The following is a 55930-nucleotide window of genomic DNA, read 5'->3' on the forward strand; positions in this document are numbered from 1 at the left end:
AGCAAGCAGCAGCTCGTTCTTCTCGGCCTCGGTCAGAACATGAAGCGGCGGTGGCGGCATCCGTAGGGTGAATCAGCCAATCGACCTCCGCGCAACACTTTTCTGCCAACCCCGTGAGCAATTACCCAGCAGCAACCGCGTGTCATAACGCCGCCGGGTGCCGACCAGCTCGCCGCGAAACCACACCGCCTCCTCGACCCCGTCGAGCGCCCGCGTCGCCAGCACCTCCTCGACATGCGCCCGCGCCAGCACGAGCGCCGCCCGCCACCCTTGCGCAAACACCGCATCGCGCCGCCGCAGCACATAAGCCGAAGTCCGGCTCATCCCCACCCGCGCACAAGCCGAACGCACATCGCCCTTGCGAGAAAGATGGTCGAGAAACCGAACCTTGCGCGAGGCATCCCAGGCGTGGAGCGGGGCCGTGACGGGCTCGTCATCATCGGAAGAGTCGGAAGAGTCGGAAGAGGAAGAGAAGATGCGAGGGCCATCGCCCTCGCGCTCCCGGAACCTTTCCGTCGCGCCCGGTTCCGCCGGAGCGCCCGCCTGCTCGCCCGGAATGCCGATGTCGCGCGAGGCAGGAACCCACCCCCGCCCAAACCGAGCCGCCCGTTCCTCCCCCTGCGGGGGAGGGGGAGTCTGGCAAGACGGATGTGCAGGCACATCCTTGGCCGAAGGATGGTGGAGGGGCACAGGCCGATCCCCTGCCCCACCGTCGATACCGAAGTCGCTGGAAAAGTCCGTCATCGTCCACCTCGCGCAAGAGAAAAGCCACGAATGGCCACGACGCAGCGGGAGCGCGCGTCGTGGGGGACGGATTAGTTATCGTAGGTTGGGGGCTGTAGGAAAGTCCCCCGAATTAAGAAAACTGGAAGGCACCATCAGAGACGGGAAATTTCACTTCATTATTTCTGACTGCACCTATAATAATTACCAGCTTTTATACATGAAAAGTTAGCCGAATCCAATGAAGATCGGCAAGTCAAATAAACACCTGTGCTAACACAGCTTGCCGTCACGCTGCTTTGCCCATAAGTGCTAACCGCGGGCACAGTCGATGACGAAAGGCTTTGAAGAGTTTGTTGAGTATGCTGCTGTAATTGCGCATTACTTTGCGCTAACTGTTGATTAAGCTCCCGAGATTGTTGAGCCCGATATGCTTGAGCACCGAGCCACATCTGCACCTCAGATGGGGACATCGCCCACCTAAGCCCGCTTGGTTTTCCATTTTTATCGAAACATTTGACGCTTTTCGAATTGAGCGGTGCATAACGCGGACAGGATTTGTCACCGACCATATAATACTGGCCACCGACAGCCACCGGGGCAGGTTGCGTCGCACATCCGCCTAGCGACCCAATGATTGCCAGCGAAATCCATTTTTTATCCATGATGCCCCCACCATTTGCACGATAACGCATTACGTATCACTACGTTAGGCGAGAAGGCGTACCTTTCAAAGTAATTCGTGGGCTCACGCTTGAGCGCCAACAATAAGAATTCGGGAGCGCGAGGGCGATGGCCCTCGCACTTCTACTTTCTCCTTTCTCCTTTCCCCTTCGCCTGAACCGCCTGTGCCCCTCCACCACCCTTCGGATGGTCCCCCTCCCCGGAACGGCGAGAAATGGGCTACCATTTCGCGCCGAGTTTTGCGATTTCGTCCAGCAGGGCCTGCTTGGAGGGGGTGCGGTCCATCCCGGCATTGCGCGGGAGGTGGGGGATGTTCGCAGCCTTGCGACGCGCGGCGAGGCGCTGGCCGAGTTCGGCCATGTCGATGACGGTTTCGGGGATCGTCCCTTCGCCTTCAGCCGGTGATGTCTTCGACGCCATAATCGCCCATGCTTTCCTCGCGGGTGCGGCGTTCAAGATAGTCCATGTCCGCGTCGGGGTGAAGGGATAGCAGCATGCGGGCCTGATCGATGCGATCGGGGGCGCTGCGCGAGGCGTACTGGCCCATGCGGTCGGCGATGAGGTCTTCGACGCAGATCACGCGAAACAGCGCGGTTTCGCCGACGGGGCGGATCAGGCGCAGGCGGGCGGGTTCGACGTTGCCGTCCATCGGCACTTCGGCGACAACCTCGAAGCCGAGCCGCAGGTCCGGGTGGACCCAGCCTTTCAGCATGGCGCCCGCGCCGCTCGGACGGACGAAGCCGGACCGCAGCATTTCCTCTTCCAGTTCGGGCTGGCGGGTGGTGCAGATGTCGAAGTCGCCAGTGGTGACGGCGCTGTGCGACCAGAACTCCGCCGCCGCGCCGCCGACAAGGATGGGCCTTTGCAGGCCGCGCGCGTGCATGGCTTCGCTGACGCACGCGAAAAGCTGGAGGGCGGCGACGAACTCGGGCCGGTAGCCGGAGTTGCCGTCGCCCTCCCCGCTCACTTCGCCCAGCTTCCCAGCAGGGGCTTGAGGTAGCTTCCGGTGAAGCTGCCTTTCACCTTCACCACCTCTTCGGGCGTGCCTTCGGCGACGATCTGGCCGCCGCGGACGCCGCCTTCGGGGCCCATGTCGATGATCCAGTCGGCGGTCTTGATGACCTCGAGGTTGTGTTCGATCACGACCACCGAGTTGCCCTGGTCGACCAGTCGGTGCAGCACTTCGAGGAGTTTGCGCACGTCTTCGAAGTGGAGGCCGGTGGTGGGTTCGTCGAGGATATACAGCGTCTGGCCGGTGGAGCGGCGGGCGAGTTCCTTGGCCAGTTTCACGCGCTGCGCCTCGCCGCCGGACAGGGTCGTCGCCTGCTGGCCGACCTTGACGTAGCCGAGGCCCACTTCGTTCAGCATGTGCATCTTGTCGCGGATGGGGGGGACGGCCTTGAAGAATTCTTCGGCGTCCTCGATCGTCATGTCGAGCACGTCGGCGATGGACATGCCCTTGAACTTCACTTCCAGCGTTTCGCGGTTGTAGCGTTTGCCGTGGCATTCCTCGCACGTCACGTAGACGTCGGGCAGGAAGTGCATCTCGATCTTGATGAGGCCGTCGCCCTGGCAGGCTTCGCAGCGCCCGCCCTTGACGTTGAAGCTGAAGCGGCCGGGCTTGTAGCCGCGCGCTTCGGATTCGGGGAGGCCGGCGAACCAGTCGCGGATCTGGGTGAAGGCGCCGGTGTAGGTCGCGGGGTTGGAGCGCGGGGTGCGGCCGATCGGGGACTGGTCGATCTCGATCACCTTGTCGCACTTTTCGAGGCCGGTGATCCTGTCGTGCGCGCCCGCGATGACGCGCGCGCCGTTCAATTGACGGGAGGCCCCGGCCTGCAGCGTGTCGATGGTGAGCGAGGACTTGCCCGAGCCGGACACGCCGGTCACGCAGCAGAAGGTGCCGAGCGGGAACTTCGCGGTTACGCCGGTCAGGTTGTTGGCGCGCGCGTTCTCGACGGTGACGAAGTGGCCGTTGCCCTTGCGGCGTTCCTGCGGCACCTCGATCCGGCGGGTGCCGTTGAGGTACTGCGCGGTGAGGCTGTCCTTGCTCTTGAGCACTTGCTTGAGCGTGCCTTCGGCGACCACCTGCCCGCCGTGGACGCCCGCGCCGGGGCCGAGATCGACGAGGTAGTCGGCGGTGCGGATGGCGTCCTCGTCATGCTCCACCACGATCACGGTATTGCCGAGGTCGCGCAGGCGCTTGAGGGTTTCGAGCAGCATGTCGTTGTCGCGCTGGTGCAGGCCGATACTGGGCTCGTCGAGCACGTAGAGCACGCCCGAGAGGCCCGAGCCGATCTGGCTGGCGAGGCGGATGCGCTGGCTCTCGCCGCCCGACAGCGTACCCGAGGTGCGGTCGAGGTTCAGGTAATCCAGCCCGACGTTGTTGAGGAAGCCGAGCCGCTCGTTGATTTCCTTGAGGATGGCCTTGGCGATCTGCTGCTGCTGGTTGGTGAGCTTGCCTTCCAGCTGCCCGAACCACGCAAAGCCGTCCGCCACCGAGAGGCGCGCGGCGTCGGCGATGTCGCTGCCGGCGATCTTGACCGACAGGGCCTCGGGCTTGAGGCGCTTGCCATCGCAGGTCTCGCAGGGCTGCGCGGTCTGGTACTTGCTCAGTTCCTCGCGCATGAAGGCGCTGTCGGTCTGCAGCATGCGGCGGTTGAGGTTGCCGATGACGCCCTCGAACGCCTTGTTGACGGTGTATTCCTTGCGCCCGTCCTTGAAGGTGAGCGGCACGGCCTTGCCGCCGGTGCCGTAGAGGATCACCAGCTTGATCTCGCCGGGCAGTTCGTCCCACGGCGTCGTCAGGTTGAAGCCGAAGTGCGCGGCCAGGCTGGAGAGCACCTGCATGTAGTAGGGGCTGGGCGGGTTGGACTTGGCCCAGGGCACGATGGCGCCCTGCTTGAGCGTCAGGTGCTCGTTCGGCACGACCAGCTGCGGGTCGAACAACAGCTTCTCGCCAAGGCCGTCGCAGGCCGGGCATGCGCCTTGCGGGGCGTTGAACGAGAACAGGCGCGGCTCGATCTCCTCGATGGTGAAGCCGCTGACGGGGCAGGCGAACTTCTCGGAGAAGACGATGCGGTTGGCGGGGAGGCCGGCGTTCTTCATGCCCTTGGTAGCGGCAGCCTGGGCGGCGGGGGCTTCGACAGGCTCAGCCTGAGCGGATTTGGGAGATTTGGATTTATCTCCAACCTCCGCTCGTGCTGAGCTTGTCGAAGCACCTGCACCAAGCTCCGCCACCGTAGTATCCGCAAGGTCCACATAAGCCAGTCCCTCGGCCAGCTTGAGCGCCTGCTCGAAGCTGTCGGCTAGCCGCGTCTGGATGCCCTCCTTCACCGCGATGCGATCGACCACGACCTCGATGTCGTGCTTGTACTTCTTGTCGAGCGCGGGGGCGTCCTCGATCGCGTAGAACTCACCGTCGATGCGCACGCGGGTGTAGCCCGCCTTCTGCCACTCGGCGAGTTCCTTGCGGTATTCGCCCTTGCGGCCACGCACCACCGGGGCGAGCAGGTAGAGGCGCGTGCCTTCGGGCAGCGCCATCACCCGGTCGACCATGTTGGACACCGTCTGCGCCTCGATCGGCAGGCCGGTGGCGGGCGAATAGGGAATGCCCACGCGCGCCCACAACAGGCGCATGTAGTCCCAGATCTCGGTCACCGTCGCCACCGTGGAGCGCGGGTTGCGGCTGGTGGTCTTCTGCTCGATCGAGATGGCGGGGCTGAGGCCGTCGATATGCTCGACGTTCGGCTTCTGCATCATTTCGAGGAACTGGCGCGCATACGCCGAGAGGCTCTCGACATAGCGCCGCTGGCCCTCGGCATAGATCGTGTCGAACGCCAGGCTCGACTTGCCCGAGCCCGAGAGGCCGGTGATGACGATCAGCTTCTCGCGCGGGAGCGCGATGTCGAAGCCCTTGAGGTTGTGCTCGCGCGCGCCGCGCACGGTAATGTGGGTGAGACTCATGAAGGCACATGTTCCAGATTTGTTCGCGCGCTTCAAGGGGGCGCATCGCGGGTTTGCCCATAGATGGGGCGCCGCGCACGGCAGGCAAGTCTCCGAGGTTGCCCATCAATCTGAATGATGGGCCTCCCCCCGAAATTAGTATGACGCAACGGACCTCGTCTCCATGGACACTGGATCGATATTTTATTACGTTATCTCCACTTAGTATTACTGATGCGGGCAACCAAGTATTACGAGGGTCGGGAAGTATGGACGGAGTTCGCGTAGGAAACAGGCTGATAGGCACGCAGTCGCCGGTCACCGTGGGATGGGAGAACGTGCCGCGCGTGGAAGGAGGGCCGGTGAAGCGATTCGTCTTCACCTACTTCCAGCCCGCGGTGCTGATCGCGATCGTCGCGTTCTGGCTCTACGCGCCGGATTCGATCGCCAAGGCATCGACCGCGATCGCCATCGGCATCGGCTTCAAGGTGCTGCTCTACAGCCTGGAATGGGTGAACCCGCGCCATGCCAGCTGGCGCCTGACGTGGAAGGAACTGGTCACCGACCTGTTCTACGTCGGGATCAGCTACACCCTGGTCAAATATGCCGGCAAGCACTTCGGCGACGATGCGATCATCGCCTATGTCCATCACGCCTTCGACTGGGGGAAGCTGGCCTGGTTCAAGGACATGCCGCTGCTGGTGCAGGCGTTCCTGATCTCGTTCATCTTCGATTTCGGCCAGTACTGGATGCATCGCGGCATGCACAACTGGTACCCGCTGTGGCTGACCCATTCGGTGCATCACTACATCACCCAGCTGAACATCAACAAGGGCGCGGTCGGCAACCCGGTGGAGCTGTTCCTGATCGGGCTGGGCATCGGCGGCTTCTTCGACTTCCTGCCGCGTGCCGCGTTGCTGGCGGGCGGGCTCGGCATGGCGATCTCGACCTACCAGCACATCAACGTGCGCTTCAACACCCCGCGCTGGTGGCGCTTCCTGTTCAACACGACCGAGCATCACAGCGTCCACCACTCGCAGGATTTCGAGGCCAGCCGCAGCAACTATTCGGGCACCTATATCTTCATCGACCGCATGTTCGGCACCTGCGTCGATGGCGAGGCCGAGCTGCTGGGCATGGAAGGCGGCCGCCGCATGTCGGTACGCGAGCAGATGACTTATCCCTTCACCGAAGCGTGGAAGACGAGCAAGGCGGCGCTGCAGGCGCGCTTCCAGCCCGCGCCGACCGCCGTGCCCGCCGAATGAGCGGCCCGATGGATGCGCAGGTCGCCGCGACGCCCTTCTATTTCGCCGCGCCTGCGGAGCGCCGCCGCGTGAAGCTGCCCTTCATCGACCGGATCTGGCGCGTGCGCGGCGCGCTGCCGCTGGAGGCGCCGCTGTCCCCGGCCGAGGCGTTCGACCGGCTGGACGACCTGTTCCGCGCGGAAGGCACCACCCGCGAGATCGATGGCGACACGCTGACGTTCGCCAAGAAGGATCCGCTCGCGCAGGACCGCATGGCGATCTACGATCGCGGCACCTTGCGCGTGGCGCCTGCGGAAGGCGGGGCCGAACTGCGCTACGACATGCACAGCCCCTCGCTGCTGTTCTGCTTCGCGCTGCCGTTCCTGTTCCTGGCGATCGCGTGGCTGCTGAAGGAATCGCGCAATCCGGCGTTCGTCTTCGCCGGGATCTTCGCGACGCTTTATGTGGCCGGGCGGATACTGGAGCCCCGGCTGATCCGCGCCGCCTTTCGCAAGCGGCTGGCGGACGAGGATGCGGCGGCCGAAACCTCGGCGGGCTGAATAATCCTGTGCGGCCCGGGTGGGTGCGGGATTCCTACCGTCCGTGCGCCGCCAGCCAGTCCTTCAACGCCTCGTCGATCCGAGACTGCCAGCCTGGTCCTCCGGCGCGGAAATGCGCGATTACCTCGGGCGACAGACGGATCGTCGTGCTCACCTTGGTCGGCGCCTTCTGCGCTCCGCGCCGCCTGATGGTGTTCGCAAGGTCCGGAAAAGCCTCTGCGAACGGCACCGCCTTGGCGAAGTCTTCCTCGGTCCATTCCGGGTTGTCGCTGACGGCGTCCATGTCCGCCTGAGTGTATCGTGCAATGGTCACTGGATCATCCTCCGTTCCCGCGCGCTCGCCGGGCGGGCCGACACGATCGACACGCCTTCGGTGCCGAGCATGACGAAGATCACCACGATCACGCCGTTCATTCGCCCGATCGCCGCATAGCGGCCATCCCTAGCATCGCGGATCATCGCGGAAACGAAGAAGTCTTCGGTCACGTCGGCGAAGTCTATCCCGTGCTTGACGAGATTGGCGCGCCGCTTGGGTTCGTCCCAGACGATGATCATCGCCTTATCGTAGTTACGATTTAATCCGTAATCAAGCGACGATATCGTGTTGTCCCGCGCGAGGAGAAATCAAGCGCTCAGCCGCCGTTCTCCCTGGCTGGCGTTCCAGCCCGCGACCCAGCCGCTGACGTCCTCGTAAGGCATCGGCCGGCAGATGCCGTAGCCCTGCCCGCAAGTGCAGCCCATCTCGACCAGCATCGCCTGGGTCTCCGGGTTCTCCACCCCCTCGGCGACGAGCGGGATGCCCAGGCTCTCGCACAGCACCACCAGCGAGTTGACCAGCGACTGGTCGAACCGGCTCTCGGTGAAGCGCGAGATGTAGGAGCGGTCGATCTTGATCTCGCGCACCGCGAATTCGCGCAAGTAGCCGAACGAGGTGAAGCCCGCGCCGAAATCGTCGATCGAGAGCGAGACGCCGTGGTCGTGCAACTGCTCGATCACCCGCTTCGCCTGCGAGGGATGCGCGATCAGCGCGGTCTCGGTCAGTTCGAGCACGACATGCGCGGGGTCGACGCCGTGCTTGCGGATCGCTTCGACGACGTGACCGACGAAGCCCGGCCGCTCCAGCATCCGCGCCGAGACGTTGATGGCGATGCCCGCCCCGTCCAGCCCCGGCTCCAGCCGCGCGTACTGGCCCAGCACCGTGTCGAGCGTGAGGTAAGTGAAGTCTTCCAGGAGGTGCGACTGCTCGACCGTCTCGATCAGCGCGTCGGCGGGAACCGGCCCGGTATCGGGATGAGTCCAGCGCACCAGTGCCTCGAAGCCGAGCACCCGGCCAGAGGCCATGTTCACTTTGGGCTGCCAGTGCCAGTTGAAGGCCCGCGCGCCCATCGCGTCCTCGATGTCGTGGAGCAGCGTGCGCTCGTCGTGGCGCAGCACCCGGCGCTCCTTGCCGTGGGCGATGACCGCCTTCTCGATCCCGCGCTTGGCCGCGTACATCGCCTCGTCGGCCGCCTCCATCAGGCTGTCGGGGGAGTAGCCCAGCTGCGGGCACAGCGCGATGCCCATCGAACCGCCGACGTAGAGCAGGCGGCCGTCATGGACGATTGGCTGTTCGATCAGCTCGGTCAGCTTGGCGGCGACGGCGATCGCGGCGTCCTCGCCGTCGACGTTCTGCAGCAGCACCGCGAACTCGTCTCCGCCCAGCCGGGCGATGGTGTCCACCTCGCGCAAGTGCTCGCGCAGGCGCCGGCCGATGGTGACGAGCACCGCGTCGCCCGCCGCGTGGCCGAGGCTGTCGTTGATGTCCTTGAAGCGATCGAGGTCGATCATCACCACCCCGAACGGATCGCCGCTGCGCCGCGCCCGCGCGCAGGACTGCGAGAGGCGGTCGGCGAACAGCGTGCGGTTGGGCAGGTCGGTCAGTGGATCGTGGAGCGAACGGTGCGTCAGTTCCTCCTCGGCGCGGCGCATGTCCTGCCGGTACTTGCGCCAGGCCATGCCCTCTTCCACCGAGGCGGCGACCCGCTCGGGCGAGAGCGAGCGCTTGGACAGGAACTCGGTCATGCCCGACTTGATCGAATCCGCCGCGATCTGCTCGTCGACGTGGCCGGTCACGGCGATGATCGGCACGTCGGGATCGATCTCGGCGCGGATCTCGGGCAGCAGGTCGCGCCCGTCCCCGTCCTTGAGGCCGAAGTCGAGGAAGACGATGTCGTAATGCGCCCCGGGATCGCGGATCATGCCCAGCGCCTCGGCCTGGGAACTGGCCTGCTCCACCGTGATGTTGCGCGGCGAGCGGCGCAGCAGCCGCAGCAGCTTCTCGCGATCGACGTCGTCGTCGTCCACGATCAAGGCGTGAATGTCCTGGGTGCCGTTGTGCAGGTTGTCCATGGGAGGAGGGAGTCCTTGCGGTAGGGGAGCGCCGTCAGGGCAGCTCCTGCGTGCGGGCGTACTTGCCGATGAAATCGGCAAGGCGGGCGAACTGCGGGCCGACGGCGGACTTGACCATGTAGCCCGCGACGTGGCCGTCGTAGGCGCGGTTGCGGTCCTGGTCGCGCGCGGACGTGGAGAGCACGAAGACCACCGTGCGCCTGAGGTCCGGGTCGGCGCGCAGGGCGTCGAGGAACTGGAAGCCGTCCATCCCCGGCATGTTGAGGTCGAGCAGCACGATCACCGGCGTCTCGATGTGCTTGTCCGGGTGCCGGCCGTTGAGGATCGCCAGTGCTTCCCCGCCGTCGCCCGCGGTGACCGTGCGGCACGGAACCTCGTGCTTGCGAAAGGAGCGCAGCACCCCTTCGCGGGCGACGTCGTCGTCGTCCACCAGCAGCACGGTGACGTCGTTGAGGCTGGCACGGGGGGCATGGGCGGATCGGGGTGCGACCAGATCAATCATCATCTTCATTCTCTCGCAGCAGTATGCGGGGCCAGTGGACCTCGAACCTGGCGCCGCCGAGGGGGCCCCGGCCCTGGACGGTCACCATGCCTCCATGGGCGTTGATCATGCGGCGCGTGAAGGCGAGCCCGACCCCGTCGCCGTCGGTCCCCGGCGAGGCGCGGTGGAACAGCTTGAAGATGCGATCCTCGTTCTCGGGTGCGATGCCCTGCCCGTCGTCCTCGACCGTGAACACGGAGAAGCGCCCCTCCTCGCGCATGGCGATGCGGATGCGGCCCCGCGTGCCGCCATGGTGCTTGACCGCGTTGGACAGCAGGTTGCGCAGCGAGGTCGAGAGCGGCGCGCGCGGCGCCACGATGTCGCCGCCGCACACGTCCACCTCGACTTCGAAACTGTCCGGGATCGCGGTCAGCTCCAGCGCTTCCTCGACCATCGTGCGCGGATCGATATGCTGCATCTGCGGATCGCGCACCCCGGCGCGGGCATAGCTGAGCAGGTCGTCGATCATCTGTTCCGAGCGCTCGATGCGCTGGGCGATGCGCTCGAAGTTGTGGACCACCTCGTCGGACAGTTCGGTGCCTTCGAGATCCTCGCGGATCCAGCTCACCAGGTCGGCGATGCCGCGCAAGGGGGAGCGCAAGTCGTGGCTGGCGACGTACGTGAACTCCTCAAGCTGCGCATTGGTCTGCTGCAGCGCGCGCTCCGCCCGCTTGCGGTGCGAGATGTCGCTGACGATCCCCATGTAGAGCGGCTGCGCGCTGCTCTCGAACCGGGTCAACGCGATCTCCACCGGGAACTCGCGGCCATGGCGGTGCAGCGCGGTGACGTCGCGGTCACTGCCCATGAGCCGGGACTGGGGCGCCGCAGCATAAGCGGCGATCTGGTCGCCGTGCTTCGAGCGGTACCGTTCGGGCAGCAGCATGTCGAGCGGCTGGCCGATCATCTGCTCCACCTTCCAGCCGAACTGGACCGCCAGCATCGCATTGGCCTGCGCGATCCGCCCCTTGCCGTCGACCACCACCACGCCCAGCGGCAGGGTCTCGAACATCTGGGTGAAGCGGCGCTCGGCGGTGATCTCGCGCGTCATGTTGCGCAAGTAGACGACCGCGCGGTCGCCCTCCTCGCCGGCCACCGGGGCCAGCGTCATCGTCACCGTCGGCCGCGATCCGTCGGCGCCGTGCAGCACCATCTGGCGCGACCAGGTGCCGCGCGTCTCCATCGGCACCTTGAAGAAGATGTCGAACATCTGCCGCAGCGTCTCGGCGTCGTCCTCGCCGAACCACACGAAGAACAGGCTGTTGCGCAGCGCCTCGGCGTCGGGTTCGGCCAGCAGCGCGGCGGCGGTGGCGTTGCCGAAGGAGACGACTCCGGCGGCATCGACGATCAGGGCGGCGATCGGAGCATGGACCAGCGGCGCATGGATGTCCGCAGTCGTCATCGGCGTCGCCAGCATCGCGTGTCCCGTCCTGCAGGAAACGCGGCCCGAGGCGAAGTTGCGCTTCGTCGCGGCGGCGCGCCTCCGGGTGGAGCGCCGGAAGCCGCGTGCCGGCCTCCGTACCTAACGAGAGGTACACCGGCGCGGTTATCGACCTGCGAAGCCGGAGCTAGGGGGCTGCCCCTAGACCCGGCCCTTCGCAACGATTGCAGTGGTTAATGGAGGCTTTTTGCAAGAATGCCCGCGGGGTATTTTGGTGCGTCCCCGGCCCGCGCCGCCAAATCCGCCTAAGGCGGATTTGCAGCCACATGCTCACCGCGCGACGAACTTGCCCGCCTCGCGGTCCTTGCACACCTTCAGGGCGTCGAACACGGTGCCGCTCATGGTGATCCAGATGCCCGGCGCGGCCGACTGGCAGCAGCCGAACGCCATGCCCAGGTTGAACGCCGCATCGCTTTCGGCGAAGCGGGCGGGCTGCATGGCGCCGCACATCACCACCGTCTTGCCTGCGATCGGCGCCAGCACGGCGGCGGTGTCGGTCATCGTGTCGGTGCCGTGGGTGATGACGACGTGGCTTTCCGGAGCCCCGGCGACGGTCGCGGCGATCAGCGCGCGGTCCTCGTCGGTGAGTTCGAGGCTGTCCTTGCGCAGCAGCTCGACGACGCGGAACGGATGCGCCACGCGGGCGGTGGCCAGCAGCTTGCCGATCACGCTTTCGACGATCTGGTATTCGCTGAGCGCATCGAAGTACTGCTTGTCGATGGTGCCGCCGGTGGTGATGACGAGAATGGGTGCCTGGGTCATGAAAACGCCTTAGATCAGGATCGCACGCGAAGAAAGGCGGCTATCGGGGCGCGGGGACGATGGCGGGCATGGCAGGAGTGGGTGGATTGCGGACCTGTCCCGACAGGCTTCGTCATCCTGAACTTGTTTCAGGATCCATCGGGCAGTTAGTGCCGGTCCGTTGTGTCGTAAACTGCCATCTCGGTTTGCGGATCGGGAACCTGAGCTATCGGCTCGATGGACCCTGAAACAAGTTCAGGGTGACGGCGGATTTGGGTGGGTTGCGGTCGTTGCGCAGCGCCCACCCCGTCCGGCTAGGCAGTCCTTCGACAAGCTCAGGACTGCCAAGCCTACCGGCCCTCCCGCAAGCGGGAGGGCGAACACCGCTTTCCCCGCCCGCTTGCGGGAGGGGCAGCGAGACTTACTGAGCCGAAGGCGAAGTTAGTCGCAGCGGGGTGGGCAAAGCGCAACGCCCGCAATGGGGCGCAAACGAAATCACTGCTCTCAGGGAAATCCCCATGAAACCGCCATCGTCAGCCTGAGCCGCAATCCCTTCAGGCGTCTTCCAGGAACGCCAGCAGCCCCCGCTCGTCGCGGCTCATCCAGCGGGTCTTGCGCGGCAGGGTCTCGGGCAAGCCCACCTCGCCTCTGGCGGCCGCGATGACCGCCGGGTGGACGTAGGACTTGCGCACGATCGCCGGCGTGTTGCCAAGACAGTGCGAGACCTCGTCCAGCATCGCCTTGAGCGACAGGCCGGGCTGCGCCCGCAGCATCGCGAAAGCCATCGTGCTCGCCGTCCAGGTGCGGAAATGCTTGGCGGTGAAGCCCTCCCCCGTCGCATCGGCGCCCATCGTCTCGGCGAGGTAGGCGTTGACGTCGTGGCTGTGGACCGGCACCGCCGCGCCATCCTCGCCGACATATTGGAACAAGTGCTGGCCGGGCAGATCCTGCATCTTCCTGACGCACCGCACGAGGCCCGGATCGTCGCAGGCGATCTCCTGCAGCCTGCCCGACTTGCCCTTGAACCGCAGCCGCAGCGTGCCCCGCTCGATCCGGGCATGGCGGCCGCGCAGCGTGGTCGCGCCGAAGCTGCGGTTGGCTTTCGCATAGCACTCGTTGCCGACCCGGATCGCACCGGTATCGAGCAGCGCCACGACCGAGGCGATCGCCCGCTCGCGCGTCAACCCGCGTGAGCTGATGTCGGCGTCGACCCGCGCGCGCAGCACCGGCAGGGCCTCGCCGAAGGGGACGCAGCGGTCGAACTTCATCGCCTCGCGCGATTGCCGCCAGTCGGGGTGATAGCGATACTGCTTGCGCCCGCGCGCGTCGTAGCCGGTGGCCAGCAGGTGAACCCGGGGATCGGGCGAGAACCAGCAGTCGACATAGGCCGGCGGCATGGCGATCGCGTTCAGGCGGTCGATCTCGGCACGATCGGCGATGCGCTTGCCGGCGGGATCGAACCAGGCCCACTTGTCGCCGCGCACGCGCCTGCGGGTGATGCCCGGCACGGTATCGTCGGCGAATTTCAGGCGCGCGGGCGTCTGGCGCATCATCAGCATGAGTCGGTGCTCCTCAGGCGATTCAACGCGCCAGCCGCGATCTGGTTGTCGCGCCAGCCGCGATCCGGTTGTCGCAAACCGGCAGATGGCCGGAAACCGGAACGCGCCAGCGCCGTTGCTTCAGGAAAGAACAACCCGACACAGGAGACGACCATGGCAGACGCACGGATCTTCCGCGACCTCAAGGCCGACCACGACAAGCACCGCAAGCTCCTCGCGCAGCTGGGCGAGACCCAGGGCGCCAGCGACGAACGCAAGGAACTGTTCGAGGCGCTGCGCAAGGAACTGCAGGCCCACGCGGCGGCAGAGGAGGAATCGCTCTACGCGACGATGCTGGGCAACCCGGACTTGCGCGACGAGGCGCGCCACTCGGTTTCCGAACACAAGGAGATCGACGACTTCCTCGGCGAACTGTTCGAGATCGACATGGGCTCGTCGGCCTGGCTGGCGAAGTTCAAGGAGATGCGCCACCGCTACCTCCATCACATCGACGAGGAAGAGGAGGAGATGTTCCCCGAAGCGGCGGACAAACTCTCCGGCGCGGCCGAGAAGAAGCTTGCCGAAGTGTTCGAGCAGCGCAAGCCCGAGGAACTGGCGATCGCCGAGAAGGAATTGCCGGGCGACGCGCGCGAGTGACGGCGACCAGCCGGGCTTCCCCTGCGGCGAGCGCGGGGGAACGCTTGGCCAAGGGGGCGCGTTGCTTGACCGTACAGTCACGAAAAGGAGACGGACCGGTGGACAAGGACATCCGCGAACAGTTCTGGAAAGCGTTCCAGGCCAGCCCCTTCATCATGATGAAGCTGGAAGGCGCCGCCGGCCATGCCGAACCGATGACGGCGCAGCTCGACAAGGACGCGCATCATGCGGTGTGGTTCTTCACCAGGCGCGACAACCGCATCGGCGCGGGCGGCAGGGCAATGGGCCAGGTCATGACGCGCGGCCACGAGGTCTTCGCCTGCATCGACGGCACCCTGGTCGAGGAAACCGATACCGCCGTGCGCGACAAGCACTGGAACAACGCCGTCGAGGCGTGGTTTCCCGGCGGCAAGGCCGACCCCTCGGTGGTGATGCTGCGCTTCGACATCGCCGATGCCGAAGTCTGGACCTCGGACATGGGCCTCAAGGGCGCGTTCAAGCTGCTGACCGGCAAGCCCATCAAGGAGCACGAAGCCGGCGAACACGCGCTCGGCGCGGTCTGAAACCCTCTAGGACCGATGCCTGAGCTGCGGGGGCGCGGTGGCCACGGCTGCCGCGCCCTTCGTATTGGTGCCGCGGGGGCTTCGACAAGCTCAGCCTGAGCGGGATTGATAAGGCATTACACTACCTCCGCTCACCCTGAGCGGGATTGATAAGGCATTACGCTACCTCCGCTCACCCTGAGCTTGTCGAAGGGTCAGGCTGAGCTTGTCGAAGCCCCGGCAGCACTGCGCCGCAGCAGGTAGCGCCATACCCCCACGCAGTTGATCGCGAACAGGGCGACGTTCTGCAAACCGATGCCCTCGGCCTTGTCGTCGAGGAAACCCCAGGCGACCAGCGCGATCGAACTCGTCACGAAGACCACGAAGCCCCAGCCGGTCCACCTTCGGCCCAGGTCCAGCGATACGATAAGCGCCGCCACGGTTCCCGCAGCGGCGCCATAGTATTGCAGGCTTTGCAGGACGATTGCGTTCATCCTCTCGCCTTCTTCTCGGGCCTCGTGGTTATTATATGAGGCCCGGGCTCTTGCGGCCCCTCTCCAAGTCGTGACACGTCAGGCGCGATGCTGCAGCGGTTCCAGTTCCAACGGCCGGGCGCTGTCGGGGCAACCGGCGAGGGCATAGGAAATCGCGGCGAGGATCGCCTGGCGCGTGAAAGGCTTCTGGACGATGCCGACGGCAGTGGGCGCCGGCATGTCGATCTGTCCGGGATTGGCAGTGACGTAGATGACCCGCGCACCGTAGCGCCCGGCAAGATCGCGGGCGATGGCCGGGCCGGTCAGCCCGTCACGCAAGTTGAGATCCACCAGCGCGACATCGGGAACTTCGCCCAAGGTGCCCAGCGATGACATGTCCGGCACCGTGCCGACGACGGCGTGGCCGCCGTCGGCCAGGATATCCTCAAGCTGCAGCGCGACCAGGAACTCGTCCTCGACGATGAGGATCTTTCCCGCGCTGGAAATCGTCGCACTCAAGGCACTCTATCCCTGTTTCAGGCCGCTATGCGCCGACCGCCATCGACATTGGCGATCTTGACCAGTTCGGCGAAGAACGCGTCGATCGCCTCGCCGCCCAGCACGAAGTTGTGACGGAAGTCCGGAAGCTGGCCGGATTCGATGATCTTCGAGAGCATCGCGCGGGCGCGGCAGATGCGGCTCTTCACGGTGCCAAGCGCGATCCCGCAGATCTCGGCGATTTCCTCGTAGGAAAGGTTGCCGGCGGCGACCAGCACCAGCGCCTCGCGATAGGTCTCGGGAATGGCAGTCAGCGCGCGCAGGACGTCGGCCAGTTCGACCGCGCTTTCCTGGCTGGCTTCGGCGCGCAGGATGCGCTCGGCGGCCAGTTCGTCGTACTCGCCGTGGAAGCGGGCGCGGCGGGCTTCGGAATAGAAGTGATTGCGCAGGATCGTGAAGGTCCAGGCCTTGAAGTTGGTGCCGGCGGCATAACGCTCCCGCGCCGCCCAGGCACGCAGCATGGCTTCCTGCGCCAGATCGTCGGCGCGGTCGCGGCAGCCGCACAGGCCGCGCGCGAAAGCACGCAGGTGCGGCGCTACCTCTGCCAGCGCGCGGCGGAAATCACGGTCGCTCAGCGCAACCTTTTCTACGGGCTGGGCCCCTTCGACGCCTGCTTCGACGCTCTCTTCGATAGTCGACATTGCGTTACCCTCCTTGGAAATCCAGTCGGGTAGCTAACGGCGATGCGACGTGAATAGTTCCCGGAGACGACATTTTCCCGGGGAACCGCCCCGCGCCAGCGTCAGGACGAACCGAACTCGTGCATTTCTACCGACAAGCGGTGGAACAAGTCCGCGCGCGGCAGATTGAACCGCGCGACATTTGAAGCGCACGAAAAAAGAGGCCCCCGTCGACCTGTTGGTCGGCGGGGGCCTCCGGGATCGGATCACCACTGGTTTGCGGGGGGGTGGGGGAGCCAGCGGTGATAATGTGGGAACGTAGTGCCTTCTGGTTGGTTCCCGGAAAATCGATCCACCGTAAAAAATTTTCCGGTTGCCCTATGCGCGCCTCGGAGTCAGACAAACGACACCGGCCTTCAGGCGCATGGGGCGCCCTATGACGTGCAACAACCGGGGAAGCCGACTTCCCTTACAGGCCCGAGGAACATGAATGTCCGTCTCTGACCAGATCGCGATCCAGCTGCCCTACCTGCGCCGTTACGCGCGCGCCCTCACCGGCTCGCAGCAGTCCGGCGATGCCTACGTCCGCGCCACGCTGGAGGCGGCGCTGGCCGACCGCGCGCTGCGCGACGCGATCGCCAACAGCCGCGCCGCGCTCTACGAGGCCTTCACCCGCATCTGGTCGACCGGCCATGTCGAGGAACCGGCCGGCGACATCGGCGGCGGCACTCACGAGCAGGCCGCGCAGGAACGCCTAGCGGCGGTCGCCCCGACGCACCGCCAGGCCCTGCTGCTGACCACCGTGGAGGAATTCACGCGCGACGAAACCGCGACGATCCTCGGCCTCGACCTGCAGGAAGTCGATGTCCTCGTCGCCCAGGCGATCGCCGAGATCGAAGGCGAGAGCGCCACCAGCGTCCTCATCATCGAGGACGAGCCGCTGATCTCGATGCAGCTGGAAGGTCTCGTCACCGACCTTGGCCATACCGTCGTCGGCACCGCCGCCACGCACAAGCAGGCGCTGGAAATCTTCGAGCGCAACCCGGCCGGCCTCGTCCTCGCCGACATCCAGCTGGCCGATGGCAGCTCGGGCATCGATGCGGTGGAGGATCTGCTCAAGTTCGGCGAAGTGCCGGTGATCTTCATCACCGCCTATCCGGAACGCCTGCTGACCGGCGAACGTCCGGAACCGACCTACCTGGTCACCAAGCCGTTCCAGGAAACCACCGTACGTGCGACGATCAGCCAGGCGCTGTTCTTCAACTCGACGCGCGCGCAGGACTGACCCCCCTCCGAGGGGTGTTTCGATGCCCCGCTTCAGCGCCGCCGCTCGCCCGCGTCGAGCGGCGGCAGCACCCGGCCGAAGCGATCGCGCGGGGCCTGTTCCTCGAACGGGACCACCGGCGGCACGAAGCCCAAGTGGCGCACCACCGCGTCGTGGATCGGCGCATCGAAGCGCACCCCGACGCAGCGCCCCGCCTGCCAGACCACCTGCCCGGCGGTCGTCTCGTATTCGTAGAGTTCGACCGCCACCGCGCGGCCCTGCAGGTCACGGTCCTCGGCGATCTCGAACATGCACCCGCCCAGCGACAGGTCGTAGAGGAACACCTGCGCCCGCGCGCCGTCGACCACGCAGGCGACGTCCTTCTCGACGATATGACGGTTCCAGTTGCGCGCGTCCATCGCGGCCCCCTCCATGTTTTACATGGCAAGGGCATTACGGCGCGGCGGCTTAAACAATCGATAACAGCGCCCGTCGCCCTGCCCCGGGCTAGCGCCGCTCGTTCCTCAGCACGAACTCGCGCGAGGCGCGCACGGGAACCTTCAGGCGGCACTCGACGCCGCCGGGCTCGAAGCGCAGGTCCACTTCGGATTTCAGTTCGTGCGCGACGATCTTCTCGATGAGGTCGCGCCCGAAGCCGCGCTTGGTCGGCTCGGACACCGGCGGGCCGCCTTCCTCGCGCCAGTGGATTTCCGCCAGGTCGCCGGAAAGCAGCGACCAGGCGACGTGAATGCGCCCCTCGATCGTGCTGAGCGCGCCGTACTTGGCGGCATTGGTCGCCAGTTCGTGAATGGCCAGGCCCAGCGACATCGCGTCGTTGGGGGCCAGCTTGATCTGCGGACCGGACATCACGACGTGGCTCTCGTTGCCCTCCATGTAGGGCGCCAGTTCCGAGCGCACGATGTCGCCCAGCGCCGCGTGGCCCCAGTCGGACTGCGAGAGCAGGTCGTGCGTGGCCGAGAGGGCGCGGATGCGCGCGGTCAGGCTCTCGGTGAAATCGTCGATACCCTTCGAGCGGCGGCGGGTCAGCGCGGCGATCGACAGCACGTTGGCCAGCGTGTTCTTGACCCGGTGGTTCAGCTCGCGCGTCAGCGAATTGCGGATCGAGGCCTGGCTGGTCAGCCATTCTAGGACGATCCGGTCTTCCGCCGCGCGCTTGGTGATGAGCCGCCCGATCGCCATGACCATCAGCGAGGCCAGCGCCCCGAAGAACAGCGTCAGGCGCGAAAGCGGCGAGAGCGCATTGGCCTTGCGATCGCTGATCTGCACGATCCAGGCCTGCCCGGCGACGTCGATGCGCCGCTCGATGGTGGGGCCGGTGAGCCCTTCGGCGCCGCGCTGCTCGGCCAGCAGCGTCTCGGGCGCGACGTGGTCGTCGTAGATCGCCACGTCGATGCTGTCGTTGCGGTACAGTTCGCTGGCCGAGCCGAGGAAGGTCTGGGCGCGGAAGGGGCTGTAGACGAAACCCTTGACCCAGCGCCGCCCGCCGCGCTCCACGGTCACCGGCATGTAGATCAGGAAGGCCGCCTTGGGATCGCCGGCGCCGTCGCGGGCCGGGCCGAGGTCGGCGGTCGCCGGGCCGGGCCCGGTGCCTTCGGGACGGCCGAAATCGTCCTGGGCAAGCTGGACCACGCCCGTCGCCGCCGGGCCGCGCCGGGCGATCGCCCGCTCCATGGCGAGACGCCGCGCGGGCTCGGAATACATGTCGAAGGCCATGGCGCGCTTGTTCCCGGCCGACTGCGGCTCGAGATAGAACACCGGCACCGAATACTTCTGCCCCGGCTCCGGGCGCGGATCGACGGTGAAATCGGGCCTTCCCGCCGATTGCGTGGCGAACTCGAACGCCGAGAGCCGGTCTGCGGGAACCAGCGGCCCCCAGCCCATGCCGAGCGATCCGTAAAGCCGCCCGTCGCCCTGCAGGTCGCGCGCGAACTCGGCGAACTGCTCCGCCGAGACGGTGTCCTGCGTCGCGAACAGCGCGCTGCCGGCGCGCAGCAGCGCGATATTCTCGGTGACGCGGCGCTGCAGGGCTGAGGAAATCTCGGTCAGGTTGCGCGCCAGCTCGACCGCGCGCGTCTGCTTGTCGGCCCGCTCGATCGCCATGACCGAGACCGCCGTGGTCATGCTGGCGATGAGGAACAACAGGAAAGGCCAGCCGCGCGGATACTTGTGGAACCACGCCTGCTTCTGCACCCTGTCGAGCAGAGCCTGGTCAATCACCCAGCAACGTCCCGCACCTGAAACTCCGTCGGCTTGCGATCAGTAATGACCACAGTGCCCGCGCTATGCCAACACTTTACGGACAGGGGAACCTTGGTCGGCCACGATTGTTCCTCACTGCAAACGACGTCCGCCCGGCTTGCAGGTCGGACGAAGCCCGTCAAGCGCCATTTCCCGTCCCCCTCGCGCGATATTGTCACGCGATGGACAGGTCACCGCGCGCCGGGCTTGACCGCCCCCCGGTCTCGCCGCAAGTGTGCGTTCGGTGAAAGGGAGTTCGTGTTGAGTCAGCCCAATGGACGTGGTGAACCCGGTGCAATGCCGGGCCTGCCGCCCGAAATCCGAAAGGATGGCGAACCCGGCTGGGCCGGGGGGTTGAGGAAGCTCTACAACTCCGTGGTGGAAGAGCCGCTGCCGGACAGCTTCAAGGATCTCCTGAAGAAGCTGGACGACGACGGCGATGCCTGACCGGATATCGCCGAGCACCGCCGACGAAGGCTTCCGCAAGGAACTCCTCTCCGTCCTTCCCCACCTTCGCGCTTTCGCCCGCGGCCTGTCCGGCCGGTCCGACTTCGCCGACGATCTCGTGCAGGAAGCCGCGATCAAGGCCTGGACCGCGCGCGAACGCTACCAGGCCGGCACCAACATGCGTGCCTGGACTTTCGCCATCCTGCGCAACCACTATCTCTCCGAACTGCGCCGCTCCCGGCGTCAGACCGACCTCGACGAGGGCGTGGTGGAGAAGATGCTGGTGATGGAGGCGGACCAGGAAGGACCGCTCCACCTGGGCGACATGGAAGGCGCGCTGCAGAAACTGGCGCCCGAACGGCGCGAGGCGGTGCTGCTCGTCGGCGCCTCGGGCTTCAGCTACGAGGAAGCGGCCGAGATCGCCGGATGCCCGATCGGCACGATGAAAAGCCGCGTCGCCCGCGCCCGCGCCGATCTGGCCCGGATGCTCGACGGCGACATCGACGACGCGATCGACGTCACGACGCGCAAGGCGGGCTGACGGCGGGCGGGCTGACGGCAGGCGTCCTGAGCGGCGGCAGCAGGACAAGGCACGCCAGCGCAGCGACGTGGAACGCCAGCGCGGCAATCGTCAGCGGCAGCGTGCCCCGTTCGATCCACGGCGAGACCAGGCTGGTGCCCACCGCCGCGGCGGTCAGGATGCACAGGATCACCAGCGCGCTGGCACGGGCATCGTCGCCGTGGCTCGCCAGGATCGCGCGGAAGAAGCCCGCCGGTCCGCGCAGGCCGAGGCCCATGTTGACCGGCACGAACAGCGCGGTGATGACCAGCGCCGAGGTTCCGCCCGACAGCGCATAGGCCAGTTGCCCAGCCGCTCCCAGCGCCGACAGGCCGGTGCCGAAGGCGATCACCCGCTCGGCGCCCAGCCTGTCGCCCAGGTGCGCGGCGGTGTTGGCGGCGATGATGAAGGTGACGACACCGCATACCTGCATCGTCACGAAGTCCGCCAGCGTGCCGCCATGGACACGCACGAAGACGGTGGGCATGCCGAAGACGAAGACCAGCAAGCCTCCCAGCACGCTCGCCTGGCTGAGCGCATAGCGCAGGAACACGGGATCGCGCAGCAGCACCGCGAAGCTGCCTTGCGCACGCCGACCGACTTGCGGCAGCCCCCCGGTGAGCAGGACCAGCACCGCCGCCGCGAAAGCCCCGGCGGCCATGACCTCGAAGTTGAGCGTCCAGCCGCCGAGCGCGAGCAGGCCCGCACCGGCGAGCGGGGCGAGCGCCGGCCCCAGCGCCTCGATGCTGCCGAGCAGGCCGATCGCCTTCACCGCGCGCGTCTCGTCGAACATGGCCTTGACGATGCCCGGCGCGAACACGGCCGGGCCCGCCGCGACGATGCCCTGCACCGCCCGCAGCGCGATCAGCGCGCCGATGCCCGGCGCCATCGCGCAGGCCAGCGAGACCGCGGCGGTGGCCAGCAGCGAGCCCGCGATCAGCCGCGAGGTCGCCACCCGGTCACCCAGCGCGCCGTAGCCGATCAGGCCGATGCAGGTGCCCCCGACATAGGCCGCCAGCACCAGCTGCGCCTGCGCCGGATCGCCGCCCAGCGCCTCGGGCAGCAGCGGCACGGCGGGCAGCACGAGATCGACGCCCATCATGCCGATGATGGTGCCGCACAGGACCAGTGCCAGCGTCAGCCACGCGCGATTCATCGATAATGCCCCCTTGTTGCGGGGGTGCTTGTCGCAGGTGGGACGGGAGGTCGCAACCATGCCGCCGGCGGTTTTCGCTGCGGGGGCTTCGACAAGCTCAGCCTGACCCTTCGACAAGCTCAGGGTGAGCGGAGGTAGTGTAACAACCTTTAATTCCGCTCAGGCTGAGCGTGTCGAAGCCCCGGAACCGCGCACCGTAAAAGCAAAAACCCCGCCTTCCTTGCCGGAAGGCGGGGTTTTCCGATCCTGAAATCAGGCCGGGCTTACGCCGGGTAGGTCCAGGCGGTGCCGCGGTCGAAGTTGTCCGAGGCGAACTTCCAGTTGAGGATGTTCTCCAGGACCGCCTTCACGTAGGCCGGGCGCTTGTTCATCTGGTCGATGTAGTAGGCGTGCTCCCAGACATCGACTGTCAGCAGCGGCACGACGTCCTTGACGAGCGCGCTGTCGGCGTCGTGGGTCGAGATCACCTTGAGCTTGCCGCCCTCGACGACGAGCCAGGCCCAACCGTTCGAGAAGTGGTTCACCGCCTCGTTCGAGAGCGCCTCGAGCAGCGCATCGATCGAACCGAAGTCGTTGGTGATGGCGGCGGCCAGGCTCTCGCTCGGCGCGGTCTTCTCAGGGCTCAGCGAGTGCCAGTAGAAGCCGTGGTTCCAGGTCTGGGCCGAGTTGTTGAACAGCGGGCCCGAAGCGGACTTCGCGATCTCTTCGACCGACTTGCCTTCGTTCTCGGTGCCGGCGATCGCGGCGTTCAGCTTGTCCACGTAAGTCTTGTGGTGGGCGCCGTGGTGGATTTCGAGGGTCTTGCTCGAGATGTGCGGCTCGAGTGCGTCCTGCGCGTAGGGCAGCGGCATAAGGGCAATGGTCATGGTCATGTCCTTGGTCTGTTATTGAAGATTACGTCCGGTCGAACGCCGGTCTGGATTTCCCCGGTCTGCGCCGGGCTCGAGGAGAACTCGCGGCCTATGTCTGATGGAAGGGCGGACAATTCAAGCGTGCAATAGGCACATTTGGATTTCTCGACACGATTATCCGGCGCGCTCATGCGAAAAAGGATGGCGGGGTTGCCGCCATCCTCTCCCGTGATCGCCGTTCGCCCTGCAAGGGGTAAGCCAGGCGACGACCGACCAACTTTGCCCGGCCGTGTCGTCCGGCCGTTCAATCAATCCGTTCGAACCGGATCAGTTCTGCTTGTCGGCCGCATCCTTCAGCGCATCCGACTTCGCTTCGCCGGCCTTCTCGACTGCATCCGCCTTCTTCTCGAGGGCATCCTCGGCGGCGCCGGTGGTCGCATCGGCCTGCGCATCGAGTGCGTCGGCGCTGGCATCGGACTGGGCTTCGACTGCGTCGGCGGCCTTGTCGGTCGCTTCCTGCTGGGGGCTGTTGCAGGCTGCGAGGCCGAGCGACGCCGATGCGACGGCGACAAGAGCGATACGCGAGGTCGTGATGGCTTTCATGGCGAGAAATCCTTTCCCTGTTTATGACATGCGGGCGCGCTGGAAAATGCCGGCGGAGAGGGCGCGCCGCCTCCCCGCGCGGGGCCCGTTGCCGGGCCCTGGCCGCGCGTCGGTGCTTAGCGCACCGAACCGCGACGGAAGAGGTTGACGATAGCCAGCAGGATCACCGCGCCCAGGAACGAGGCGAACAGCGACAGGATATCGAAAGAACCGCTGGTGATCGGAGCGCCGCCGATCAGCGGAGTGATGACGAAGCCGGCGATCACCGCGCCGACGACGCCGACGACGATGTTCAGGAAGATACCTTGCTGCGCATCGGTGCGCATCAGGATCGAGGCGAGCCAGCCGATGATACCACCGACCAGGAGGATAAGCAGGAGGGTCATGGTTCGCGTCTCCGAGTTTGTGTTTGCTGACCATGATAACTTGCAGTGCGCGGCAAGGTTCCGGCACGGCATCAACGCCTCGTCGCAACATGCGGGCAATGCATGGTTGCGGCGCGCAACTTTGCGCGCGGCTTCCGGGTTGTTCCCGCAAGGAGGCACGAAGAGTGTACACGTCTGCCCGCGACCGTGTGGTTTCCGCCCTCGCCTCGCTGCTGATCGTTGCGGGCGGGCTGGCCGCGCTGGTCGCCGGGCTCGCCGCGCAGATGACCACGCGGGAACGGCGCGAGACGCTCGCCGCGATCCTGCCGCTGCCTGACGAGCCCGAGAAGGAGCGCCCCAGGGAGGTGCCCGCCAAGGCCGATTCCACCGCCGCCAGGGGTCGTCCCGCGCCTCCAAACTTGCGCAACAAGGCAACCCAGGTCGTCGCCCCGCCGCCGAAGCTGCCGCCCCTGATCGTACCTCCGCCGGTGGTCGCGGCAACGCAGGCGGGAACCGGATCGGCGGCGCAGAGCGGCGCCTCCGATCGCCTCGGCCCGGGACAGGGCGCGGGCGGCATCGGCGACGGTGATGGCGGCGGCGGCAACGGCGACGGATATGGCGAAGGCGACGACGAAGCCCTGACCCGCCCTCGCCAGGTGCGCGGGCGGCTGCATTTCTCCGATCTCCCGCCCGACTTGCGCGAAACCAAGGCGGGCGGCGAGTTGAAGCTGCGCTATCGCATCGGCATCGACGGCCGCGTGAGCGACTGCCGCATCCTGGTCTCCAGCGGCCGCCCCGGCCTCGACGCCACGACCTGCCGGCTCATCACCGAGAGGTTCCGATTCAAGCCCTCCCGGAACGCGCGCGGACAACCGGTTGCCGCGATCATGGTCGAGACGCATGGCTGGTACTTCCCGCCGGAAGAGAACCCCTGAGGGCGGACCGGCAGAAACTACCCCTGCCATTGCACGTTATCCACCATGGCGCGGCTTGACGCGGCTGTGCCAAAAGGAGCAAACGAACCCTTCGAAGTCCTTGCGAGAATTGCACAGATGCTTTCGCAGAAAACACGTTATGCGATCCGCGCCATGCAGCACCTCGCGGACAAGTACGGTCAGGGGCCGATCCCCCTGACCGACATCGCCGAGACGCAGAACATCCCGGCCAAGTTCCTCACCGTCATCCTGTCCGAACTGTCGCGTTACGGCATCGTCGCCTCGCAGCGCGGCAAGGACGGCGGCTACTGGCTGGGCGTGCCGCCGATCGACATCACGTACGGCGATCTCATCCGCGTGATGCGCGGCTCGCTGGCACTGGTCCCCTGCGCCAGCCGCTTCGCGCACGAGACCTGCAAGAACTGCGTCGAGGAAAAGGACTGCCGCACCCGCGCGCTGATGCTGCAGGTCCGCGACGCGACCGCCGGCCTGCTCGACGGCATGCGCCTGTCGGACCGGATCGACCCGGTTCCCGCCGCCGAAGGGCTGGAAGCGGTGGACGACGTCGAGGTCGGTTGAACTTGGGGGCCTGAAAGCAAAGCTTCTTCCGCGACCCCATTGTCAACTTTTACGATAGAGAATACGAGGTTCGCATCCGCCCCCCGCTGCGAGAGGAAGATGCGCATGCGAATTGCTAAGCCCGCCGACGCCGCCGCCGTCGAACATCCGCTGCTCAACGAAGGCGTGCAGCACGTCATCGAGGCGCTGCAGCGTCTGCGTTTCGGCGTGATCCAGCTGACCGTCCACGACGGCAAGCTGATGCAGGTCGACGTCACCGAGCGCCGCCGCTTCAACCACTGAGAGGCCGTTTGGGAATGCGCCTGTCGGCGCATCGCGGCACCGGCCCGGTGCCGCTCATGAAATCGCTCTTCCGCGATTTCTCAAACGGTCTCCGAGCCCGCTTCGCGAGGGACAGCCGGGAACACCGGACGACCGGAGGCTTTCCCCGATATCGGGCCCAGACGTAAGGCCTCTCGAAATTGCGCCGCGCGGTTCCCTTCCGCGTGGCGATCGCCTAGCCCATGCAACCCGGGCCATTAGGCGCGACCTGATCCAACCTGCGCCCCAGGAGGAGTACGAATGCTCGATTCGCTGCCGACACTGGCCGAAATCGCCCCCTTCATCGCTATCGGTTTCGCCGCCCAGATCGTCGACGGTGCTCTCGGCATGGCCTTCGGGGTCATCACCCAGACGCTGCTGGTCAGCGTGGTCGGCGTCCCCCCGGCGGTCGCATCGGCAAGCGTTCATCTGGTCGAACTGTTCACCACCGGCACCTCGGGCATCAGCCATATCCTGCACCGCAACGTGCAGTGGGGCCTGTTCCTGCGACTGGTCCCCGCCGGGATCGTCGGCGGCGTCTCGGGCGCATACCTGCTCTCCAGCATCGACGCATCGGTGGCGCGGCCTTACGTGATGGTCTACCTCACCGGCATCGGCATCTACCTGATGATCCGCGCCATCCGCATGCGCAAGCCGAGCTTCGCCGACCCCAAGTACACCGCACCGCTGGCCCTGGCCGGCGGCTTCCTCGATGCGGCGGGCGGCGGTGGCTGGGGTCCGGTGGTCACCTCCAACCTGCTCATCCAGGGCGGCGAACCGGCCAAGACGATCGGCACCGTCAACACCGCGGAATTCCTGCTGACTGCCTCGATCTCGATCGCGTTCATCTCGACCATCGGCCTCTCCGCGTTCACCACCGCGACGGTGGGCCTCATCATCGGCGGCGTGGTGGCCGCGCCCTTCGGCGCGCTGTTCGCCAAGCGCATCAAGCCGCGCGTTCTGCTGGCGGCGGTATCGGTGGTGCTGATCGCGACGAGCGTGTTCAGCATCTGGAAGGCCTGGCCGATCTTCTGAGAGTCTGTCTGGAAAATGCCCGTCGGGGCATTTTCCTTGCGGCACCGGCCCGCTCCCCCACCGGGCGTTCAGAACGTGAAGGTCACCACGATCGAATCGGTATAGGCCCCGGTCTTGACGTATTGCCCGGCGGGAATGCGGCCATAGGCGGTCTTGGTGCCGCTGAAGCTTAGCAGGTTGGTGATCGCCATCGTCTGCACCGTGCCGCCATTACTGCCGTTGCCCCAGACGGTGGTATAGCCGGCGTCCTGGTAGATGTTGTAGTTCAGCCGCGCGCTGCCGCTCGCCATCTGCCGCGCGGCCGCATTGCCCGAAGTGCCGGCGCTCAGTCCGAAATCGACCGTCGCATTCATCGGGATGCTGATCGAGATGCAGTCCGCCTTGGCCGAACCTTGCGCGGTCGTCGGCGAGGAACTGGCCGGATTGTACGTGCCGAAGCTCAGGTTCGTGGTCGACAGCGAGCAGATGCACACCGTGCACCCCGCCGCGTCGGCCGCGACCGTCGGCACCAGCCCGGCGGCCAGTCCCATCATCATGCCCAGGGGGCGAACGTGCCGCTTCATCGTCATGTCCTGTCTTCCTCGCGCAAGCACGTCACCGGGGTGGCGCTGAGCCGTGCATCGTCCGCCAGCACCGGGATCGTCGCCCGGCACGTCCCGCCGCCATCGGTCCGCGCGATGCGCAGCACGCCCCCGCCGCCGCGATAGCTGTCGAGCCAGACCTCGCCGTCGTAGCCTACGACGCCGACGCCGCCGGCCCAAGACAGGCTCGATCCGGTCTGGACCGGATTGCCCAGCGTATCGAGCACGCGCAGCCGCAGGCCGAGCGCCCCGGCCGCGCCGAAACGCACCCGCACCGCCTGCCGCCAGCCCGGTGCGATCACCTGCTGCGCGGTGTCGAGGTCGTTGCCGATCGGCACTTGCGAGGCATCGACGCCGATGTGGTTCTCGGCATAAGGCAGCAGCCCGGTGACGATCACGCTGCGCCCCTCGCCGGCCTTGCGCGGGCGCGGGCGGTTCTCGACGGTGACCGTGACCGGCGCGTCGGCATCGACTTCGACCACCGCGAAGCCATCGTCGATGTGCTGGCTGGCGACGAGCGCGCCATCCACCCGCAGCAGGCCGCCGCGCGCGTTGAGCTGCACCCCCTGCTGCCCGCGCCGCTGCAGGGCGTCGAGCCGCAAGTCGCCGGCAGCGGAACGATAGGCGAGCCCGCCCTCCAGCCACGCCGCGCCGCGCTCGCGACCGGCCAGCGCGCGCAGGCCGAAGCCGCTGCGATCGGGCAGTCCCTGGCTGAAGGTGGCGGCGGCGCGGCCCGGCTCGGCGATGACCGAGACATGGCGGCGCGGCCCCAGCGGAATGGTCAGCGAACCGAACAGCCCCATGTCGCGCCGACTGTCGCGATAGGCGGTGTACTGCACCCCGGCCGAGAGATAGCCGCCGGCGAGGTTCGCGGTGTAATAGGCCGAGGCGAGATCGTAGCGTGTCGGTGCCTCGCCCCCGATGCCCTGGCCGAGGCGGGCATAACTGGCGTTGATGCTGCCGATGCGGCCCAGCGAGAGCCCCGCCGCCACCGCCAGCTCGCTGCGACCGCCCCCGTTCAGGCGGCTCTCGCCCACTTGCCGGAACTGTGCGTCGGCCCGCTCGTAGCTGGCGGTGAGGGTATAGACCGGCGTGATACGCTGCACTTGCGCGCGGAGCAGCGTGCCGGTTCCGGCCGCCCCCTGCGACACCGCACCCGCCACCGAGACCTCGCCCACCGCGCCCACCACCAGCGCCCCGCCGAGCCCGGCCATGCGGGTGCGGCCGCTGACTTCGAGCCGGCCTTCGAGGGTCAGCCGGTCGGTGATGCCCCGGCGCAGGCCGGCGGCGGCGAACAGCGGGCCATAGGCGAAGCTGTCGAAACCGAACCCCTTGCGCAGCGCGCCCACCTCGATCGCGAATTCGGACAGGCCCGGCCGCAGCAGGCCGGGGCTGGCGTAGAAGCTGCGCGTCACCTGCCGGGTATTTCCGGCCAGGTCGCGCACGCTCATCGTCACCTGTCCCGCCCCGGTCAGGCGCGGCTGCAGCGTCAGGTCGAAGGCGCCGGGCCCCACCTCCATCGCCTGGCGCGAGGACTGCGCCATCAGTTCGACGGTACTGGCGGTGAGCGCGCTGCCCGAGATCACCGGCAGCGGAAAGGTCACGCTCTGCGGGTCGAGCGAGAAATCGGTGCCGAGAAACAGCCCGCCGTAGCGCACCGGGCGGCTCCACGGCGCCCCGGCGCCGACGGCATCGCCGACGACCAGCCGCATGCGCCGGTCCGGAAAGTCGCGCCGGAATGCGGTATCGAGGCGCACCATGCCGCCCCGGTCGCTGTCGACCAGGAAGTTCGACCCGGCGACGCCCCAGCCGCCGGAAACCCCGGCATCGACGAAGCCCGAAAGCTGGCCATGCCCGTTCCAGTCGGACAATGTCAGGTCATAGTCGACGAACTGCGCGGGAACCGCCTGCGCCAGCGGCACCACATGGCCCCCGGCATCGAACGTATAGCGCGGGAAAAGACTGACATCGGCATCGACCAGCAGCGTCGCGCCATCGGCATCCAGCCGCGCGACGAGACCCTTCACGCGGTCGAGCGCGACGTAGCTTTCGCCGCCGAGCGTCTCGGTCACGGTCATCGCACGGGTGACGAGGCCCCAGCCCTCGACGTCGGTGCGGCGGGCGAGCAGGCGCCCCTCGCGCACCACCAGCAGCCCCGGCTCGGCGATCGCCTGCCCGTTGACGACGACGCCGACCGGCATCGGCGCTATGGCGCTGGCGGCCTGCTGCGCCTGCGCGCCCTCAACCGCCAGCGTGGGCGCGAGGACGAGCGCAGCCGCAAGGGCTGCCGCAGTGCGGCGGGTGGACGGCATCGCGCGGGACCATCAGTTCACGGCATCGAGAGGGGAACGATGAAGTCCCCCTCCTCGGCACGCACGCGGATGGTGGCAAGACCGTGAGGCAGGCGCTCGGCGGGAACGACCTGGGCACCGCCGGCCAGCAGGTAGAAGGTCTTGTCGAGGGTGACCGGAGCACCCGCGCCTTCGCCCGTGCCTTCAAGCGTCACGGCGATCACCTTGGCATGGCCGGTACCGGCGTTGGACAGGCGCAGGCCCTTGCCATCGACCGAGGCGGTGAACTGCGGCGCCGCCGTCTCGCCGCCCCGGAACACCGGGACCGAGATGCGCAGCAGCGTCTGCACCACGCCGGGCTGGGCCTGGGTAGGATCGGGAAGCTCGTCGACGATCAGGCGCCACTGCTTCTCGGTCCCGGCGCCGGGGTCGGCTTTCGCACCTGCGGGCAGGCTGCAGCGCACCAGCCGACTGGCGTGCGGCGCGATCGTGGCGATCGGCGGGTTGACGACGAAGCCTTCGTCCGGGGTAAGGATATCGGCACCGCCCTCGTCGCGGCTCCAGGCAAAGCCGCGCACCTGCACCGTCACCGGCCGGTCCGCGTCGTTGCCCAGGGTCAGCGAGCAGAAGCGCGCACCGGCGGCGACATCGACGCGCACCGGCATGACGCTCAGCGATCCGGCACGCGCCGGGGCGGCGATACCGCCGCCCATGGCCGCGAGCGCGATCGCCATCGCCAGCACCGGGGCGCGCCGGGCGATCATCAGTAGGTCACCGTGACGGTAACCGAGTCGGTATAGGCTCCGGCGGTGGTGTTCTGGCTGCCGGGGATGCGGCCATAGACGGTGTAGGCGGTGGCGGAGGTGCCGGCAGTGCCGGCGACGGTGTCGGTGTTGACGGTGTTGCCCCAGTTGGTCGAGCGGCCCGAATCCTGGTAGAGTGCGTAGTTGAGGGTGTGGCCCGAAGAGTTGAGCTTGCGCACGGTGGTCGTGCCGCCAGTGGTGGTGCCGGCATTGAGGCCGACGTTGTAGGCGGTGCCCTGGGTGCAAGTCACGTTGACGGTGGTGGTCGCATCGACGTTGGAGGACGAGGTCGGGTTGTAGTTGCCGAAGGCCAGCGGGCTGGCAGCGACGACGCAGGCGGACTGGACGGTGGCCGTCACCGCGATGGTGTCGGTCGCCGTCGCCGCGAACACGGCCTGGGGCGCGAGGACGAAACCTGCGGCAAGGATGGCTCCTGCGGCAAGCGGGCGAAGGCGGCGGGCGCCGTGGGCGTGGTGAAGGTTGCTCATGGCAATCGTTTACCAAGACAGCCTTGCGAGCCTTCCAACGCCCGCCCCGGTGTTCCCCCTAGACCGGCGGCAAACGCGCTTTCAGCTTCTCGCGCCGGCGGGGCGAGAAACGCTCCGGCGATTTGCGCCGAAAACGGCCGGGCGCGGCGGCGTCGCGCTTTTGCGCGGGGGCGGCGGGTGGCAAGGTCCGCGCATAACAAGAACGGCCCGGAGAGACGAACCCTTGCGCTATCTGTCGGAAATCGCTGCCGCATGGCGCCCGCTGCTGGCGGCGACGCTGGGCATGGGCACGGGGATGTCGATCATCGGCACCATCACCAGCGCCATCGCGCCGTCGCTGGTCGCGGACGTCGGCTGGCCCAAGGCGCAGTTCGCGATGATCGGCACGCTGGGACTGGTGACGGCGCTGGCGATGCCCTTCATCGGCCGCCTCGCCGACTTGTTCGGGGTGAAGCTGACCGCGCTGATCGGAATCGTCGCGATGCCGCTGGCCATGCTGGGCTTCAGCCTCAACGGCGGCTCATTCGACATTTATCTCGCGGTCTACATATTCCAGGGCGTGATCTGCGTGACCACCACCGCCACCGTCTATACCCGGCTGGTGGTGCAGCACATCGTCCATGCGCGCGGCCTCGGCCTCGCCATCGCCGCTTGCGGACCGGCGCTGTTCGCGGCGATCGGCGGCCCGGTCATCAACGAATATGTTGAGGCGAACGGGTGGGCGGCCACCTACCGGATGCTTGCCGTCTTCACCGCCTGCGCGGGCCTCGTGGTGTTCATGCTGATCCCTTCGGGCCGCGCCCACGCCGTGCTCGCCGCCGAGCCCGGCCGCCGCGCGCGCGACGACTATCCGGAAATCTTCCGCACCCGCGCCTTCTGGCTGCTGCTGGGGGCGATGTACTTGTGCAACCTGCCGCTGACGCTGATCCTGGTGCAGCTCAAGATGCTGGTTCTCGATCAGGGGATCAGCGGCGAAGGCGCCTCGATCATGTTCACCGCGCTCGCCGTGGGCATGCTGCTGGGCCGCTTCGTGACCGGCGTGGCGCTCGACCGCTTCGCGCCGCAGGTGGTGTCGTTCGTGATGCTGGCGCTGCCGGGGCTCGGGCTGTTCGTGCTGGCGAGCAGCTGGGACGCGCCGGCGGTGGTGACCGCCGCGATCTTCAGCCTCGGCTTCGCGGTGGGGGCGGAAGGAGACATCCTCGCCTTCCTCGTGGCGCGGCATTTCCGGACGGCGATCTATTCCAGCGTGCTCGGGCTGCTGACGGGGGTGTGCTCGCTGGCGGCCGCTTCGGGAGCGGCGCTGCTGAGCTGGACGCTGGCGCGGACCGGCAGTTTCGACACGTTCCTGGTGACGGTGGGCGTATCGGTACTCGCAGGCGCGCTGCTGCTGCTCATGCTGCGCAAGGGCCCGCAGGTGGAGGAAGCGTTGGGGGAACCGGTGCCGGCCTGACGCCCGCATCCCCCTTCGTCATTGCGAGCGTAGCGAAGCAATTCAGGGCCGAGCAAGCCGCCCTGGTTTGCTTCGCTGCGCTCGCAATGACGAGGGGGGTGGTTGTCAGCAGCGCACGTGGACCTTGGTTTCCGCATTGGGGCCGCGCAGGGTCTCGAACATCGCGGGCAACTGCTCCAGCGCGATGGTGCCGGTGACGATCGCCTTGGGATCGGCATGGACATGGCCGCGCCCCATAAGGTCGGCGATGAAGAGAAATTCGCGCATGGAATAGCCGACCGCGAAGTGCATCGACACGCACTTGTAGCTCGCCACCGCCGGGATCACCGGGTCGGGCGCGGTGCAGAACCCCAGGCTGACGATCCGTCCGAACGGCGCCGCGTGCTGGACCGCGCGGCCAAGCATCCCCGGCGCGCCCACGCCTTCCAGCACCACCTGCGGCGCACCGCCCAGCGCCTCGGCGACTTCGTCCGCCTCGTTGTCCCCGAAGGCGACGAAGGCGTCCGCCCCCATCTGCAGGCACAAGTCCCGCCGCCGCGACGAGCGCGACATCGCAGTCACCCGCCCCGCTCCCAGCCGCCGCGCCCACCAGATCGCATAGAGCGCCACCGTCCCGCCGCCGAGCACCAGCACTCGCTCGCCCGGCCGGATTCGCGCCATCTGCGTGCCGTAAAGGCTGATCGCGAGGGGCTCGATCAACGCCCCGTCAGTCATCGACAGCGTCCGGGGTAAAGCCGTGGCGACGCTCGCCGGGATTCGCGCGTATTGCGCGAAACCGACCGAGGCCCGCGCGGGACTCTCCCGGCACAGCACGTTGTTGCCATGGGCGCGGCAGGTCTCGCACTGCCCACAGGCGACCGAGGGCAGCACCGCCAGCGGATCGCCGACCTTCCAGCCCTCGACCCCGCGGCCGACCTCGACCACGGTTCCGGCGAACTCGTGCCCGAACTGGACACCGGCGCCGAAGTCCCACGCGCCGCCCTTGGTCATGGCAAGGTCGGTGCCGCAGATGCCGCAGCGGTCCACGCGAATCAGCAGGTCGCCGGGGCCCGGCTCGGGGTCGGCGATCGTCTCGATCACGATCGGCCGGCCGCTGCCGGGATAGATCGCCGCCTTCATGCCCGCGTCTCCAGCAGGTCGTAGCGCTCTATGTAAGCGCGAAACGGCTCACGCGCCTCGTCGGCGGTCATGCCGTAGTCGGTGATGGAGTAGCGGTGGACGCCGTGGCTGAGTTCGGGCTTCTCATCGATCCGGCGCTGCAAGGCGGCGCGGGTTTCCTCGGGAATGTCCATGCCGATGAAGCGATAGATCGCCTCCACCGTCTCCATCGGGCGGGCGTGGAAATCGGTGTGGACCACATCGAGCACCTGCCCCGGATGCCGCACGCGCACCGCCTCGCACTTCTCCACCGCATTGGCCCATTTGGCGACTTCGCGGCGCAGCAGGTTTTCCGCGCGCTGCTGCTTGCGGTCGGGCTCCATCAGCCCGTTCATGTTCATCAGCAGAGAAACGAGGCTGGGCACCGCCTTGCCCGGATCGCGGTGAGTCTGGATCACGCGGGCGTCGGGGAACACCGCCAGCAGCAAATCGAGATGCGCGATATGGCCGGGGTTCTTGAGCAGCCAGCGCTTGCCCGCATCATTCATGCCGATGAGCCGGACGCACCGCGCGAAGTGGGAATAGGCCGCCGCCTCGCTCTGGCACTGCCACCACGCATCGTAAGTCGCCGCCGACCACCCGCACGACCACAAGTTCGAAACGAACGACTGCCGCAGCAGCATGCAGCATTCGTGGACTTCCTCGGCAGCGCGGAAATGCGCGGCTCTGGCATCGGGGAGCGCCGTATACTGCGCGTCCAGCCCGGCGAGGGTCTTGCGATACTGCGGATACTCCGCCCAGCGCTTCATCGGCGGGCGCGGCATCGGGCTGTCGAGCAGCCACGTCTGCAGCCCCTGAAAGCGCGGATCGACCGCGAGCAGCCGGTGCAGTGCCGTCGTCCCTGTGCGCGGCACCCCGGTGATGACCACCGGCGACAGCACCGGCCTTGCATCGAAACCGGGGTTCGCTTTCATCGCCGCGACCGCCTGCACCCGCCCGCGCAGCACGCCGACGACCATGCCCCATGCCGCGCGCCTGCCTTGTTCGAAAAAGCGCGGGTCGTAGTCCATCGACTGCAGCAGCACGGTTAGGCCCGGCAGGTAGTCGGCCGGACCGAAATCGTCACTGCCGGTCTCGGCGATGACGGTATCGTGCAGCTGGCCGAGCGCATGGCGGAAGGTTTCGGGCGGATCGTAGCCGAGGTCCATCGCTCAGCCTCTCACCAGCGCCGCCGCCGCTGGCACGCGGCGACGCGGCGGCGGATCTCCTCGGAGCGCTCGGCCGGGGTGACCACGGGCGTGTCCTCGGGCAAATGGGAGCGCAGGTCCGCCAGCCTGACGCGGGTGATCGTGGGCACCGGCTCGCTGTCGCAATCGTACCAGCGGCCGTAGATACCGCCTTCGTTGTAGCCTGCGGGGTCGAGCCAGTTGGGCACCCCCGGATCGGTCAGCGCGATGACGGCGCGGAACTTCCCGTCGCTCGACAGCCGCGCCATCGCGCCGTTGGTGCTGCTGAGGCGGTACACATATTCCAGCGCGTTGAAGTACGGGTCGTTGAGCTGCACGTTCCAGTAGGGCGCGTGGGCGGGAATCTCGGTCTCGATGATCAGCGCCTCGTCGTCTTCCAGCCGGAAGCAGGCGGGCCAGTAGGTCTGCTTCACCAGCGCACCGGGATAGCGCACCGGCTCGAAGACGTTGAAGCCGACACGCTCCTTCACCCCGTTCTGCATGGGGTAGTAGAGGTCGGTCTTGCGGCGCGGCAGCTTCGCCATCTCGCCGATGCGGCGCAGGATTTCCTCGGGGGCGAGGCGCGGCTTGGGCGGCACCGGGTCGAGGCATTCGATCGACAGCACCGGGTCCACCTCGCGCTCCCAGTCGTACATGCGAAAGCGGGTGAACATGCCGCGCGCGGAGCGGTCGATCGGCGCCCAGTGGCCCGCGTATCCGGCGGGCCGCTCGGCGCTGAATATGATCGAGAAGTCCTCGCCCAGAGCGATGCCGAGGTCGTTGGTGTCGCACTCGTTGTGGCCATTGGGGCGCGGCATGGCGTCCACCGTGCCCGACAGCGCGGCCTGCGTGGTGAACGAGAGGATGCGGCACGTCCCCCGGTTGCCGGAGACTCGATAGGTCAGGTCACCCTGGATCGGCGACTGCGTGTAGATGTCGTCCGGGTTGGGCTGCAGCGTGTAGACCGGGTTCCACAGCGGCGCCCAGTCCGGGTGCTCGGCATCGGCGTGGAAGTACATGAAGTAGGAATAGGACAGGCTCGCCATGGTCTGGCGGTAGACGTCGGCACGGTAGGCCGGATCGTCAGGCCGCCAGGTATCCGCAAGGTTCGCGACCGCACCTTCGAGGTCGGCGAGATAGGGCAGGATGGCAGGTTCGATGTGCATGGCAGGCTCTCCCTGCCGATTTGATAGTGCACACTATCTAGATTGACGAGATGCGGCCCATCGCCCGGGCGAATTCAGCCACCCTTACTTCGTCATTGCGAGCGTAGCGAAGCAATCCAGAGGCGCGTAAACCGTCCTGGATTGCTTCGCTACGCTCGCAATGACGAAAGGTGACGGGACGAGAGGTGACGGGACGAAAAGCGGCGGCCGGATCAGCCTGCCGCCTTCTCCTCCGCTGCCGCGAACCGGCGCGCCAGTACGGCGCAAACCATCAGCTGGATCTGGTGGAAGAACATCAGCGGCAGGATAATCGCACCCACCTGCGCCGCCGGGAACAGCACGCCCGCCAGCGGCACGCCGGTCGCGAGGCTCTTCTTCGAGCCGCAGAACAGCAGCACGATCCTGTCCTCGCGCGAGAAGCCCATGGCCTTCCCAACGAAGCTCGACACCACCATCACCACCGCCAGCACGCCCAGCGAAATCGCCGCGATCAGCGCCAGTTCGCCCACCGTCACCTTGTGCCATAGCCCTTCGAGCACCGCCGCGCCGAACGCGGTGTAGACCACCAGCAGGATCGAGCTGCGGTCGACGTAGCCCAGCACCTTCTTGTTGCGGCTGACGAAGCCGCCGATCCATGGGCGCAGGAAATGCCCCGCCAGGAACGGCAGCAGCAACTGCACCGAGATGTCGATGATCGGGTCCGTCGAGAACCCCTGACTCCTGCCGGTAATGAACAGCGCCGTCAGCAGCGGGGTAATGAAGATGCCCGCAAGGTTCGAGAACGAGGCGCTGACCACCGCCGCCGCGACATTGCCCCCGGCGATCGCGGTGAAGGCGATCGAGGACTGCACGGTGGAGGGCAACAGCGTCAGGAACAGCACCCCCGTCGCCAGCGAGGGCTCGATACCGGGGATCGCCCGCACGCCAAGGCCGATGATCGGGAACAGCAAGAAAGTCGTCGCGCCGACGGTCAGGTGCAGCTTCCACGCCTTGGCGCCGTCGAGAATCGCCTCGCGCGAGAGCTTGGCGCCATGGAGGAAGAATAGCAGCGCGATGCCCGCATCCGCCACGCCGCCCGCGACCCGCGCCCACACGCCCTGCGCCGGCAGCACCGTCGCCAGCGCCACCGTGCCCAGCAGCATCAGCAGGAACGGATCGATGTTCAGGCGGGCGAGCAGGCGGTTCATGCGGGGCGTTACCTCTTCAGAGCCACTTGTGCTCACGATACCATTGCGCCGTGGCCTTCAGCCCTTCGCGCGTCTCGATGCGGGGACGCCAGAGCTTGCCCGGCGGCGCGGCCTCGGGCGAGACCACCCAGTCCGGATGACTGATGTAGGCGGCGCGGTCGAGCGTCATTTTTGCACGGGGGCCGCGCAAAAAATTGTCGATGCGCGCAGCCCGGTGGAGCATCGCCGGAGACAGCCCGATCACGCGCGGCCGCTTGCCCAGCGCCCAGCCGATCGCGAGGCCGAGTTCGAAATGCTCCCACCCCTGCGGTTTGCCGTCATCCGGCTCGAAGACCTTGCCGGTCACCGACAGCCCGCCCGGCTCCAGCGCGACGAGCAGCCGCGCCAGGTCGTCGACATGGATCATCGAGGCGCGACCCTGCTTCGGCATCGGGATGAAGCCCCAGCGCGCCACGCGGAACAGCTCGAACATCTCCTTGTCGCGCGGGCCGTAGATCGCGGGCGGGCGGACGATGGTCCAGTCGAGCGGGCTGGCCATGACGATCTTCTCCGCCCGCGCCTTGGAGGCGCCGTAGGCCGAGAGTTCCGGCTCGCGCGCGGAGAGCGAGGAGACATGGACGAAGCGCCGCACGCCCTCGCCCACGGTCGCTTCGATGAGGTTGAGGGTGCCGGTGACGTTGCCCGCCTCGAACCCGGCCGCATCGGGCGCGTTGACGACGCCCGCGACGTGGATCACCGCCTCGGCCCCGCGCACCAGTTCGACCAGCGAGGCGGGATTGCCCAGCTCGCCGCCGATCCAGTCGACATGCTCGCGCTCGGGCTGGCTGCGGCGAGTGAGTGCGCGCACGGCGAAACCGGCCTCGATGGCTCCTTCCAGAACGGCCTGTCCGACGAAGCCGGTGGCGCCGGTCAGCGCGATGACCGGACGGTCGATGAGATTGCGGCGGCAGTTCATTTCAGCACCATCTGGTCGCGGTGGACCACAGCGGAGCGCGGCGAATAGCCGAGCACCTGTTCCTGCTCGCTCGAATGCAGGCCGACGATGGCGGCGCATTCGGCGGCGTCGTATTCGGAAAGGCCATGGGCGAGCACTTTGCCCGCGCCATCTAAGATGGCGACGGGATCGCCGCGCGAGAACACCCCCTCGACCGCCATGATACCCTTGGCGAGCAAGCTGGACCCGCGCCCGAGTGCCGCTGCGGCACCGTCGTCCACCACGATCTCACCCTTGAGACGCAAGCGGCCGCCCAGCCACGCCTTGCGCGCGGCGGCCTTGCGTTTCGGAACGAACAGGGTGCCGATGCCCTCCCGATCCTTGGCGCCCACGATACGCGCGATCGGGCGTTCGTGCTGGCCGTTGCCGATGACGAGGCAGATGCCCGCCAGTTCCGCGATCTCGGCCGCCTGCAGCTTGGAGACCATGCCGCCCGAGCCCATGCCGGAATTCGATTCGGTGCTGGCCATCGCCCGCACCTCGGCAGTGACACCCTCGACCACCGGGATCATCTTCGCACCGGGCAGCTTGGGGTGACGGTCGTAGAGGCCGTCGATGTCGGAGAGCAGCACCACCGCACTCGCCTGCGCGGCCTGCGCCACGCGCGCGGCGAGGCGGTCGTTGTCGCCGAAGCGGATTTCCTGCGTCGCCACCGAATCGTTCTCGTTGATGACCGGCACCGCGCCGGCATCGAGCAGGCGGGTCAGCGTGGCCGTAACGTTGAGGTAACGGCGGCGGTCCTCCAGATCCTCCAGCGTCAGCAGCATCTGCGCGGCGGTGATGCCGTGCGCGCCCAGAAGCTCGGCCCAGAGGCCCGAAAGCGCGATCTGGCCGACGGCGGCGCTGGCCTGCGCATCGGCGAGGCTGCCGCGCCCCCCCTTCTCCAGCCCCAGCGTCGCCGCGCCCAGCGCGATCGCGCCCGAGGAGACGACGATCACGTCCTGCCCCCGCCCGCGCGCCTCGGCGATCTCGGCCACCAGCTGCGTGATCCATGCGCGTCGGACGCCCTCCGGCCCGACGAGCAGCGCCGAACCCACCTTGATGACAAGGCGCGGCGCGAGGGAGGAATCGGCGAGGTCTGAGAGTCGGGCAATAGGCATGGGCGTGCCAGCCTCTAGGGGAAAGGTGCAGTTGAGGAAAGCGCAAGGTTGCTCGGGCAGGCGTATGCGGCGGGGGCTTCGACAAGCTCAGCCTGAGCGGGTTTGAGAGGTTTATCCTCTCTTCCCACCCGAGCGGGTCCGGGAATTTCACACCAACCCCGCTCACCCTGAGCTTGTCGAAGGGTCACAGCGCAGCCTGTCGAAGCCCCCCGCTCAAGTCCTTCCTCAGATCGGCGACCAGGGCGTGTCGTCGGCCTCTTCGCGCTCGCCGGTGGGACGTTCGGTCACGGTGGCGGCCGGGAGATAGTCGATCACCGCGTCGAGCAGGCGCGGCATGCCCTTGCCGGTCGCGCCGGAAATCGGGAACACTTCGTCCGCGCCGGCCTTGAGCAGTTCCTTGGCGTATTCCTCCGCCAGTGCGTCATCGACCAGATCGACCTTGTTCAGCGCGACGAGGCGCGGCTTGTCGGCCAGCAACTCGCTGTAGGCTTCCAGTTCCTCCTCGACGACCTGCATCGCCTCCACCGGATCGGTGTTGGAGATGTCGATGAGGTGGACCAGCACGCGGCAGCGTTCGATGTGGCCGAGGAAGCGATCGCCGATCCCCGCGCCGTCCGCCGCGCCTGCGATCAGGCCGGGAATGTCCGCCAGCACGAACTCGCGGTGCTTGTGCATGACGACGCCGAGCTGCGGACGCAGGGTGGTGAAGGCGTAGTCGCCGACCTTCGCCTTGGCGTTCGACAGCGCGTTGATGAAGGTGGACTTGCCCGCGTTGGGCATGCCGACGAGGCCGACGTCCGCCAGCAGCTTGAGGCGCAGCCACACCCACTGCTCGATCGGCGGCATGCCGGGCTGGTGCTGGCGCGGGGCACGGTTGGTGCTGGTCTTGTAGCTGGCGTTGCCGCGCCCGCCCATGCCGCCTTCGATGAAGGTGACGCGCTGGCCCGGCTCGGTGAGGTCGAGCAGCACGGTGTCGCGCCCTTCGTCGTCGGCGATGACCTGGGTGCCGATCGGCACCTTGATGACCAGATCCTTGCCCGCCGCGCCGTTACGGTTCTGGCCCATGCCATGGCCGCCGCGCGGGGCCTTGAAGTGCTGGGTATAGCGGAAGTCGATCAGCGTGTTGAGGCCGGGCACGGCTTCGAAGATGATGTCGCCGCCCTTGCCGCCGTTGCCGCCGTTGGGGCCGCCGTATTCGACGTACTTCTCACGCCGGAAGCTGACCGCACCGGGGCCACCGCCGCCTGCACGCACGTAGATCTTGGCCTGGTCGAGAAAATGCATCGGTCCTATCGCTTCCAGCGCTGATGAAGCGCCCCTTCGCGACCGGTCCCGGTCGCCGGAGGTTTCCCCTCCGCTGAACGCCGCTGGCCGCAGATAAACAAAAAACCCGGCCGTGTCTCGGGCCGGGTGATGCCCGGTTCGTCCGGACACGCCTGAATTGTGCGATACTGGTGGAGCCGAGGGGGATCGAACCCCTGACCTCGTCATTGCGAACGACGCGCTCTCCCAGCTGAGCTACGGCCCCGTTCCAGTATCAAGTCCGATTGCGTCAAAGCTATCGGGAGCCGCCCCTTAGCGAACCGCGACGGTCCGCGAAAGGGCAAAAATGCGGGGGCGCGAAGATTCCGCTTACGGGCAGAGGCCGCGCCCTTCCCGCTTACTGCACCTGCGGCAGCGTCACTTGCGGCTGGCCAGGCTGGGGCTGTGGCTGCGCCATGACCTGCTCGGCATTGGGGCGAACGGTGATGAGCCCGTTCGATCCATAGCGCGACTGCCACGCGGCCAGATCCGCGCGGTACTGCTCGTACGCATCGAAGAACGACTTGAACGGCGCCTCCAGCTTGGCGAGGCCGATGTAGGACCAGGACTCGAACTGGCTGGGCTCGACGGTCTGCAGCTCGGTGCTCAGTTCCATCGCCGCCTTGCAGAACGCGGTATCGACCGGGGGCAGCGAGAAGAAGTTGTAGACCTGCGTCTGGTACGTTTCGCGCGCGACGATCGCGGCCCGCCCCTTGTGCTGGGTACGGAAGCTGGCGTCGATCTCCTTGCTCGCCTTGTCGAGCGCCTTGTCGTAGACCTTCAGGAAGCGCTTGTAGCCATCCAGGATCGGCACATACTCGGCCTCAACGCAGTTGAGCGCGGCGACGTTGTAGCCCGACCGCAAGTTCCACACCGCCTGCGAGGTCGAAATTCCGTAGTTCACCGTATGGCGCTGACCATCCTCCGACTTGGTCGGGATCGCCATCTCGAGCGGCGCGCCCATCGGCGGCGTCGGCATCGGCGGGATGACGACGACAGGGGGCGGCGGTGGCGGCGGCGGCGGTGGCGGCTTGGCGCATCCGGCCAGCGCGGCGAGGGTGATGGCGACCGCCGAGCCCGCCAGCATCGAAAGGCGGCGGCGCCCTTGCTCGTTCACCCTCATCTCAATCCCCTGGTTCAACCGTCTTTCTCCATCGCGTGCGCGAACGGGTCTAACGCCGCGATTCCATAAAGCAAATGCCCGGTGCGATGAAACGCACCGGGCATCATGACTATGCGAATCTGCACTGTGGATTAATCACTTGCGGAGGGAAATCGTGTCCGTTCCGGTTGTGAATCCCGCGCCGATCAGTCCCGCTGGCCCAGGAAGCTCAGGAGGAACTGGAACATGTTGATGAAGTCCAGATACAGGCTGAGCGCACCGAGCACCACGGCCTTGCCGACGAAGTCCGTGCCGCGCAGGTGGTAGTACTGGTTCTTGAGCATCTGCGTGTCATAGGCGGTGAGGCCCGCGAAGATCAGCACGCCCAGGATCGAGATCACCAGCTGCAGCACGCTCGACCCCACGAAGAGGTTGACGAGCGAGGCGATCAGGATGCCGACCAGGCCCATGATGAGGAACGTGCCGAAGCCCGACAGATCCTTCTTCGTGGTGTAGCCATAGAGGCTGAGACCCGCGAAAGCCGCCGCCGTGGCGAAGAACGTGGTCGCGATCGAGGTCGCCGTGTAAACGACGAAGATCGTCGACAGCGAAACGCCCATCACGGCCGCGAACGACCAGTACAGCACCTTGAGCGTGCCTTCGCTGAACCGCGACGCACCGCCGCTGATCGCGAAGACGAAGCCGAGCGGCGCCAGCATGACCAGCCACTTGACCGGCGACTGCATCATCGCCAGCGCATAAGGCGCGAACAGCAGGGCGACGACACCGGACAGCAGCACGCCCGAAGCCATGTAGTTGTAGATCGACAGCATGTGGCGGCGCAGGCCCGCGTCATATGCGGTCCCGCCGTCAGCGCGCCCGAGGTCACGGCTCGGAGACGCTCCGAAGCCCTGACGGGGCTGGGGGTCGTTCCAATTCGCCATTTCAAACTCCCTTCAGCGGAAAGCCAGCACAATGCGGTCCCGCTCAAAGGGTAATATCGCTCGCCCCTCTTCCGGTTTCAAGGAAAACCGGAAGGCCTGCTTTGTGACAAAGTGTATAAAGCGTCGGTTTCGGATCAGGCCTGCCGCGCGGCCGCCGCCATTTCGGCGTTGCGATCGCGCGAGGCGGTCATGGCGGCGGCGATCACGGCGGCAAGCGCGCCATCCGCATCCAGCACGTTCATTCCGGCACGGGTGGAGCCTCCGGGGCTCGCCACCTTGTCGGCCAGTTCGCCGGGCGAGAACTCCGAAGACCCGGCCAGCAGCGCCGCACCCTCGACCATCGCCAAAGCCAGCCGCTGCGATTGCCCTTCCTCGAGCCCCAGCGCGACCGCTCCCGCCGCCAGCGAGTCGATGAAGCGGTAGACAAAGGCCGGACCGCAGCCCGCCAGCGCGGTCACGGCGTCGAACAGGTGCTCGCCCGCCAGCCATTCAGGCGTGCCCAGCGGCGCCATGAAGGCGGTGACGGCCGCACGGCCCGTCTCGTCGAGACCACGCGCATCGAGCGCGATCGGCGACTTGCCGATGGCGGCGGCGAGGTTGGGCATGATCCGCACCAGCGCGCCGACCTGCGGAAAGCGCGCGGCGAGACTGTCGAACTCGACCCCCGCGAGGATCGAGAACAGCACCGTCTCGCGGCCTGCCAGCGACGCCAGGAGCGGCGCCACCTCGTCGATGCCCTGGGGCTTTACACCCAGCAGGATCGCATCGAAGCGCCCTTCGGCGGGCAGCGATGACAGCAGGGTGACGCCCTCGGGCACGCTCTGGCGGTGCGGATCGACGACGGTGAAACGCGCGGCAGGAATCCCGCCGGCCAGCCAGCCCGTCAGCATGGCCCCGGCCATGTTGCCGCAACCCACGAGCAGGATGTTCTGAAACCGGTCCATGTGCATTCCCCTAAGCCGTCAGGCCCCAAGCGTTGAGGACGCGGGACTTAGGGGAGCCGAACCGGCGTGCCAAGGGCCAAGCGGGGTAATCCCGCCGGGACCACCGGGTGATGGCTTCACGCCTCTCCGGCGGCGTCCACCATCGCGGCCGAGAGCGCCTCGGCGGGGGTCTTGTCACCCCACAGGATGAACTGGAACACCGGGTAGAAGCGGTCGCACTCCTCGATCGCGGCCTCGACCACCATCTGCGCCTGCCCCGGCCCCAGCAGCCCGTCAGGCCCCAGCATGAGGCCGTGGCGGTAAAGCACCACGCCGCCGTTCGACCAGACGTCGAAATGCCCCAGCCAGAGCTGCTCGTTGATGAGCGCCAGCGCCTCGAACACCGCCTGCCGCTTGCCATCGGCGATGCGGATGTCGGGCAGGCACAGCAGCTGGAGCACGCGGTCTTCCGGACGCCAGATCGCCTGAAGCTGGTACGTCGCCCAGGCCCCCTTGATCTCGGCCGAAATCTCGTCCTCGCCGGAATACTCGAAGGGCCAGTCGCGCGCCTCGAACAGCGAGGCGAGCATTTCCACGGGGGCAGCCTCGTCGTCCCGGTCGTCCATATCGTCCTGAACGGTCCTCATAATCTGCGACATCAGCCCTCCGAGAATGCGGGTGCATGGATGCTGCCTGCGGGCGGGTAAGCACAATCCATCCCGGCCCGATCCCTGCGCATAACTGCACAAGCCTGTTCACAGGGTGTGGATAAAATGAATACTCGTTAACACAAGCCGCCGGAGAACATGTTCTCGCAGACAGCGTCACGCCACATTTACTTGGCCGAAAGCGGATCCACGACTTGCCCCGCCGGACTGGTCCAGGGCAACGCGTCGGCGAAGCCCTGTTTCTTGGCGTCCGCAAGGAACGCGCTGGCCGCCTTCTGGGTGGCAAAAGGCCCCACCAGGATACGGTTGGTGCGCCCCATCTCGCTGACGTAGGGGGTGCGCGCCTTGAGCAGCGCGGCGTTCTCGCGCGTGTAGCGCCGCCAGTCGAAGGCGATCGCGTCCTTGCTCCGACCGACGCCGATCTGCACCCAGATCCGGCTGGGATGCGAAGGCTTCTTCGCCTTCGCTTCGGCGTCCGCCTTGGCCTTCGCCTCGGCGGCCTTGGCGGCTGCTGCCTTTGCCTTGGGATCGAGCTTGGCCTTGGGGTCTACCTTGGCCTTCGCCTTCTCTGCGCTCGCCTCGTCCGCGCCGGCTTCGGCGGCCTTGGCCTCGTCCACCTTGGGCTCGACCTTGGGCGCCTGCACCCGGGGCGGCGGAGCGGCAGGGGTTATCAGGCGAATATCGACCGCGCCCGAAGCAGGCATCGCATCCACGGTCGGTTTGCCGATGTCGGCGAATATTTCCGAGAGCGAGCGCTGCTGCGGCCCTGGTTCGGGCGGACGGTTCGGCGGAGCCAGGGCCGGGGCAGGCGCCGCCGGCGTGGGCGAAGATGACGCAACCGCAGTCTGCGAACTCTGCAACCGCCCAAGATCGAAACCAGGGCTCGCGGAACCGGCCGGCCTTGCCGGCACGCCTGCGGCCGTGGTCTGCGCGGGCGTTGGCGGCGACGCAGCCTGGGCAACGCGCGCCGGCGCAGCGATCGGGGCGGAAGCCTGAGAGGCGCCCGAACCGGGCGACGGCACGACCGCCTTCGGCGCCTCCACACTGCGTGCGACCGGTGGCAACTCGCCCGAGCCGCGCTCTATGGTCGGTTTCGGTTCGGGCGGGGCGACACGGTCCGGATCTGCCGCTGCAAGCGTCGCGGTACGCAGCGGCGGCGCCGCCGTGCTCGCAGCCGGCACTTCGGCCCGCACCGACCGGCCGCGCGTGGCCTTCCCCGCGCGCGCGACCTTGGCTGCACTGCCACCGCCCAGCGGCTCACCCTTGGGGATCAGCCCGGCACCGGCCGCCGTGGCGCGCGGCGGCGCATAAGCCGCTATCCGCGCATCGTCGCGGCCGATCTCCGATGCACGCGGAAACCGGCCGAGGTTGGCCGCCGCCGCCTGCTGCGCCTTGGTCAGGCGCGGCATGTAGCGCAAGTACGGCGCGATGTTCTGCGCCAGTTGGCCGGGCAGGATCTTGCCCACGACATCGACAGCCTGATCGGTCTCCCCGACGATGGCGAGGGTGAAAGCCCGCGTCCGCCAACCCGGCTTGTCCTGCCTGTTCAGCAGCGGCAGCAAAGTCTTGTATGCGGCATCGACATCGCCGCCGATCGCCTGGCTGACCGCCAGTCGATTGCGCAGTTCGTCCGCCGCCGGCCCGGTCGCCGATGGCAACGCGAGCGCATAGTAGCGCTGCGCGGCGAGGTTGTCGCCGACGAGGTCGTAAGCCAGCCCGCGATCGGCGGAGATGAGCGCGGGCGCCACGCCGGCTTTCTCGGCGGCGTCGAAATAGGGAATCGCGCCGACCGGATCGCCCTTGTTGACGAAGGCGCTGCCAAGTCCCGCCAGCACGCGCGTATTGCCCGAACTGACTTCCTCGGCACGCTTGTAGAACCCGATCGCCGCGTCATGGTCTTGCAGGCCGCGCGCAGCATCACCGGCATCGATCAGGGCCGAAAGGTCACGCGGATCACGACCGATCCGCACGAGGGCCGCACTCAGCTTCTTGTTGTCTTCGCTGGGCAAGGCCTGGACCACCGGATGCGACCCGTCCTGGCGGCCCTGTGCGGACGCGACCGGAACCCATCCCAGCGCACAAGCCAGTGCCGCTCCGCCGAGCAACCGCGATACCAAGTGATCCACCCGCAAGTCCTCTGTCATCCGCGGCCCCCCGGAGCGCCGCACGATTGCGCACATATCGATCCGTACGCGGCCACGCCCATGCATAGAGGCGGATGAACCTGAAACGAACGCGGGGCAATCCTGCGATTGCCCCGATCCATCCGCCATTTCGGCAAGCCCAGATCGATCCATGAGAGGGCGGGTCGGCATTCCGACCCGCCCTGCTTCGGATTACTGGTTGTTCTGACGACCGAGGAAGCGCGGAATGCTGATCGAACCGCCGTCATCGTCCTCGGGCGCCGCGTCGGCGCGGGGACGCGACAGGTTCGTCATGCGCTCGAACAGGGTGCTGCCGCCGCCGGCCGGCTTGGGACGCGGCGCTGCGGGAGCTTGCGCCGGAGCCTGCGCGGCCTGCCCGCCATCGAGCAGCAGTTCGTCCTGCGTACGGGGCCGGGGTGCAGGTGCGGGAGCCGGTTCGGCCGGAGCCTCGAAGCTGAGGTCGAGCGGCTCTTTCTGGATGCCGCGCAGCCCGGCGAAACCACCACTTGCCGGCTCGGAGCGCGCCTCGTCCTCTGCGCCAAGCTCAAGCTCGACCGCGGGCTCGGGAGCCACGAAAGGTGCCGGTGCGGGGGTCGGCGCAGGGGCGGCGACCGGAGGCGCCTGATACGTCGGAGCAGCCGGAGGATTATGCAGCGCCGGACGCGCGATCCCGCGCGAGGCACCCAGGTTCAGCGGACGCGAAGCGATCTCGGCCATTTCCGTGGTCTGTTCGATACCGGTGGCGACGACCGAGACGCGGATCTTGCCCTGCAGGTCCGGGTTGAACGCCGAACCCCAGATGATGTTCGCATCGGGATCGACCAGTTCGCGGATGTGGTTCGCGGCTTCGTCGACTTCGAGCAGCTTCATGTCGTCGCCGCCGATGATCGAGATGATGACGCCCTTCGCGCCCTGCATCGACACGCCGTCGAGCAGCGGGTTGGCGATGGCGCGTTCGGCGGCTTCGAGCGCGCGGTTGGGGCCTTCGCCCTCGCCGGTGCCCATCATCGCCTTGCCCATCTCGCCCATCACGGAACGCACGTCCGCGAAGTCAAGGTTGATGAGGCCCGGCATGATCATCAGGTCGGTGATCGAGCGCACGCCCTGCTGGAGCACTTCGTCGGCGAGCGTGAAGGCTTCCTTGAAGGTCGTTTCCGCCTTCGCCACCAGGAACAGGTTCTGGTTGGGGATGACGATCAGCGTGTCGACATGCTTCTGCAGTTCCTCGATGCCCGAGTCGGCGGCGCGCATGCGGCGCGTGCCTTCGAACATGAACGGCTTGGAGACGACGCCCACGGTCAGGACGCCCTTCTCGCGCGCGGCCTGTGCGATGATCGGGGCCGCACCCGTGCCGGTGCCGCCGCCCATGCCGGCCGCGATGAAGACCATGTGGACGCCGTCGAGCAGGCGCTCCAGCTCCTCACGGGTTTCCTCAGCCGCCGCACGGCCCACTTCGGGGCGCGCACCGGCGCCAAGGCCCTGGGTGATCTCGGGGCCAAGCTGGATGCGGGTTTCCGCGATCGAGTTGTTCAGCGCCTGCGCGTCGGTGTTGGCGACGACGAAGTCCACGCCCTCGATCTGGGCGCCGATCATGTTGGCGATCGCGTTTCCACCCGCACCGCCGACGCCGATGACGAGAATGCGAGGACGAAGCTCCTCGATAGCCGGCGGTCCGATGTTAATGCTCATTTCGCTCTCCTGCAGGCACGTCGCGCGAAGAAAATCCGTTGACTTGTCTGATTGCACGCTTCGATTCGTCTAGGCAAAGGAGCATAAACCTTTGTCCACAGCCAAAGCCGCCAATTCCGCCGGTCTCGCCGAGTTTGTCGTTCGGTTTGCACGGCTTGTCCCTGGGCGGCTTTTCCCCGGTTTCACGCGAAGGCGCGGAGACGCGGAGAAATGAGTGAAAGTCTGAAGAGGGACTCACGCAAAGGCGCGAAGGCGCGAAGGAGTTTCACCGGGCCGCAGGCCCATTCCGATCCACCAAGATCAACCTTTTGCTGCGGCCGATCCATAAGGCGGCTACGCCGCAAGCTCGACCTCTTCGCGCCTTCGCGTGAGTCCCGTTTTCCCCTTATCCATACTCCGCGATCAGAAGTATTCGCGCAAAGCCTGATAGACACGGCCCACCATGCCCAGCTTGCCGAGCCGCACCGTGCTCTGGTGGCTGCGCCCCAGCGAGCGGATGTCCTGCGGGTCCGCCGCCGCGTAAAGCACCAGTCCCGCCAGCGTCGAGAAGCCCGGCTTCACATGCGCCTCGGCCAGTCCCGAAAGGTGCGCCACGCGGCCGATGCGCACGGGCTTACCGATCGCGGCCTGCGCATAGTCGGCCAGCCCCACCAGTTCCGCGCCGCCGCCGGTGAAGACCACCTGCTTGCCGCGCTGGCCGGTGAAGCGCATCGTCTTGAGCGCCTTGTTCACCTCCTCCATCAGCATGCCGAGCTGGCCGGTGATGACGCCGATCAGTTCGGCGCGCGGGATGCGGTTCTTGTCGTCGGCATGGCGGGCGATCGGGCCCGTGCCTTCCTCGCCCGGGGCGTTGACGGGGATCATCTCGCGGTGATCGTGCGGGCTGGCGATGGCCGAGCCGTTGACGCACTTCAGCCGCTCGGCCTGGAACCGGCGGATACCGAAGGCCGAGGCAATGGCGTCGGTGATATCGGCCGAGCCCATCGGGATCGACATCATGTCCTTGAGCATGCCCTGCTCGTAGATCGCCACGTTCGTGACCTCACCGCCGAACTCGACGAGGGCGACACCCAGATCGCGCTCCTCGGGCGAAAGGCACGCCTGCCCCGCCGCGATAGGCGAGCCGACGACGGCCTCCACCTCTAAGTGCGCGGACTGCACCGCTTCGGTCAGGTTGCGGATCGGGGCGCCGTCCGCCAGCATGATGTGAATGTCGACGCCGAGGCGCTCTGCGTGCAGGCCCTTGGGGTCGATCACCCCGTGTGCACCGTCTAGCCGGTACTGCGCGGGCTGCGCGTGCAGCACCATGCGCCCGTCCGGCTGGATCACGTCCTTGGCGGAGATGAGCAGCTGGTCGATGTCCTCCTGCTCGATGCGGCGGCCGCCGATTTCGGCGTCGAACTGGTCGATACGGCTGGCGAGCCCTGCCCCCGAGCAGCCGATCCAGACCTTCTGGACGGCGGTGTCGGCCATCTTCTCGGCCCGGTCGATGGCGTCGCGCACGGCATAGGTCGCGGCGGCCATGTCGGTGACGAAGCCGCGCTTGATGCCCTGGCTGGCGCGGTGGCCCGAGCCGAGCACGACCATGTCACCGACCTCGTTGATGCCCGCAACGATCGCGGAAATCCGGAAGGAGCCGATGTTGACCGCGCCGAACACGCGGGTGATGCGCTGGTTGGCCATTACTGTTCTTCCCCCGCCGTCGTTTCGGTGGCGCCGGTATGCGGAACCGAGCCCGCCTTCAACGCAAGCTCCTGCCCGTCCTGCTCCGGCACGCGCATGTAGATGCGGTCCTTCGCGCGCATGTCGAACGCGGTGACCTTGCCGCCGAGCAGGCGGTTGGTGCCGTCGAGCCGCGCGAACGTGACCAGCGCCCCGGCGGATTCGCGGTCGCCCTCGGGCAGCGCGAGCACCTGCCCCGACTGGAAGGTCAGGTTCCAGCGGCGGTTACCGATCCATTCCGCCTCGGCGACGCGCGGCTTCATCGCGGGCGCGGCTTCCAACAAGTGGCCGAGCGCGATCACCTGCTGCCCCGCGCCAGGGCCGGAGACGATCAGCTTGCCGCCCGCATCCTTGCGGCTGATGGCTTCGAGTTCATGGCCCGTCTCGTCGATCAGCACGAAGCGGTCGGCCTTGCGCAGCACCGCATGCGGCTCGCGCTCGACGATATCGATCACGAGCGTATCGGGCAGCTGGCGCGAGACGCGCGCGTCCTTGACCCACGACAGTGTCAGCAAGTCCTGCCGCAGCGCCTCGATATCGACCAGCGGCATTGCGCGATCACGCTCGGCCAGCGCCTTCTCGTAGACCTTGAGTTCATTGATGTTCTTGACGCCGCGCACCTCGACCCGCTTCACCTCGAAGCCGGTCTGGCCCGCGACCAGCGCCATCTGGTGTCCGGCAAGCCCCGGCAGTCCGGCAAAGCTGGCCACCACGCAGACGAGCGCCGCCGCGCCGCCGAGGATGGCGACGAGGAAGATCTTGTGGAGCTGCCCTTCGGAAAACGGCAGCCAGGCCATGACGGAATCGAGCGCCGACCCGGTCCGCGCCTTGGCGACGCGCACCTTGCGCTGCGCGCCTGCCTGCGCGGCGGCCTTGCGGGCGGTAGTGCCCTTGCGCCGGATGGTCTGGCTCATTTGGCCTTTGCTTTGTCGCTTAGCGCCTCGGCGATGATCGCCTCGACGAGTTCGGGATAGTCCATGCCGCAGGCGCGCGCCTGCTCGGGCACGAGGCTGAGCGGCGTCATGCCGGGCTGGGTGTTCACTTCGAGCAGGAACAGCCCCTCGATCCCCTGCGTGTCGTCCCAGCGGAAGTCCGAACGACTGGTGCCCTTGCAACCCAGCAGCTGGTGCGAGCGCAGAGCGATATCCTTGCAGGCCTGCGTGATTGCGTCAGGAATGTCGGCGGGGCAGACATGCTCGGTCATGCCGTCGGTGTACTTGGAATCGAAGTCGTAGAAGCCCGACTTGGGCTTGAGTTCGGTGACCAGCAACGCACGGTCGCCGATTACGGCGGTAGTCAGTTCGCGGCCACGGATGTAGGGCTCGGCCAGAAGTTCTTCGAACTCCTGCCACGGCCCCGTCACGTCCTTCGCGATGGGGTTGCCGTAGTTGCCCTCGGCCGTGACGATGGCGACGCCGACCGACGATCCCTCGTTCACCGGCTTGAGCACATAAGGACGCGGCAGCGGATCGGCCACGTGAATGTCGGCGGACTTGACCACGCGGCCACCCGGCATCGGCACGCCGTGGGGGACCAGCGCCTGCTTGGTCAGTTCCTTGTCGATCGCTATCACCGAAGTCGCGAGGCCCGAATGCGTGTACGTCAGGCCCATCAGGTCCATCATGCCCTGCACCGTGCCGTCCTCGCCCGGCGCGCCGTGGAGCGCGTTGAACACGACATCGGGCTTCGCCTCGGCCAGACGCAGCGCAACGTCGCGGTCCATGTCGATGCGGGTGACGGTGTGGCCCTTGGATTCCAGAGCCTTGGCCACGCCCTCGCCGCTCATCAGCGAGACCGGGCGTTCGCTCGACCAACCGCCCATCAGGACTGCGACATGCAAGGGATTCAGGCTCATGAATTCAGACTCGTTCGGTAAAGCGGGGTTTGCAGGTCGCGGACGGCTTCGGAGCAGCCCTTGTCCCAGGGGAAGAGGCCGTCGTCCACGCCCGGCCAGACGATCTGCATCGCGCGGGACATCTCCTCGCCCTCATGCTCGGCGTACCACATCGCCGAGTTGAAGTAGTGCGGGATCAGGCATTCCGGCTCGACTTCGCGCAGCACGCAGCGGTGGCCCTTGAGGAGACCATCGACGACCTTCCAGTCCTCCATCTCGAAGCCCTCGCGGCACATGTCGAGCAAGCCGTTGATGACGGCGGCGGAGAGTTCGGTCGAGAAGCCGAAGACGATCACCTCGGGCTGGCTGACACTGGTGCGAAAGCCGACCGAGTAGGCGAAGCGTTCCTCGCCCTCATCCTCGTCGTCCTCGTCCGGTTCGTCGGGCGGGGTGACGACGGTGATGTGGCAGCCGAATTCCTCGATGTTATCGAGGATCTGCTGTTCGTGGCGGGACAGGCGATCATCTCTCATGGGCGGGTTCCTACCCGCTGAATTTCCCATTCGAGATCGACGCCGGACTTGTCCTTCACCCGGCGGCGCACTTCGTCGCCGAGGTTCTCGATGTCCTCGCTGGTGGCCTCGCCGGTGTTGAGCAGGAAGTTGGTGTGCTTCTCGCTCACTTGCGCGCCGCCCATGGTCAGACCGCGACAGCCAGCCTCGTCCACCAGCTTCCACGCGGCGTGGCCTTCGGGGTTCTTGAAGGTGGAGCCGCCGGTCTTCGAACGCAGCGGCTGCGACGCCTCGCGCGCGGCGGAGATGCGGTCCATCTCGGCCTGGATCGCGGCGGGTTCGCCGGGGCGCCCCTTGAAGCGCGCGGAGACGACCACCGCGCCCTCGGGCAGCTGCGAATGGCGGTAGGTATAGCCGAGGTCGGCGTTGCCCAGCGTCACCCGTTCGCCCGAGCGCAGCACCACGTCGCAGTCGATCAGGATATCCTTGACCTCGCCACCATAGGCGCCGCCATTCATCCGCACGAAGCCGCCCACGGTGCCGGGAATCGAGCGCAGGAATTCCACGCCCGCGATTCCCGCATCGCGCGCGGTGGAGGAAACGAGGATGCCGCTCGCCCCGCCGCCGCAGTCGAGCGTGACGTCATCCACCTTGGTGACCTTGGCGAAGGCCTTGCCCAGCCGGATCACCACGCCGGGAACGCCGCCGTCGCGCACGATCATGTTGGAGCCGAGGCCCAGCGCCATCAGCGGCACGGCCGGGTCCAGAGCGCGCAGGAAGTCCTGCAGGTCGGCCAGATCCTTCGGCTCGAACAGCCACTGCGCATGGCCGCCCGCCTTGAACCAGACGAGCGGGGCCAGCGGCGCATTGGCCGTCAGCTTGCCCCGAACCGCCGTCTGATCGAACGTGAGTGTCACCCCGCCCTCCGCACGCGAATGCTGTCGGCAAGGCCGGCGGCCCACTTGGTGATGTCGCCCGCGCCGAGGCACACGATCATGTCGCCCGGCTGGATCGAGCCCGCCAGCACCTCAGCCAGCGCGTCCGCGCCCGCGATGACTTGCGCCGAGCGATGCCCGCGCGCCTTCATGCCCGAGACCATCTCCGCGCTGTCCACGCCCTCGATCGGCTGCTCGCCCGCAGCGTAGACGGGCGCGGCATAGACCACGTCGGCGTCATTGAAGGCGCCCTGGAAGTCTTCCATGTGGTCGCGCAGGCGGGTGAAGCGGTGCGGCTGCACCACGGCGATGACGCGGTTTTGGACGCCCTCGCGCGCGGCGGCGAGCACGGCGCGGATCTCGACCGGGTGGTGGCCGTAGTCGTCGATCACGGTGACCGAGCCGCCATCCAGTTCCACTTCGCCGACTTTGGTGAAGCGCCGCTTCACGCCGCCGAACTTGGAGAAGCCGGTCTGGATGCAGGCGTCCGAGCAGCCCATCTCCACCGCCACGCCCACGGCGGCGAGCGCGTTCTGGACGTTGTGGCGGCCCGGCATCGGCAGTTCGATGCCCTCGATCCGGCGGAAGCTGCCGTCGCGCTGGCGCAGCGCCACGTCGAAGCGGTTGCCGCCGGGGATCGGCGTCACATTCTCGCCGCGAATGTCGGCCTGGGCGGAGAAGCCATAGGTCACCACGCGGCGGTCGCGCACCTTGGGGATGATCGCCTGCACTTCGGGGTGATCGATGCACAGCATCGCCGCGCCGTAGAACGGCACGTTCTCGATGAATTCGACGAAGGATTCCTTGATCCGGTCGAACGAGCCGTAGTGATCGAGGTGCTCGGGATCGATGTTGGTGACGATCGCGATCGTGCCGTCGAGGCGCAGGAACGAACCGTCGCTCTCGTCGGCCTCGACCACCATCCAGTCCGACGCGCCGAGGCGGGCGTTCGATCCGTAGGAGTTGATGATACCGCCGTTGATGACCGTCGGGTCCACGCCGCCCGCATCGAGCAGCGCCGCGACCATCGAGGTCGTGGTGGTCTTGCCGTGCGTCCCGGCCACCGCGACGGTGTTCTTGAGGCGCATCAGTTCGGCCAGCATTTCCGCGCGGCGCACCACCGGGATGCGGTGTTCCAAGGCATAGACGACCTCGGGGTTCTCGCGCTTCACCGCCGTCGAGGTGACGACCACCGCCGCGCCCTCGACGTTCTGTGCGGCGTGGCCGATCGAGACCTTGATCCCGCGCGCACGCAGGCCCTCGACGACATAGCCCTCGGCGATGTCGCTGCCCTGCACCGAGTAACCGAGGTTGTGCATGACCTCGGCGATGCCCGACATGCCGATGCCGCCGATGCCGACGAAATGGATGGTCCCGATTTCGGTGCCGACGCCCTTCATGCGGGGGCGCCTTGCCGATGGTGCTTCGACAAGCTCAGCATGAGCGGGGTGGAGAGAACGTGGATGATATTCATATCCGCCAAATACACAAAGTTCCGCTCATCCTGAGCTTGTCGAAGGATCACAGCGCAGACTCCCGCGCCAAAGCCTCGCCACCTTGCGGCGCAGAAGCCTTTTCCATTCTGATGACGTCCATGATCGGCGCCGCGCCAAAGCTTTCGACGAGGTCGGCCAGATCGCGCGCGGCGTTGGGATAGCCACAGTTCCACGAGGCATGCGCGGCATTGGCCAGCGTCTCGGGATGCTGGGCGATCGCCTGAATTTGCAGGCACAAGTCCTTGACCATCTTCTGATGGACCTCGGCCTGTTCGCTGAGCAGCGCGTTGCGCTTGTCGCCCTTGTAGGCGTCGGGGTTTTCAGTGGTGACGGCAGGCTGGCGGATCACCCGCGCGCCGCCGCCCGCGACCATCTCGCGCGCGTTGGCGGTCTGGTGGTCGTCCATCGCGTAAGGCAGCGGGATCAGGATCGCCGGACGGCCCACGGCGGTCAGCTCCGCGATCGTCGAGGCGCCCGAGCGGCCGATGAACAAGTGCGCACCGGCAAGGCGCTCGGCCATGTTCTCGAAATAGGTCGCCAGTTCCGCCGGAATGCCGTGCGCGGCGTAGCGTTCGCGCACGCGCTCGATGTCTTCGGCGCGGGCCTGCTGGATCACCTGCAGGCGCGAACGCAGCGCCGGGGGCAGCATCGCCAACCCCTCGGGCACGACGTCAGAGAGCACCCGCGCGCCCTGGCTGCCGCCGGTGACGAGGATGCGGAACAGGCTGTCCTCGGTGAACTCGGGGTACGGCTGCTCGCGCAGGCGCAGCACATCCTCGCGCACCGGGTTGCCGACGACGGTGACCTTGCCGGCCAGCGCCGGGTCCAGCTTCTCGGTCTTCTCGGCCGAGGTGGCGATGGCGTCCACCTTCTTGGCGAACCAGCGGTTCACGCGGCCCAGCACCGAGTTCTGCTCGTGCAGCACGATCGGCAGCTTCGCGGCGCGCGCGGCCAGCATCGTCGGCATCGCCGGATAGCCGCCGAAGCCGACCACGGCGGTCGGCTCGAAGCTCTCGAACAGGCGCAGCGCCATGCGGCGACCGGCCAGCACGCCCTTCGCGCCCTTGAGCCAGCCGAGCGGGTTCTTCCCCGCGATGCGGCCCTGCGGCAGGACGTGAGTGGTGAGGTAATCAGGCTTGCCGGGGATCGCGGCGCCGCGTTCATCCGTCACCAGCGCGACGTGGTGGCCGCGCGCGTGCAGTTCGACGGCGAGCGCGAAGGCGGGGATCAGGTGTCCGCCAGTGCCGCCGGCCGCAAGCACGTAGTGGCGCGA

At 67.1% G+C, this 55930-nt stretch carries 56 protein-coding genes and 1 tRNA gene (1 of these 57 cut by a window edge); 12 read left to right on the forward strand and 45 right to left on the reverse strand.

Annotated elements, in window-relative coordinates:
• Positions 1-72: 72 nt before the first annotated feature.
• From V2S85_RS19345 to uvrA, 4 genes are all read right to left on the reverse strand, one after another.
• Positions 73-744: a hypothetical protein gene (locus V2S85_RS19345; RefSeq protein WP_330704456.1), complete on the reverse strand. Its 672-nt coding sequence runs from the start codon at positions 742-744 to the stop codon at positions 73-75.
• Between the two features lie 882 nt (positions 745-1626).
• Positions 1627-1827, reverse strand: a complete 201-nt coding sequence (locus V2S85_RS19350; RefSeq protein ID WP_330704457.1) for a hypothetical protein — start codon at positions 1825-1827, stop codon at positions 1627-1629.
• Positions 1802-2374 carry a hypothetical protein gene (locus V2S85_RS19355; RefSeq protein ID WP_330704458.1) on the reverse strand — a complete coding sequence of 191 codons (573 nt, stop codon included), beginning with the start codon at positions 2372-2374 and terminating at the stop codon, positions 1802-1804. Before V2S85_RS19355 ends, V2S85_RS19350 begins: the two co-directional genes overlap by 26 nt.
• On the reverse strand, positions 2371-5370 hold the full coding sequence (gene uvrA, locus V2S85_RS19360; RefSeq protein ID WP_330704459.1) for an excinuclease ABC subunit UvrA: 3000 nt from the start codon (positions 5368-5370) through the stop codon (positions 2371-2373). The genes V2S85_RS19355 and uvrA overlap by 4 nt, the downstream gene beginning before the upstream one ends.
• A 248-nt stretch (positions 5371-5618) precedes the next feature.
• Here uvrA and V2S85_RS19365 point away from each other — a divergent pair, with 248 nt between their 5' ends.
• Positions 5619-6614: a sterol desaturase family protein gene (locus V2S85_RS19365; protein ID WP_330704460.1), complete on the forward strand. Its 996-nt coding sequence runs from the start codon at positions 5619-5621 to the stop codon at positions 6612-6614.
• Positions 6615-6622: 8 nt separating this feature from the next.
• Entirely contained in the window at positions 6623-7153 is a 531-nt protein-coding gene (locus tag V2S85_RS19370; RefSeq protein WP_330704461.1) for a hypothetical protein, read from the forward strand.
• 34 nt (positions 7154-7187) lie between these two features.
• Here V2S85_RS19370 and V2S85_RS19375 read toward each other — a convergent pair whose 3' ends face one another.
• The 7 genes from V2S85_RS19375 to V2S85_RS19405 form a co-directional block, all read right to left on the reverse strand.
• Complete coding sequence (locus tag V2S85_RS19375; protein WP_330704462.1) at positions 7188-7466, reverse strand: BrnA antitoxin family protein; 279 nt, start codon at positions 7464-7466, stop codon at positions 7188-7190.
• Positions 7463-7708: a BrnT family toxin gene (locus V2S85_RS19380; protein WP_330704463.1), complete on the reverse strand. Its 246-nt coding sequence runs from the start codon at positions 7706-7708 to the stop codon at positions 7463-7465. Before V2S85_RS19380 ends, V2S85_RS19375 begins: the two co-directional genes overlap by 4 nt.
• 69 nt (positions 7709-7777) lie before the next feature.
• Positions 7778-9541: a GGDEF domain-containing response regulator gene (locus tag V2S85_RS19385; protein ID WP_330704464.1), complete on the reverse strand. Its 1764-nt coding sequence runs from the start codon at positions 9539-9541 to the stop codon at positions 7778-7780.
• Positions 9542-9575: 34 nt separating this feature from the next.
• Positions 9576-10046 carry a response regulator gene (locus V2S85_RS19390; RefSeq protein ID WP_330704465.1) on the reverse strand — a complete coding sequence of 157 codons (471 nt, stop codon included), beginning with the start codon at positions 10044-10046 and terminating at the stop codon, positions 9576-9578.
• Positions 10036-11481: a PAS domain S-box protein gene (locus tag V2S85_RS19395; RefSeq protein WP_330704466.1), complete on the reverse strand. Its 1446-nt coding sequence runs from the start codon at positions 11479-11481 to the stop codon at positions 10036-10038. Before V2S85_RS19395 ends, V2S85_RS19390 begins: the two co-directional genes overlap by 11 nt.
• 309 nt (positions 11482-11790) lie before the next feature.
• Positions 11791-12282, reverse strand: coding sequence for an asparaginase domain-containing protein (locus V2S85_RS19400; protein WP_330704467.1), 492 nt, complete (start codon positions 12280-12282; stop codon positions 11791-11793).
• 533 nt (positions 12283-12815) lie between these two features.
• Positions 12816-13820 (reverse strand): DNA topoisomerase IB, encoded by a 1005-nt coding sequence (locus V2S85_RS19405; RefSeq protein ID WP_330704468.1) that lies wholly within the window; start codon positions 13818-13820, stop codon positions 12816-12818.
• Between the two features lie 153 nt (positions 13821-13973).
• Here V2S85_RS19405 and V2S85_RS19410 point away from each other — a divergent pair, with 153 nt between their 5' ends.
• Both V2S85_RS19410 and V2S85_RS19415 read left to right on the forward strand, forming a co-directional pair.
• On the forward strand, positions 13974-14456 hold the full coding sequence (locus V2S85_RS19410) for a hemerythrin domain-containing protein (RefSeq protein ID WP_330704469.1): 483 nt from the start codon (positions 13974-13976) through the stop codon (positions 14454-14456).
• A gap of 98 nt (positions 14457-14554) precedes the next feature.
• A complete protein-coding gene (locus V2S85_RS19415) occupies positions 14555-15019 on the forward strand; it encodes a pyridoxamine 5'-phosphate oxidase family protein (RefSeq protein ID WP_330704470.1) in 465 nt (154 codons plus the stop codon).
• A gap of 194 nt (positions 15020-15213) precedes the next feature.
• Here V2S85_RS19415 and V2S85_RS19420 read toward each other — a convergent pair whose 3' ends face one another.
• The 3 genes from V2S85_RS19420 to V2S85_RS19430 all read right to left on the reverse strand — a co-directional run bounded on the left by V2S85_RS19420 (position 15214) and on the right by V2S85_RS19430 (position 16670).
• The gene (locus V2S85_RS19420; protein ID WP_330704471.1) at positions 15214-15492 is read right to left on the reverse strand and encodes a hypothetical protein; all 279 of its coding nucleotides are present in this window, start codon (positions 15490-15492) and stop codon (positions 15214-15216) included.
• 78 nt (positions 15493-15570) lie between these two features.
• Positions 15571-15990: a response regulator gene (locus V2S85_RS19425; RefSeq protein ID WP_330704472.1), complete on the reverse strand. Its 420-nt coding sequence runs from the start codon at positions 15988-15990 to the stop codon at positions 15571-15573.
• A gap of 17 nt (positions 15991-16007) precedes the next feature.
• Positions 16008-16670, reverse strand: a complete 663-nt coding sequence (locus tag V2S85_RS19430; RefSeq protein WP_330704473.1) for a sigma-70 family RNA polymerase sigma factor — start codon at positions 16668-16670, stop codon at positions 16008-16010.
• A gap of 469 nt (positions 16671-17139) precedes the next feature.
• Between V2S85_RS19430 and V2S85_RS19435 the strand changes: the two genes are divergently transcribed.
• Entirely contained in the window at positions 17140-17934 is a 795-nt protein-coding gene (locus V2S85_RS19435; RefSeq protein WP_330704474.1) for a response regulator, read from the forward strand.
• A 32-nt stretch (positions 17935-17966) separates the two neighbouring features.
• On the opposite strand, the gene V2S85_RS19440 is transcribed toward V2S85_RS19435, so the two are convergent.
• A complete protein-coding gene (locus tag V2S85_RS19440) occupies positions 17967-18332 on the reverse strand; it encodes a PilZ domain-containing protein (RefSeq protein ID WP_330704475.1) in 366 nt (121 codons plus the stop codon).
• A gap of 88 nt (positions 18333-18420) precedes the next feature.
• The gene (locus V2S85_RS19445; protein ID WP_330704476.1) at positions 18421-20151 is read right to left on the reverse strand and encodes a CHASE domain-containing protein; all 1731 of its coding nucleotides are present in this window, start codon (positions 20149-20151) and stop codon (positions 18421-18423) included.
• A 282-nt stretch (positions 20152-20433) separates the two neighbouring features.
• Here V2S85_RS19445 and V2S85_RS19450 point away from each other — a divergent pair, with 282 nt between their 5' ends.
• Together V2S85_RS19450 and V2S85_RS19455 are read left to right on the forward strand one after the other, a co-directional pair.
• Complete coding sequence (locus V2S85_RS19450; protein WP_330704477.1) at positions 20434-20619, forward strand: NepR family anti-sigma factor; 186 nt, start codon at positions 20434-20436, stop codon at positions 20617-20619.
• Positions 20612-21160 carry a sigma-70 family RNA polymerase sigma factor gene (locus tag V2S85_RS19455; protein ID WP_330704478.1) on the forward strand — a complete coding sequence of 183 codons (549 nt, stop codon included), beginning with the start codon at positions 20612-20614 and terminating at the stop codon, positions 21158-21160. Before V2S85_RS19450 ends, V2S85_RS19455 begins: the two co-directional genes overlap by 8 nt.
• On the opposite strand, the gene V2S85_RS19460 is transcribed toward V2S85_RS19455, so the two are convergent.
• The 4 genes from V2S85_RS19460 to V2S85_RS19475 all read right to left on the reverse strand — a co-directional run bounded on the left by V2S85_RS19460 (position 21138) and on the right by V2S85_RS19475 (position 24174).
• Positions 21138-22334 (reverse strand): MFS transporter, encoded by a 1197-nt coding sequence (locus V2S85_RS19460; RefSeq protein WP_330704479.1) that lies wholly within the window; start codon positions 22332-22334, stop codon positions 21138-21140. The genes V2S85_RS19455 and V2S85_RS19460 overlap by 23 nt on opposite strands.
• A 263-nt stretch (positions 22335-22597) precedes the next feature.
• Positions 22598-23200, reverse strand: a complete 603-nt coding sequence (locus V2S85_RS19465) for a superoxide dismutase (protein WP_330704480.1) — start codon at positions 23198-23200, stop codon at positions 22598-22600.
• A 312-nt stretch (positions 23201-23512) separates the two neighbouring features.
• On the reverse strand, positions 23513-23788 hold the full coding sequence (locus V2S85_RS19470) for a hypothetical protein (protein WP_330704481.1): 276 nt from the start codon (positions 23786-23788) through the stop codon (positions 23513-23515).
• Between the two features lie 116 nt (positions 23789-23904).
• Positions 23905-24174 carry a GlsB/YeaQ/YmgE family stress response membrane protein gene (locus V2S85_RS19475; RefSeq protein ID WP_330704482.1) on the reverse strand — a complete coding sequence of 90 codons (270 nt, stop codon included), beginning with the start codon at positions 24172-24174 and terminating at the stop codon, positions 23905-23907.
• Positions 24175-24338: 164 nt separating this feature from the next.
• Between V2S85_RS19475 and V2S85_RS19480 the strand changes: the two genes are divergently transcribed.
• From V2S85_RS19480 to V2S85_RS19495, 4 genes are all read left to right on the forward strand, one after another.
• The gene (locus V2S85_RS19480) at positions 24339-25088 is read left to right on the forward strand and encodes an energy transducer TonB (protein WP_330704483.1); all 750 of its coding nucleotides are present in this window, start codon (positions 24339-24341) and stop codon (positions 25086-25088) included.
• Positions 25089-25205: 117 nt separating this feature from the next.
• Positions 25206-25667, forward strand: a complete 462-nt coding sequence (locus V2S85_RS19485) for an Rrf2 family transcriptional regulator (RefSeq protein WP_330704484.1) — start codon at positions 25206-25208, stop codon at positions 25665-25667.
• Positions 25668-25772: 105 nt separating this feature from the next.
• Entirely contained in the window at positions 25773-25949 is a 177-nt protein-coding gene (locus V2S85_RS19490) for a YezD family protein (RefSeq protein WP_330704485.1), read from the forward strand.
• Positions 25950-26228: 279 nt separating this feature from the next.
• Entirely contained in the window at positions 26229-27002 is a 774-nt protein-coding gene (locus V2S85_RS19495; protein ID WP_330704486.1) for a sulfite exporter TauE/SafE family protein, read from the forward strand.
• Between the two features lie 68 nt (positions 27003-27070).
• Here the strand turns inward: V2S85_RS19495 and V2S85_RS19500 are convergent, their stop codons facing one another.
• From V2S85_RS19500 to V2S85_RS19515, 4 genes are read right to left on the reverse strand one after another with little or no spacing between them, the layout of a single operon-like run.
• Positions 27071-27565: a spore coat U domain-containing protein gene (locus V2S85_RS19500; RefSeq protein WP_330704487.1), complete on the reverse strand. Its 495-nt coding sequence runs from the start codon at positions 27563-27565 to the stop codon at positions 27071-27073.
• Positions 27566-27567: 2 nt separating this feature from the next.
• Positions 27568-29895 (reverse strand): fimbria/pilus outer membrane usher protein, encoded by a 2328-nt coding sequence (locus V2S85_RS19505; protein ID WP_330704488.1) that lies wholly within the window; start codon positions 29893-29895, stop codon positions 27568-27570.
• Between the two features lie 17 nt (positions 29896-29912).
• Complete coding sequence (locus V2S85_RS19510; RefSeq protein ID WP_330704489.1) at positions 29913-30638, reverse strand: molecular chaperone; 726 nt, start codon at positions 30636-30638, stop codon at positions 29913-29915.
• Positions 30638-31165, reverse strand: coding sequence for a spore coat U domain-containing protein (locus V2S85_RS19515; protein ID WP_330704490.1), 528 nt, complete (start codon positions 31163-31165; stop codon positions 30638-30640). The genes V2S85_RS19510 and V2S85_RS19515 overlap by 1 nt, the downstream gene beginning before the upstream one ends.
• A 223-nt stretch (positions 31166-31388) precedes the next feature.
• Between V2S85_RS19515 and V2S85_RS19520 the strand changes: the two genes are divergently transcribed.
• Entirely contained in the window at positions 31389-32615 is a 1227-nt protein-coding gene (locus V2S85_RS19520; protein WP_330704491.1) for an MFS transporter, read from the forward strand.
• Between the two features lie 105 nt (positions 32616-32720).
• Here the strand turns inward: V2S85_RS19520 and V2S85_RS19525 are convergent, their stop codons facing one another.
• The 21 genes from V2S85_RS19525 to murG all read right to left on the reverse strand — a co-directional run.
• The gene (locus V2S85_RS19525) at positions 32721-33734 is read right to left on the reverse strand and encodes an alcohol dehydrogenase catalytic domain-containing protein (RefSeq protein WP_330704492.1); all 1014 of its coding nucleotides are present in this window, start codon (positions 33732-33734) and stop codon (positions 32721-32723) included.
• Positions 33731-34921: a sulfotransferase gene (locus V2S85_RS19530; RefSeq protein ID WP_330704493.1), complete on the reverse strand. Its 1191-nt coding sequence runs from the start codon at positions 34919-34921 to the stop codon at positions 33731-33733. The genes V2S85_RS19525 and V2S85_RS19530 overlap by 4 nt, the downstream gene beginning before the upstream one ends.
• Before the next feature lie 11 nt (positions 34922-34932).
• A complete protein-coding gene (locus V2S85_RS19535; RefSeq protein WP_330704494.1) occupies positions 34933-36105 on the reverse strand; it encodes a hypothetical protein in 1173 nt (390 codons plus the stop codon).
• A 212-nt stretch (positions 36106-36317) separates the two neighbouring features.
• Positions 36318-37292, reverse strand: coding sequence for a bile acid:sodium symporter family protein (locus tag V2S85_RS19540; protein ID WP_330704495.1), 975 nt, complete (start codon positions 37290-37292; stop codon positions 36318-36320).
• A 16-nt stretch (positions 37293-37308) separates the two neighbouring features.
• Positions 37309-38247: an NAD(P)-dependent oxidoreductase gene (locus V2S85_RS19545; protein ID WP_330704496.1), complete on the reverse strand. Its 939-nt coding sequence runs from the start codon at positions 38245-38247 to the stop codon at positions 37309-37311.
• The gene (gene proB, locus V2S85_RS19550; protein ID WP_330704497.1) at positions 38244-39386 is read right to left on the reverse strand and encodes a glutamate 5-kinase; all 1143 of its coding nucleotides are present in this window, start codon (positions 39384-39386) and stop codon (positions 38244-38246) included. Before proB ends, V2S85_RS19545 begins: the two co-directional genes overlap by 4 nt.
• A gap of 225 nt (positions 39387-39611) precedes the next feature.
• Complete coding sequence (gene obgE / locus V2S85_RS19555) at positions 39612-40670, reverse strand: GTPase ObgE (RefSeq protein WP_008830189.1); 1059 nt, start codon at positions 40668-40670, stop codon at positions 39612-39614.
• 168 nt (positions 40671-40838) lie between these two features.
• Positions 40839-40914: transfer RNA gene (locus V2S85_RS19560), tRNA-Ala, on the reverse strand.
• A 132-nt stretch (positions 40915-41046) separates the two neighbouring features.
• Complete coding sequence (locus V2S85_RS19565; RefSeq protein WP_330704498.1) at positions 41047-41811, reverse strand: hypothetical protein; 765 nt, start codon at positions 41809-41811, stop codon at positions 41047-41049.
• A gap of 185 nt (positions 41812-41996) precedes the next feature.
• Positions 41997-42734 (reverse strand): Bax inhibitor-1/YccA family protein, encoded by a 738-nt coding sequence (locus tag V2S85_RS19570; RefSeq protein WP_330704499.1) that lies wholly within the window; start codon positions 42732-42734, stop codon positions 41997-41999.
• Between the two features lie 134 nt (positions 42735-42868).
• On the reverse strand, positions 42869-43678 hold the full coding sequence (locus V2S85_RS19575; RefSeq protein WP_330704500.1) for a pyrroline-5-carboxylate reductase: 810 nt from the start codon (positions 43676-43678) through the stop codon (positions 42869-42871).
• Positions 43679-43794: 116 nt separating this feature from the next.
• Entirely contained in the window at positions 43795-44316 is a 522-nt protein-coding gene (locus V2S85_RS19580; protein ID WP_330704501.1) for a YbjN domain-containing protein, read from the reverse strand.
• Between the two features lie 176 nt (positions 44317-44492).
• Positions 44493-46451, reverse strand: coding sequence for an SPOR domain-containing protein (locus V2S85_RS19585; protein ID WP_330704502.1), 1959 nt, complete (start codon positions 46449-46451; stop codon positions 44493-44495).
• A 210-nt stretch (positions 46452-46661) separates the two neighbouring features.
• Entirely contained in the window at positions 46662-48158 is a 1497-nt protein-coding gene (gene ftsZ / locus V2S85_RS19590; RefSeq protein WP_330704503.1) for a cell division protein FtsZ, read from the reverse strand.
• 402 nt (positions 48159-48560) lie between these two features.
• Positions 48561-49841 carry a cell division protein FtsA gene (gene ftsA, locus V2S85_RS19595; RefSeq protein ID WP_008830196.1) on the reverse strand — a complete coding sequence of 427 codons (1281 nt, stop codon included), beginning with the start codon at positions 49839-49841 and terminating at the stop codon, positions 48561-48563.
• Positions 49841-50794 (reverse strand): cell division protein FtsQ/DivIB, encoded by a 954-nt coding sequence (locus V2S85_RS19600; protein WP_008830197.1) that lies wholly within the window; start codon positions 50792-50794, stop codon positions 49841-49843. The genes ftsA and V2S85_RS19600 overlap by 1 nt, the downstream gene beginning before the upstream one ends.
• Positions 50791-51735: a D-alanine--D-alanine ligase gene (locus tag V2S85_RS19605; protein WP_330704504.1), complete on the reverse strand. Its 945-nt coding sequence runs from the start codon at positions 51733-51735 to the stop codon at positions 50791-50793. The genes V2S85_RS19600 and V2S85_RS19605 overlap by 4 nt, the downstream gene beginning before the upstream one ends.
• Positions 51732-52247 carry a DUF4262 domain-containing protein gene (locus tag V2S85_RS19610; RefSeq protein ID WP_008830199.1) on the reverse strand — a complete coding sequence of 172 codons (516 nt, stop codon included), beginning with the start codon at positions 52245-52247 and terminating at the stop codon, positions 51732-51734. Before V2S85_RS19610 ends, V2S85_RS19605 begins: the two co-directional genes overlap by 4 nt.
• Positions 52244-53143 (reverse strand): UDP-N-acetylmuramate dehydrogenase, encoded by a 900-nt coding sequence (murB, locus tag V2S85_RS19615; protein WP_330704505.1) that lies wholly within the window; start codon positions 53141-53143, stop codon positions 52244-52246. The genes V2S85_RS19610 and murB overlap by 4 nt, the downstream gene beginning before the upstream one ends.
• On the reverse strand, positions 53140-54561 hold the full coding sequence (murC, locus tag V2S85_RS19620) for a UDP-N-acetylmuramate--L-alanine ligase (protein WP_330704506.1): 1422 nt from the start codon (positions 54559-54561) through the stop codon (positions 53140-53142). The genes murB and murC overlap by 4 nt, the downstream gene beginning before the upstream one ends.
• Before the next feature lie 121 nt (positions 54562-54682).
• Positions 54683-55930: the 3' portion of an undecaprenyldiphospho-muramoylpentapeptide beta-N-acetylglucosaminyltransferase gene (gene murG / locus V2S85_RS19625; RefSeq protein ID WP_330704507.1), read on the reverse strand. The gene runs 12 nt beyond the window's last position; the window shows 1248 of its 1260 coding nt (coding positions 13-1260); its start codon lies beyond the right edge, outside the window; its stop codon occupies positions 54683-54685.

Source organism: Novosphingobium resinovorum, assembly GCF_036352595.1.
Lineage (GTDB): Bacteria > Pseudomonadota > Alphaproteobacteria > Sphingomonadales > Sphingomonadaceae > Novosphingobium > Novosphingobium resinovorum_B.

Coding starts and splice junctions, on each gene's coding strand:
- V2S85_RS19475 (WP_330704482.1), bottom strand. CDS start 24,174: ATGACCCTCCTGCTTATCCTCCTGGTCGGTGGTATCATCGGCTGGCTC.
- V2S85_RS19390 (WP_330704465.1), bottom strand. CDS start 10,046: ATGATGATTGATCTGGTCGCACCCCGATCCGCCCATGCCCCCCGTGCC.
- V2S85_RS19410 (WP_330704469.1), top strand. CDS start 13,974: ATGGCAGACGCACGGATCTTCCGCGACCTCAAGGCCGACCACGACAAG.
- V2S85_RS19395 (WP_330704466.1), bottom strand. CDS start 11,481: ATGACGACTGCGGACATCCATGCGCCGCTGGTCCATGCTCCGATCGCC.
- V2S85_RS19605 (WP_330704504.1), bottom strand. CDS start 51,735: ATGAGCCTGAATCCCTTGCATGTCGCAGTCCTGATGGGCGGTTGGTCG.
- V2S85_RS19385 (WP_330704464.1), bottom strand. CDS start 9,541: ATGGACAACCTGCACAACGGCACCCAGGACATTCACGCCTTGATCGTG.
- V2S85_RS19570 (WP_330704499.1), bottom strand. CDS start 42,734: ATGGCGAATTGGAACGACCCCCAGCCCCGTCAGGGCTTCGGAGCGTCT.
- V2S85_RS19495 (WP_330704486.1), top strand. CDS start 26,229: ATGCTCGATTCGCTGCCGACACTGGCCGAAATCGCCCCCTTCATCGCT.
- ftsZ (WP_330704503.1), bottom strand. CDS start 48,158: ATGAGCATTAACATCGGACCGCCGGCTATCGAGGAGCTTCGTCCTCGC.
- murC (WP_330704506.1), bottom strand. CDS start 54,561: ATGAAGGGCGTCGGCACCGAAATCGGGACCATCCATTTCGTCGGCATC.
- V2S85_RS19435 (WP_330704474.1), top strand. CDS start 17,140: ATGTCCGTCTCTGACCAGATCGCGATCCAGCTGCCCTACCTGCGCCGT.
- V2S85_RS19465 (WP_330704480.1), bottom strand. CDS start 23,200: ATGACCATTGCCCTTATGCCGCTGCCCTACGCGCAGGACGCACTCGAG.
- V2S85_RS19470 (WP_330704481.1), bottom strand. CDS start 23,788: ATGAAAGCCATCACGACCTCGCGTATCGCTCTTGTCGCCGTCGCATCG.
- V2S85_RS19420 (WP_330704471.1), bottom strand. CDS start 15,492: ATGAACGCAATCGTCCTGCAAAGCCTGCAATACTATGGCGCCGCTGCG.
- V2S85_RS19515 (WP_330704490.1), bottom strand. CDS start 31,165: ATGAGCAACCTTCACCACGCCCACGGCGCCCGCCGCCTTCGCCCGCTT.
- ftsA (WP_008830196.1), bottom strand. CDS start 49,841: ATGGCCAACCAGCGCATCACCCGCGTGTTCGGCGCGGTCAACATCGGC.
- V2S85_RS19575 (WP_330704500.1), bottom strand. CDS start 43,678: ATGGACCGGTTTCAGAACATCCTGCTCGTGGGTTGCGGCAACATGGCC.
- V2S85_RS19370 (WP_330704461.1), top strand. CDS start 6,623: ATGGATGCGCAGGTCGCCGCGACGCCCTTCTATTTCGCCGCGCCTGCG.
- proB (WP_330704497.1), bottom strand. CDS start 39,386: ATGCCTATTGCCCGACTCTCAGACCTCGCCGATTCCTCCCTCGCGCCG.
- V2S85_RS19350 (WP_330704457.1), bottom strand. CDS start 1,827: ATGGCGTCGAAGACATCACCGGCTGAAGGCGAAGGGACGATCCCCGAA.
- obgE (WP_008830189.1), bottom strand. CDS start 40,670: ATGCATTTTCTCGACCAGGCCAAGATCTACGTGCGTGCAGGCGGCGGT.
- V2S85_RS19530 (WP_330704493.1), bottom strand. CDS start 34,921: ATGGACCTCGGCTACGATCCGCCCGAAACCTTCCGCCATGCGCTCGGC.
- V2S85_RS19490 (WP_330704485.1), top strand. CDS start 25,773: ATGCGAATTGCTAAGCCCGCCGACGCCGCCGCCGTCGAACATCCGCTG.
- V2S85_RS19380 (WP_330704463.1), bottom strand. CDS start 7,708: ATGATCATCGTCTGGGACGAACCCAAGCGGCGCGCCAATCTCGTCAAG.
- V2S85_RS19610 (WP_008830199.1), bottom strand. CDS start 52,247: ATGAGAGATGATCGCCTGTCCCGCCACGAACAGCAGATCCTCGATAAC.
- V2S85_RS19405 (WP_330704468.1), bottom strand. CDS start 13,820: ATGCTGATGATGCGCCAGACGCCCGCGCGCCTGAAATTCGCCGACGAT.
- V2S85_RS19455 (WP_330704478.1), top strand. CDS start 20,612: ATGCCTGACCGGATATCGCCGAGCACCGCCGACGAAGGCTTCCGCAAG.
- V2S85_RS19580 (WP_330704501.1), bottom strand. CDS start 44,316: ATGTCGCAGATTATGAGGACCGTTCAGGACGATATGGACGACCGGGAC.
- uvrA (WP_330704459.1), bottom strand. CDS start 5,370: ATGAGTCTCACCCACATTACCGTGCGCGGCGCGCGCGAGCACAACCTC.
- V2S85_RS19500 (WP_330704487.1), bottom strand. CDS start 27,565: ATGAAGCGGCACGTTCGCCCCCTGGGCATGATGATGGGACTGGCCGCC.
- V2S85_RS19505 (WP_330704488.1), bottom strand. CDS start 29,895: ATGCCGTCCACCCGCCGCACTGCGGCAGCCCTTGCGGCTGCGCTCGTC.
- V2S85_RS19365 (WP_330704460.1), top strand. CDS start 5,619: ATGGACGGAGTTCGCGTAGGAAACAGGCTGATAGGCACGCAGTCGCCG.
- V2S85_RS19565 (WP_330704498.1), bottom strand. CDS start 41,811: ATGAGGGTGAACGAGCAAGGGCGCCGCCGCCTTTCGATGCTGGCGGGC.
- V2S85_RS19400 (WP_330704467.1), bottom strand. CDS start 12,282: ATGACCCAGGCACCCATTCTCGTCATCACCACCGGCGGCACCATCGAC.
- V2S85_RS19510 (WP_330704489.1), bottom strand. CDS start 30,638: ATGATCGCCCGGCGCGCCCCGGTGCTGGCGATGGCGATCGCGCTCGCG.
- V2S85_RS19440 (WP_330704475.1), bottom strand. CDS start 18,332: ATGGACGCGCGCAACTGGAACCGTCATATCGTCGAGAAGGACGTCGCC.
- V2S85_RS19600 (WP_008830197.1), bottom strand. CDS start 50,794: ATGAGCCAGACCATCCGGCGCAAGGGCACTACCGCCCGCAAGGCCGCC.
- V2S85_RS19540 (WP_330704495.1), bottom strand. CDS start 37,292: ATGAACCGCCTGCTCGCCCGCCTGAACATCGATCCGTTCCTGCTGATG.
- V2S85_RS19345 (WP_330704456.1), bottom strand. CDS start 744: ATGACGGACTTTTCCAGCGACTTCGGTATCGACGGTGGGGCAGGGGAT.
- V2S85_RS19485 (WP_330704484.1), top strand. CDS start 25,206: ATGCTTTCGCAGAAAACACGTTATGCGATCCGCGCCATGCAGCACCTC.
- V2S85_RS19525 (WP_330704492.1), bottom strand. CDS start 33,734: ATGAAGGCGGCGATCTATCCCGGCAGCGGCCGGCCGATCGTGATCGAG.
- V2S85_RS19535 (WP_330704494.1), bottom strand. CDS start 36,105: ATGCACATCGAACCTGCCATCCTGCCCTATCTCGCCGACCTCGAAGGT.
- V2S85_RS19545 (WP_330704496.1), bottom strand. CDS start 38,247: ATGAACTGCCGCCGCAATCTCATCGACCGTCCGGTCATCGCGCTGACC.
- V2S85_RS19460 (WP_330704479.1), bottom strand. CDS start 22,334: ATGAATCGCGCGTGGCTGACGCTGGCACTGGTCCTGTGCGGCACCATC.
- V2S85_RS19430 (WP_330704473.1), bottom strand. CDS start 16,670: ATGTCGACTATCGAAGAGAGCGTCGAAGCAGGCGTCGAAGGGGCCCAG.